This is a genomic window from Kitasatospora sp. NPDC059673, from assembly GCF_042734215.1.
Lineage (GTDB): Bacteria > Actinomycetota > Actinomycetes > Streptomycetales > Streptomycetaceae > Kitasatospora.
Map to the genome: position 1 here is coordinate 167975 of NZ_JBHWEN010000007.1, position 55895 is coordinate 223869.

At 72.8% G+C, this 55895-nt stretch carries 53 protein-coding genes and 1 pseudogene (2 of these 54 running past the window's edge); 28 read left to right on the forward strand and 26 right to left on the reverse strand.

What is annotated here, in order from left to right; translation table 11 throughout:
* Together ACFV18_RS11455 and ACFV18_RS11460 are read left to right on the forward strand one after the other, a co-directional pair.
* Positions 1-719 carry the 3' end of a DUF2264 domain-containing protein gene (locus ACFV18_RS11455; protein WP_380481822.1) on the forward strand. Its footprint begins 1192 nt before the window's first position, so 719 of the gene's 1911 nt are visible here — the last part of the coding sequence; its start codon lies beyond the left edge, outside the window; its stop codon occupies positions 717-719.
* A 52-nt stretch (positions 720-771) separates the two neighbouring features.
* Complete coding sequence (locus ACFV18_RS11460; RefSeq protein ID WP_380481824.1) at positions 772-1551, forward strand: sugar phosphate isomerase/epimerase family protein; 780 nt, start codon at positions 772-774, stop codon at positions 1549-1551.
* A 151-nt stretch (positions 1552-1702) separates the two neighbouring features.
* Here ACFV18_RS11460 and ACFV18_RS11465 read toward each other — a convergent pair whose 3' ends face one another.
* Positions 1703-2440, reverse strand: a complete 738-nt coding sequence (locus tag ACFV18_RS11465) for a dienelactone hydrolase family protein (RefSeq protein WP_380481826.1) — start codon at positions 2438-2440, stop codon at positions 1703-1705.
* Between the two features lie 210 nt (positions 2441-2650).
* The gene (locus tag ACFV18_RS11470) at positions 2651-3586 is read right to left on the reverse strand and encodes an NmrA family NAD(P)-binding protein (protein WP_380481828.1); all 936 of its coding nucleotides are present in this window, start codon (positions 3584-3586) and stop codon (positions 2651-2653) included.
* 109 nt (positions 3587-3695) lie between these two features.
* On the opposite strand from ACFV18_RS11470, the gene ACFV18_RS11475 reads away from it, so the two are divergent.
* Both ACFV18_RS11475 and ACFV18_RS11480 read left to right on the forward strand, forming a co-directional pair.
* A complete protein-coding gene (locus ACFV18_RS11475) occupies positions 3696-4430 on the forward strand; it encodes a TetR/AcrR family transcriptional regulator (RefSeq protein ID WP_380481830.1) in 735 nt (244 codons plus the stop codon).
* 155 nt (positions 4431-4585) lie between these two features.
* Positions 4586-4816, forward strand: a complete 231-nt coding sequence (locus ACFV18_RS11480; RefSeq protein WP_380481832.1) for a hypothetical protein — start codon at positions 4586-4588, stop codon at positions 4814-4816.
* A gap of 43 nt (positions 4817-4859) precedes the next feature.
* Here the strand turns inward: ACFV18_RS11480 and ACFV18_RS11485 are convergent, their stop codons facing one another.
* Positions 4860-5531, reverse strand: coding sequence for a hypothetical protein (locus tag ACFV18_RS11485; RefSeq protein ID WP_380481834.1), 672 nt, complete (start codon positions 5529-5531; stop codon positions 4860-4862).
* An 82-nt stretch (positions 5532-5613) separates the two neighbouring features.
* On the opposite strand from ACFV18_RS11485, the gene ACFV18_RS11490 reads away from it, so the two are divergent.
* Positions 5614-6270 (forward strand): GNAT family N-acetyltransferase, encoded by a 657-nt coding sequence (locus tag ACFV18_RS11490; RefSeq protein ID WP_380481836.1) that lies wholly within the window; start codon positions 5614-5616, stop codon positions 6268-6270.
* 100 nt (positions 6271-6370) lie between these two features.
* Here the strand turns inward: ACFV18_RS11490 and ACFV18_RS11495 are convergent, their stop codons facing one another.
* Both ACFV18_RS11495 and ACFV18_RS11500 read right to left on the reverse strand, forming a co-directional pair.
* Positions 6371-7456, reverse strand: coding sequence for a substrate-binding domain-containing protein (locus ACFV18_RS11495; protein ID WP_380481838.1), 1086 nt, complete (start codon positions 7454-7456; stop codon positions 6371-6373).
* Between the two features lie 367 nt (positions 7457-7823).
* Complete coding sequence (locus ACFV18_RS11500) at positions 7824-9434, reverse strand: ABC-F family ATP-binding cassette domain-containing protein (protein WP_380481840.1); 1611 nt, start codon at positions 9432-9434, stop codon at positions 7824-7826.
* A 370-nt stretch (positions 9435-9804) separates the two neighbouring features.
* On the opposite strand from ACFV18_RS11500, the gene ACFV18_RS11505 reads away from it, so the two are divergent.
* The 3 genes from ACFV18_RS11505 to ACFV18_RS11515 all read left to right on the forward strand — a co-directional run bounded on the left by ACFV18_RS11505 (position 9805) and on the right by ACFV18_RS11515 (position 12983).
* A complete protein-coding gene (locus ACFV18_RS11505; RefSeq protein WP_380481842.1) occupies positions 9805-11451 on the forward strand; it encodes an ABC-F family ATP-binding cassette domain-containing protein in 1647 nt (548 codons plus the stop codon).
* 63 nt (positions 11452-11514) lie between these two features.
* Complete coding sequence (locus tag ACFV18_RS11510) at positions 11515-12195, forward strand: nitroreductase family protein (protein WP_380481844.1); 681 nt, start codon at positions 11515-11517, stop codon at positions 12193-12195.
* Positions 12196-12329: 134 nt separating this feature from the next.
* On the forward strand, positions 12330-12983 hold the full coding sequence (locus ACFV18_RS11515; RefSeq protein WP_380481845.1) for a GNAT family N-acetyltransferase: 654 nt from the start codon (positions 12330-12332) through the stop codon (positions 12981-12983).
* A gap of 90 nt (positions 12984-13073) precedes the next feature.
* Here the strand turns inward: ACFV18_RS11515 and ACFV18_RS11520 are convergent, their stop codons facing one another.
* The gene (locus ACFV18_RS11520; protein ID WP_380481847.1) at positions 13074-13694 is read right to left on the reverse strand and encodes a TetR/AcrR family transcriptional regulator; all 621 of its coding nucleotides are present in this window, start codon (positions 13692-13694) and stop codon (positions 13074-13076) included.
* A gap of 158 nt (positions 13695-13852) precedes the next feature.
* Here ACFV18_RS11520 and ACFV18_RS11525 point away from each other — a divergent pair, with 158 nt between their 5' ends.
* From ACFV18_RS11525 to ACFV18_RS11550, 6 genes are all read left to right on the forward strand, one after another.
* The gene (locus tag ACFV18_RS11525; protein ID WP_380481849.1) at positions 13853-14485 is read left to right on the forward strand and encodes an FMN-dependent NADH-azoreductase; all 633 of its coding nucleotides are present in this window, start codon (positions 13853-13855) and stop codon (positions 14483-14485) included.
* A 391-nt stretch (positions 14486-14876) separates the two neighbouring features.
* Complete coding sequence (locus ACFV18_RS11530; RefSeq protein ID WP_380481851.1) at positions 14877-15272, forward strand: hypothetical protein; 396 nt, start codon at positions 14877-14879, stop codon at positions 15270-15272.
* Positions 15273-15347: 75 nt separating this feature from the next.
* Entirely contained in the window at positions 15348-16091 is a 744-nt protein-coding gene (locus ACFV18_RS11535) for an ATP-binding cassette domain-containing protein (protein ID WP_380481853.1), read from the forward strand.
* Positions 16091-17335, forward strand: coding sequence for a hypothetical protein (locus ACFV18_RS11540; protein ID WP_380481854.1), 1245 nt, complete (start codon positions 16091-16093; stop codon positions 17333-17335). The genes ACFV18_RS11535 and ACFV18_RS11540 overlap by 1 nt, the downstream gene beginning before the upstream one ends.
* A gap of 2 nt (positions 17336-17337) precedes the next feature.
* Positions 17338-17928, forward strand: a complete 591-nt coding sequence (locus ACFV18_RS11545) for a hypothetical protein (protein ID WP_380481855.1) — start codon at positions 17338-17340, stop codon at positions 17926-17928.
* Between the two features lie 140 nt (positions 17929-18068).
* Positions 18069-18635: an NUDIX domain-containing protein gene (locus ACFV18_RS11550; RefSeq protein ID WP_380481857.1), complete on the forward strand. Its 567-nt coding sequence runs from the start codon at positions 18069-18071 to the stop codon at positions 18633-18635.
* A gap of 107 nt (positions 18636-18742) precedes the next feature.
* Here the strand turns inward: ACFV18_RS11550 and ACFV18_RS11555 are convergent, their stop codons facing one another.
* Positions 18743-21061, reverse strand: a complete 2319-nt coding sequence (locus ACFV18_RS11555) for a Tex family protein (RefSeq protein ID WP_380481991.1) — start codon at positions 21059-21061, stop codon at positions 18743-18745.
* A 226-nt stretch (positions 21062-21287) separates the two neighbouring features.
* On the opposite strand from ACFV18_RS11555, the gene ACFV18_RS11560 reads away from it, so the two are divergent.
* Together ACFV18_RS11560 and ACFV18_RS11565 are read left to right on the forward strand one after the other, a co-directional pair.
* Complete coding sequence (locus tag ACFV18_RS11560; RefSeq protein ID WP_380481859.1) at positions 21288-22568, forward strand: glycosyltransferase 87 family protein; 1281 nt, start codon at positions 21288-21290, stop codon at positions 22566-22568.
* Between the two features lie 31 nt (positions 22569-22599).
* Positions 22600-22983: a PPOX class F420-dependent oxidoreductase gene (locus tag ACFV18_RS11565; protein WP_380481861.1), complete on the forward strand. Its 384-nt coding sequence runs from the start codon at positions 22600-22602 to the stop codon at positions 22981-22983.
* A gap of 64 nt (positions 22984-23047) precedes the next feature.
* On the opposite strand, the gene ACFV18_RS11570 is transcribed toward ACFV18_RS11565, so the two are convergent.
* The 7 genes and pseudogenes from ACFV18_RS11570 to ACFV18_RS11600 form a co-directional block, all read right to left on the reverse strand.
* Positions 23048-23818 carry an SGNH/GDSL hydrolase family protein gene (locus ACFV18_RS11570; protein WP_380481863.1) on the reverse strand — a complete coding sequence of 257 codons (771 nt, stop codon included), beginning with the start codon at positions 23816-23818 and terminating at the stop codon, positions 23048-23050.
* Positions 23819-23851: 33 nt separating this feature from the next.
* Positions 23852-25105, reverse strand: coding sequence for a cytochrome P450 (locus ACFV18_RS11575; protein ID WP_380481865.1), 1254 nt, complete (start codon positions 25103-25105; stop codon positions 23852-23854).
* A gap of 139 nt (positions 25106-25244) precedes the next feature.
* A complete protein-coding gene (locus tag ACFV18_RS11580) occupies positions 25245-26045 on the reverse strand; it encodes a family 1 encapsulin nanocompartment shell protein (RefSeq protein WP_380481867.1) in 801 nt (266 codons plus the stop codon).
* Positions 26042-27103 (reverse strand): Dyp-type peroxidase, encoded by a 1062-nt coding sequence (locus ACFV18_RS11585; protein WP_380481869.1) that lies wholly within the window; start codon positions 27101-27103, stop codon positions 26042-26044. Before ACFV18_RS11585 ends, ACFV18_RS11580 begins: the two co-directional genes overlap by 4 nt.
* Positions 27104-27215: 112 nt before the next feature.
* Positions 27216-27728, reverse strand: a complete 513-nt coding sequence (locus ACFV18_RS11590; RefSeq protein ID WP_380481871.1) for a hypothetical protein — start codon at positions 27726-27728, stop codon at positions 27216-27218.
* A gap of 11 nt (positions 27729-27739) precedes the next feature.
* A complete protein-coding gene (locus ACFV18_RS11595) occupies positions 27740-28222 on the reverse strand; it encodes a hypothetical protein (RefSeq protein ID WP_380481873.1) in 483 nt (160 codons plus the stop codon).
* 104 nt (positions 28223-28326) lie between these two features.
* Positions 28327-28683 (reverse strand): annotated as a pseudogene (locus tag ACFV18_RS11600) (winged helix-turn-helix transcriptional regulator); the annotation flags it as partial.
* A gap of 99 nt (positions 28684-28782) precedes the next feature.
* Between ACFV18_RS11600 and ACFV18_RS11605 the strand changes: the two are divergent.
* Entirely contained in the window at positions 28783-29994 is a 1212-nt protein-coding gene (locus ACFV18_RS11605; RefSeq protein WP_380481875.1) for a pyridoxal phosphate-dependent aminotransferase, read from the forward strand.
* A 273-nt stretch (positions 29995-30267) separates the two neighbouring features.
* Here the strand turns inward: ACFV18_RS11605 and ACFV18_RS11610 are convergent, their stop codons facing one another.
* The 4 genes from ACFV18_RS11610 to ACFV18_RS11625 form a co-directional block, all read right to left on the reverse strand.
* Positions 30268-30600 carry a YnfA family protein gene (locus tag ACFV18_RS11610; RefSeq protein WP_380481877.1) on the reverse strand — a complete coding sequence of 111 codons (333 nt, stop codon included), beginning with the start codon at positions 30598-30600 and terminating at the stop codon, positions 30268-30270.
* A 71-nt stretch (positions 30601-30671) separates the two neighbouring features.
* Positions 30672-32294, reverse strand: coding sequence for a purple acid phosphatase family protein (locus tag ACFV18_RS11615; protein ID WP_380481879.1), 1623 nt, complete (start codon positions 32292-32294; stop codon positions 30672-30674).
* Positions 32295-32449: 155 nt separating this feature from the next.
* Positions 32450-33229 carry an aminotransferase class IV gene (locus ACFV18_RS11620; protein ID WP_380481993.1) on the reverse strand — a complete coding sequence of 260 codons (780 nt, stop codon included), beginning with the start codon at positions 33227-33229 and terminating at the stop codon, positions 32450-32452.
* 31 nt (positions 33230-33260) lie between these two features.
* Positions 33261-33503, reverse strand: coding sequence for a hypothetical protein (locus ACFV18_RS11625; RefSeq protein ID WP_380481881.1), 243 nt, complete (start codon positions 33501-33503; stop codon positions 33261-33263).
* 79 nt (positions 33504-33582) lie between these two features.
* On the opposite strand from ACFV18_RS11625, the gene ACFV18_RS11630 reads away from it, so the two are divergent.
* Together ACFV18_RS11630 and ACFV18_RS11635 are read left to right on the forward strand one after the other, a co-directional pair.
* Positions 33583-34323: a hypothetical protein gene (locus ACFV18_RS11630; protein ID WP_380481883.1), complete on the forward strand. Its 741-nt coding sequence runs from the start codon at positions 33583-33585 to the stop codon at positions 34321-34323.
* A gap of 56 nt (positions 34324-34379) precedes the next feature.
* Positions 34380-34880: a DinB family protein gene (locus ACFV18_RS11635; protein WP_380481885.1), complete on the forward strand. Its 501-nt coding sequence runs from the start codon at positions 34380-34382 to the stop codon at positions 34878-34880.
* A 6-nt stretch (positions 34881-34886) separates the two neighbouring features.
* Here ACFV18_RS11635 and ACFV18_RS11640 read toward each other — a convergent pair whose 3' ends face one another.
* The 3 genes from ACFV18_RS11640 to ACFV18_RS11650 all read right to left on the reverse strand — a co-directional run bounded on the left by ACFV18_RS11640 (position 34887) and on the right by ACFV18_RS11650 (position 40469).
* On the reverse strand, positions 34887-36545 hold the full coding sequence (locus ACFV18_RS11640; RefSeq protein ID WP_380481886.1) for an FAD-binding dehydrogenase: 1659 nt from the start codon (positions 36543-36545) through the stop codon (positions 34887-34889).
* Positions 36546-36671: 126 nt separating this feature from the next.
* Positions 36672-39092 carry an endonuclease/exonuclease/phosphatase family protein gene (locus ACFV18_RS11645; RefSeq protein ID WP_380481888.1) on the reverse strand — a complete coding sequence of 807 codons (2421 nt, stop codon included), beginning with the start codon at positions 39090-39092 and terminating at the stop codon, positions 36672-36674.
* A gap of 285 nt (positions 39093-39377) precedes the next feature.
* Positions 39378-40469 (reverse strand): HoxN/HupN/NixA family nickel/cobalt transporter, encoded by a 1092-nt coding sequence (locus tag ACFV18_RS11650; RefSeq protein ID WP_380481890.1) that lies wholly within the window; start codon positions 40467-40469, stop codon positions 39378-39380.
* A gap of 190 nt (positions 40470-40659) precedes the next feature.
* On the opposite strand from ACFV18_RS11650, the gene ACFV18_RS11655 reads away from it, so the two are divergent.
* Entirely contained in the window at positions 40660-41043 is a 384-nt protein-coding gene (locus ACFV18_RS11655; protein WP_380481892.1) for a glycosyl hydrolase family 18 protein, read from the forward strand.
* Between the two features lie 68 nt (positions 41044-41111).
* On the opposite strand, the gene ACFV18_RS11660 is transcribed toward ACFV18_RS11655, so the two are convergent.
* The gene (locus ACFV18_RS11660) at positions 41112-42965 is read right to left on the reverse strand and encodes a hypothetical protein (RefSeq protein ID WP_380481894.1); all 1854 of its coding nucleotides are present in this window, start codon (positions 42963-42965) and stop codon (positions 41112-41114) included.
* Between the two features lie 34 nt (positions 42966-42999).
* A complete protein-coding gene (locus ACFV18_RS11665; RefSeq protein WP_380481995.1) occupies positions 43000-43266 on the reverse strand; it encodes an aldo/keto reductase in 267 nt (88 codons plus the stop codon).
* A 110-nt stretch (positions 43267-43376) separates the two neighbouring features.
* Between ACFV18_RS11665 and ACFV18_RS11670 the strand changes: the two genes are divergently transcribed.
* Positions 43377-44507, forward strand: coding sequence for an alpha/beta hydrolase (locus ACFV18_RS11670; RefSeq protein WP_380481896.1), 1131 nt, complete (start codon positions 43377-43379; stop codon positions 44505-44507).
* Positions 44508-44837: 330 nt separating this feature from the next.
* Here ACFV18_RS11670 and ACFV18_RS11675 read toward each other — a convergent pair whose 3' ends face one another.
* Positions 44838-45557, reverse strand: a complete 720-nt coding sequence (locus tag ACFV18_RS11675) for an HNH endonuclease family protein (RefSeq protein WP_380481898.1) — start codon at positions 45555-45557, stop codon at positions 44838-44840.
* 207 nt (positions 45558-45764) lie between these two features.
* Between ACFV18_RS11675 and ACFV18_RS11680 the strand changes: the two genes are divergently transcribed.
* The 5 genes from ACFV18_RS11680 (at position 45765) to ACFV18_RS11700 (ending at position 50315) form a co-directional block, all read left to right on the forward strand.
* Positions 45765-46355, forward strand: coding sequence for an NTP transferase domain-containing protein (locus ACFV18_RS11680; RefSeq protein ID WP_380481900.1), 591 nt, complete (start codon positions 45765-45767; stop codon positions 46353-46355).
* A gap of 105 nt (positions 46356-46460) precedes the next feature.
* On the forward strand, positions 46461-47324 hold the full coding sequence (locus ACFV18_RS11685; protein WP_380481902.1) for a hypothetical protein: 864 nt from the start codon (positions 46461-46463) through the stop codon (positions 47322-47324).
* A 195-nt stretch (positions 47325-47519) separates the two neighbouring features.
* On the forward strand, positions 47520-48287 hold the full coding sequence (locus ACFV18_RS11690; protein ID WP_380481904.1) for a hypothetical protein: 768 nt from the start codon (positions 47520-47522) through the stop codon (positions 48285-48287).
* A gap of 95 nt (positions 48288-48382) precedes the next feature.
* A complete protein-coding gene (locus tag ACFV18_RS11695; RefSeq protein ID WP_380481906.1) occupies positions 48383-49189 on the forward strand; it encodes an iron-sulfur protein in 807 nt (268 codons plus the stop codon).
* Positions 49190-49325: 136 nt separating this feature from the next.
* The gene (locus ACFV18_RS11700; protein ID WP_380481908.1) at positions 49326-50315 is read left to right on the forward strand and encodes a DUF2637 domain-containing protein; all 990 of its coding nucleotides are present in this window, start codon (positions 49326-49328) and stop codon (positions 50313-50315) included.
* Between the two features lie 90 nt (positions 50316-50405).
* Here the strand turns inward: ACFV18_RS11700 and ACFV18_RS11705 are convergent, their stop codons facing one another.
* Both ACFV18_RS11705 and ACFV18_RS11710 read right to left on the reverse strand, forming a co-directional pair.
* A complete protein-coding gene (locus tag ACFV18_RS11705) occupies positions 50406-52598 on the reverse strand; it encodes a SpoIIE family protein phosphatase (protein WP_380481910.1) in 2193 nt (730 codons plus the stop codon).
* Between the two features lie 251 nt (positions 52599-52849).
* The gene (locus ACFV18_RS11710; protein WP_380481912.1) at positions 52850-53389 is read right to left on the reverse strand and encodes an ATP-binding protein; all 540 of its coding nucleotides are present in this window, start codon (positions 53387-53389) and stop codon (positions 52850-52852) included.
* Positions 53390-53837: 448 nt separating this feature from the next.
* Here ACFV18_RS11710 and ureA point away from each other — a divergent pair, with 448 nt between their 5' ends.
* Both ureA and ACFV18_RS11720 read left to right on the forward strand, forming a co-directional pair.
* The gene (gene ureA, locus ACFV18_RS11715) at positions 53838-54548 is read left to right on the forward strand and encodes an urease subunit gamma (protein WP_380481914.1); all 711 of its coding nucleotides are present in this window, start codon (positions 53838-53840) and stop codon (positions 54546-54548) included.
* Between the two features lie 31 nt (positions 54549-54579).
* A protein-coding gene (locus tag ACFV18_RS11720) for an urease subunit alpha (RefSeq protein WP_380481916.1) crosses the window boundary here: on the forward strand, positions 54580-55895 show its 5' portion. Its footprint extends 406 nt past the window's final position; only the first 1316 of its 1722 coding nucleotides appear in the window; the start codon lies at positions 54580-54582; its stop codon lies beyond the right edge, outside the window.

Genomic DNA, 55895 nt, shown 5'->3' on the forward strand with positions numbered 1-55895 from the left:
CCGCCGACGGCCTCGTCCGCCTGCACAACCACGGCAGCGACGACCAGCCCGCGGACGCCCCCGTCGCCGACAACCCGCTCTACTCCCGCCTCGCCCACTCCACCCGCACCGGGCCGAACGCCGCCGCCGGCGACAACCACTTCGCCCTCCTGCTCGACGGCGAACCCACCGAACGCGGGCCCATCACCCCGCTCGGCGCCGGCCTTCTCGGCAGCTGCGGCTGGGCCGCGTCCTCGCACCGGCCCCGGCACCAGGGCGTCGAACTGCCCGGCGTCACCGTCACCTCGCTGACCCTCGCCCACGGGCCCGACGAGGTCCGGGTCCACCTCGTCCGCGGCGCGACGCCCGGCACGGCCGTCCGCGAGGGGGGTTGGGCGGTCACCGGAGCCCGCTCCTCCGTCACCGACTGCCACGCGCGGATCACCGGCGACGACCACCTCCGCACCGAACTCCTCGCCCTCCACGGCTGGACCACCGCCACCACCGCCCCCGCCCCCGGCGGCACCGCGTTCGGCGACAGCGCCGCGGTTCCGCACCTGCACGGCACCCTCACCACCGGGCTGTTCGCCACCGCCACCCGCCTCACGGCTGCCCCGGCCGCCCTCGCCCCGCTCACGGCCCTCACTTTCGCGGCCACCCCCACCCCGACCGGCCACGACCTCACCATCACCTGGCCGGACATGACGACCACCAACTTCACCTTCCCGCCCACCTCCTGACGCATCGCTGCTGTCCCCCCTTCGCGGGTGGCCCGGAACAGCAAGGACCCCCATGCCTCTCGCCTTCTCCACGCTCGGTCTCCCCGCCCACCCCCTGGACGCCGTCCTCGCTCTCGCCGCCGACCACGGCTACCAGGGCCTCGAACTCCGCGCCGCCCCGGGCGAACCCGTCCACACCGGCCTGACCTCCGCCGAACGTCGAGCCGTCGCCCGGCAGTTCGCCGCCGCGGCCGTCACCCCGCTCACCGTCGCCTCGTACGTCGGCATCGCCGAGCCCGGCCCGGACGCCCCCGTCCTCGCCGACCTGCTCGCCCACCTGCACCTCGCCGCCGACCTGGGCGCCCCGTACGTCCGCGTCTTCCCCCGTGGCGGCACCGACCCCACCGAGGGAACCCGCACCGCCGCCCACCGTCTGCTCCAACTCGCCGACGCCGCTGCCGACTTGGGCGTCACGATCCTGGTCGAGACGCACGACTCCCACCGCTCCGCAGCCGCCCTCTCCACTCTCCTGACCGCCACCCCGCACCCGGCCGTCGGCGCCCTCTGGGACGTCCTGCACACCTGGCTGTCCGGCGAGACCCCGGCCGACTCCTACCGCCTGCTCGCCCCGCGCCTCGGCTACGTCCAGGTCAAGGACGTCGCCTCCGCCGAAGACCTCACCCCCCTCCCCCTCGGTGCCGGCGTCCTCCCGCTCCCCGCCTGCCTGGCCCAACTCCCCACCAGTACCTGGGTCTCCTGGGAGTACGAGGCCCCCTGGCACCCCACCGCCGCCCCCTTCGCGCCCCGACTCGCCGCCGGCCACGCCTACCTGAAGGCCCTCCTCGCGGCCTGACCTGCCTTTGGCCCGGTACGCCCGTGGCAGGCCCCTGCCGGGTTGGCAGGGGCCTGCGGCAGACGGGCCGAGGAGCGTCAGGAGCTGCCCTCGGCGAACAGCGTCCTGGCCGGCCGGGCTTGTCGTCCGCCTGTGGCCGGGCGGCCCGGCCTCACCTCAGGTGCCGGGCGAAGAACCGGGCGCCGGCGTCGAGCTCGAACTGCGGGACGCCGGTGTGCCCGCCCATGTTGGCGTGCAGCGTCTTCTCCTTGGAGCCGAAGGCGTCGAACAGGTCCAGGGCCGCCTGCCGGGGGTTCCCCTCGTCGTCCCACTGCAACAGGACCTGCAGCGGGATGGTGACCTGGCGGGCCTCTTCGACGATGGCGGCGGGCACGCGGCTCCCGGCGAAGAGACCGGCGGCCGCGATGCGCGGCTCGACCGCCGCCAGCCGGACGCCGATGGAGATGATTCCCCCCTCGCACCCGACCGGGCCACCGATCCCGGGCAGCTCGAGCAGGGCGTCCAGGGCGGCCCGCCATTCCGGGACCGCCCTCTCCACCAGCGGGAGGATCAGGGCGTTGACGATCTCCTCGCCGACCGGCTCGCCCGCCTCCATCGCCCGGCGCAGATCGGCGCGGGCCTGCTCGGCTGCGGGCCAACCGGGCCGTTCACCGCTCCCGGGGAGCTCGATGGTGGCCGAGGCGAAGCCGTACTCCGCCGCGTAGTACCGGGCTCGCCCCGCCAGCCGGGGGTACATCTTGCGCAGCCCGAGCGGCGGGGGGCTGATCAGGATCAGCGGCGCCGGTGCGGACCCGGGCACCGGCGTCCACAGGATGCCGGGAATCCCGCCGAGGGTGAACTCGCGCTCGAGGACGGCGTCGTCGAGGCGCCGCTCAGCAGTGAAATGCATGGTCATGTCCTTCGGGAGTGCTGTGGAAACGGCGCTCCCGGACGACGACCTATCGCCCGACCGTGACCCCGGAGGGGAGCACCCATGTCGATACTGCGTTCACGGGTACCACCTCCTCGTTCTCTCGCACGGCCTCCGGCAACGTAGCAGTGGTCGGCGTGGTCCGCCAATCAGTTTGGTGCACAAGCCCCGTGGCCCGACCTTGCTCCGTTACGGGGCGCCGAGCAGCTGGGTGCGCAGTGCGGCGGCGCCGGTCTCGGCGAGCCAGTCCGCCAGCGTGCGCAGTCCGGGGTGGATGACCCGCAGGGCCTCGATGTCGGCGTGCCAGCGATGTCCGGCGTCCCACTGCTGACGGGCCACGGCGAACTCCGGGTTCAACGCGGCCGATTCGTCGTGGGTGAGCTGCTCGTAGCGCACCGCGATTCCGGTCGCGGCGGCGATCGTGGCGGCGGCTTCGACCGGCGTGGGGTCGTCACCGGCGAGTTCCAGGGTGCGTCCGGCGAACCGGTCCGGCTGCTCGAAGGCCAGCGCCGCGAACTCGGCGACGTCCTCCAGTGCGATGAGTTGGAGCGGCTGGTGCGGCGTGAAGAGGTGCCGGTGAACGCCGTTGACGATGCCGTCGAGGCCGAGGCCGTTCATCCCGAGGTAGTTCGTCATGAACCGCACCGGGCGCAGTACCGTAACCAGCGGGATCCGCTGGTGCAGGTACTCCTCGATGCGTCGCTTCCCCGGTGCGGCGAACGCGGCACCGGTGGTCGAGGCGACGCCGGTGAACACCACCTGGCGGATCCCCGTGGCGGCCGCCGCGTCGGCCAGGGCCCGGCCGCGGGTGAACTCCAGCTCGTTGTCGCTGCCGGACGGCCCGTAGGCGACCGGCGGCACGGCGAACAGTGCGGTGGCGCCGGCCAGCGCCGGTTCCAGGCCGGCCGGCTCGTCGAAGTCGGCGAGGGCCAGCTCGGCCCCGGCGTCGGCGAGCGCCACGGCGGCGGGTGCGGTGCTGTCCCGTACCAGCGCGCGCACCGGCCGGCCGGCGGCCAGCAGCCGGCGTGCCGTCGCACCGCCCTGCTTCCCGGTGGCGCCGGTCACGACGACGATGCCCTGGGCCGCGCCGGTGTCGGCGTCGGAGCGGACGGATTCGGCGGTCATGTGGTCCTCCTTCTTCGCCCGGGCCTGGTTGCGGATGGGGTGTGCTCGACCCGAGCTATCTGAGACACTCCAACCCGGTTGGCTCCGAGGGCACAAGGGGTTTCGTGACATGACCGCAGTGATCGACGGCGGCGACCGGGCCGACGCCCGCCGCAACCGGGCGAAGGTGCTGTCCGCCGCCGGAGCGGCGTTCGCCGAGCACGGACTCGACGTCCCGCTCGGCGACATCGCACGCCGGGCCGGTGTCGGCACGGGCACCGTGTACCGGCATTTCCCGAGCAAGCAGGCCCTCCTGGAAGCGGTGCACGCCCAGCACCTGAACGACCTGATCGCCTCCGGGGAGCGGCGGATGGCCCGGTCCGCGCCCACCGAGGCGTTCTTCGGGTTCCTTCTGGAGGTCGTCGAGACGTCCCAGCGGCGCGGACCGGTCTGTGACCTGGTGACCGCCGACCCGAGCTGGCCGCGCCCGGTGCTCACGGCGGCCGTGCAGCGGTTCCGCCAGGTCCTGACCGCCCTGCTCCACGCGGCGCAGCGGGCGGGCGGCGTCCGTCCCGGCCTGGGCCCCGAGGACGTGGCCGCGTTCGCCGTCGGGTGCACCGCGATGCTTGCCGCGCGCCGCGACCGTCAGGCCGGCCTCGCGCTCGTCCGGCTCGCCCTGGACGGGCTGCGGCCGTCCACTTCCGTCACGGAACAAGCATCCTTTCGTGACGGCGTCCACCGGACGATCGGCGCCGGCTGCGAGGAGTGCGGGGCCGCGCTCGCACCCCGGCCCACCGGCCGCCCGCTGCGCTACTGCGGAGCCACCTGCCGACAACGGGCCCGCCGCCGACGCCTGGCCGACTGAGACCAGTGCCCCGAACGCCCTGCCTTCACGATCGGGCGGTGCTGAGCGCGTGCGTCCCCACCGCCGGTTGCGGAACCGGTCACGGCGTCAGTGCCGCCGGTGCGACCGGGTGGGGCCACCCGACTTTCGTCACCAGCCGGTCCTGAACTCCCACCGTGACCAAGGACTTGAGGTGCACTCACTGCGGGAATGCCGGACTCGACCAGGGCTTCGTCGAGAACGACGCCCAGCACAGCTCGGGCGACGCCCGCTGGGTCGCGGGTCCGCTGGAGCGCGGCCTGTTCGGCGGAGCAAAGCAGTGGGGCCGGCCCCACTTCCAGATCGACGCCTTCCGCTGCCCGCACTGCGGCCACCTGGAACTCTTCGCCCGCCAACAGCTCGGCTAGGCCTGTCCGCCGCCGTTCGCCCTCCGGCGTGCAGCCGAACGACCTACCGGAACGGCCCCGCACCGATCCCGGCCAGGTCTTCCGCCAGGTCCGCCAAGGTCAGTTCGGGGTTGAGGGCGGCCACCAGGCCGTCCGTCAGCGGCTCGCCGGCGAAGACGGCGCGGACGGCTGCCAGGTCGATCTCGGTTTCCAGGCACTCCTCGGCGTGCGCGTGGTACGCCGCCGGCCGGCGGCCCGTCAGCAGCGCGAACAGGCCGTCCGCGCCGTCGGGATCAGGCACGGGCGGGAAGTCGATCGTGCCGTGCTTCCACGCCGGGTCGGCGGTCTCGCGCCACAGACAGGCTGTCACCACAGGGGTGTCGTTCTCGTCGCTGAACGCCGGTTCGGCGACCTGCGCGGCAAAGGCGGCGGGCACCTCGTCCAGCACACCGGGCCACACCTCGCCGTCGTTGCCGTACGGGCTCATCTCCGCCTCGTGGGCGAACCCGCGCACGTACGCCCCGCCCGGACCGAACACGATCGCGTACTCGTCGCCGCAGCCGTCCCGCATCGAGGCCATCTCCTCACCCGACGCCACGCCCCACCGCGCGTCGTAGCTGAAGCACCGGTCGCCCCATGCGGGCAGCAGGATCGCGTCCAGCGCCGCCAAGGCCCGGCAGTGGTCCCGGAGTTCGGCGATCCCGGGCAGCGCCGCAGCAACGCGTTCAACAGTCATCCCGCCATCCAAGCAGGTCGCGCCCACACCACCGGCCCCAAAACCGCATGCCCGGGACCGCCGCCGCACCCCACAATGTCGCATGCTGATCGATCACTGGCCCGTGCTGGGCCTGCGTCTGAGGACGCCCCGGTTGGAGCTCCGGCTGCCCCGGGACGGGGAGTTGGCCGCGCTGGCCGCGCTCGCGGCGGAGGGTGTCCACGAACCCGGCCGGATGCCCTTCATGGTCCCGTGGACGGACCTGCCGCCCGCCGAGCGGGCCCGCGCGGTGGTGCAGCACCACTGGCGGCGGCTCGGGACGTGGTCGCCGGACGACTGGGCGCTCAACCTCACCGTGTTCGCGGATGGGCAGGTGGTGGGCCTGCAGACCCTCGCCGCGCGGAACTTCGGCGTGCTGCGGCAGGTGAGCACCGGGTCGTGGCTGGGCGCGGCGCACCAGGGGCGGGGCATCGGCACGGAGATGCGCGCGGCCGTCCTGCACCTGGCCTTCGCGGGGCTGGGCGCCGACGAGGCGGTCTCGGCCGCGTTCGCGGACAACGCCGCCTCCTCCGCCGTCTCCCGCAAGCACGGCTACCGGCCGGACGGCGTCGAGCATGTCGTGGTGCGCGGCCGCCGGGTGACGTCCCACCGGTTCCGACTGCCCCGCGCCGACTGGGAGGCCCGCCGCACCACCCCCGTCACGATCGACGGCCTGGCGCCCTGCCTCCCCCTCTTCGGCCTGCCCGACCCTCAGCCCTGAACCCCGCCGTCGCCCCCCGCCCCCCGCTCTTCGCTGCGCCGGACAGGCCTATGCCTCGCCGTCGCCCCCCGTCTCCCGCTCTTCGCTGCGCCGGACAGGCCTACGCCCCGCCGTCGCCCCCGCAGGAGGTGCGGACCTTCAGGGTGGGGAGGAGCTCGACGTGGTACGCGGGGAGGCCGGTCGGGTCGTCGAGGCGGCGGAGCAGGAGTTCGAGGGCGGTGGCGCCGACGGACTTCTTGGGCGGGGCGACGGCGGTGAGCGGGGGTGCGGCGAGGGCGGCGAAGACGTCGTCGTAGGAGATCAGGGCGACGTCCTCGGGGACGCGCAGGCCGCGGATGCGCAGCAGGGGCGGGAGTTGGATGGCGTCCTGGTCGTTGTGGACGAGGACGGCGCGGACGCCGTCGGCGACGGCTTCGGCGATCTGCTCGGCAACCCATTCGGGGTCGGGGACGCCGGTGGGGCTGCCGGGGCGGTGCATGTCGATGACGGGGCGGGTGCGCAGGCCGAGCAGGGGGACGGCTTCGGCGTAGCCGGTGCGGACCTGGTGGGCCGTCCAGGTGTCGGCGCGGGCGGCGAGCAGCACGGTGTCGTGGCCGAGGGCGGCGAGGTGGCGCAGGGCGAGCAGGACGCCGTGGCGGTGGTCGGAGCCGACCGCGTCGAGTTCGGCGGCGGCGCTGCCCGGGTCGGCCTTGCGTTCCACCAGGACGGCGGGGACGGGGAGTTCGGCGAGCCAGTGGTGGTCGCCGGGGTGGTGCGGCGGGTCTCCGGGTTGCCAGTTGGGGGTGAGCAGCAGGCCGTCGACGCCGGAGTCGAGCAGGCGCTCGACCTGGGCGCGGTCGTCGCGGGCCTCGTAGGCGGCGATGCCGAGGACGAGGCGGGCGCCGGCGGTGGTGGCGGCGGCGCGGGCGCCGGCGATCACTTCGTCGAAGTAGGAGCCGACGGTGGGGACGAGCATGCCGATGACCCGGTCGTGGTGGCCGGGGCGGGCGTTCGGGCCGCTGTCGGGGAGGGCGACGGAGCCGTGCGAGCGGGCGAGTTCGCCCGCGTCGGCGAGGGCGGCGACGTCCCGGCGGACGGTGACCGCGGGGATGCCGAGGCGGGCGGCCAGGTCGACCACCCGGACGGTGCCGAGGTCGCGCACGACCTGCAGGATCCGTGCCCGGCGTTCCTCTGCCGTGACGGTCATGGCGTCCCCTCCTGGTTCGGGCCGCGGCCCGGGCGGACCGCGAGGGCGGTTGCCGCGACCGGTACCACGACAACCACTCGATCAATTTTTATCATTCGATCGCCATTCGATCGAAAGGTCTGAATGTATTGACTCGATCACATGCCGCTGGGCTCCGGAACGGCCGGCGCGCCGATCATCCTGGCGGGCTACGGTACCGGTACCGCCCGCTGTGCTGCGGGCTTCACCACCGGCCCGCCCGCCACCACCGCGCGCGTCTCCTGCTGTGCGCGCAGCGGCAGCGGCTGTGGCTGTGGCTGTGGCTGTGGCTGGTGCGACGACGTGACCGTCACCAAGGCCCGAGCAGCCGCCACGAGGAAGGCCGGGCTCAGCGCGGGTCCACCGCGTGAAGCTCACCCCCGTCCCACTCCAACCAGCGGGTGATGCCGATCTCCCGCAGGAACGGATAGTCGTGGCTGGCGACGATCAGCGCGCCCCGGTAGCCCGCGAGGGCCTGGGTGAGCTGGCGGACGCTGGCCAGATCCAGGTTGTTGGTCGGCTCGTCGAGCAGCAGCAGCTGCGGCGGCGGGTCGGCCAGAAGCAGCGCCGCCAGCGTCGCCCGGAAGCGCTCGCCGCCGGAGAGCGTGCCGGCTGGTTGGTCGGCCCGGGCGCCGCGGAACAGGAACCGGGCCAGCCGGGCCCGGACGTCGTTGTCCGTGGCGGCCGGGGCGTGCGCCTTGACGTTCCGGAAGACGGTGGCTTCGTCGTCCAGCACGTCGAGGCGCTGCGGCAGGTACCGCATCGGCACCGGCGTGGTGATCATGCCCTCGGCGGGGGCGAGTTCGCCCGCGACGGTGCGCAACAGCGTGGTCTTGCCGGAGCCGTTGCGGCCGATCAGGGCGACCCGCTCGGGGCCGCGCAGCTCCAGGTCGACCATGCCGCCGTACGCCAGCCGGACCCGTTCGAGCAGCAGCACGCTGCGCCCGGCGGGGACGGCGGTGCGGGGCAGGTCGATGCGGATCTCCGCGTCGTCACGCACCGCCTCCTCGGCGACGGCGAGCCGCTCCTTGGCCTCGTTGAGGCGTTCGGTGTGCATGCCGCGCAGCCGGCCGGCGGTCTCCTCTCCCTTGCCCTGGAGCTTGTCGGCGAGGGCCTTGGGGTCGTTGCGCCGGATCGAGCGCTGCTTGCCGTAGGCCGCGGACTTGGCGAGCCGCTGGGTGGCCTCGACCAGATCCCGCTTCTGCCGCTTCACATCGGCCTCGGCGTTGCGGACCAGGCGCTCGGCGGTCTCCTGCTCGGCCGCGAGGGTCTGCTGGTAGGCGCTGAAGTTGCCGCCGTACCAGGTGACTTCGCCGTCCCGCAGGTCGGCGATCTGGTCGACCCGCTCCAGCAGCTCCCGGTCGTGGCTGACCAGCAGCAGCACGCCCGGGAAGGCGGCCACCGCGTCGTACAGCCGGGCCCGGGCCTGGGCGTCCAGGTTGTTGGTCGGCTCGTCGAGCAGCAGCACGTCGGGACGGCGCAGCAGCAGTGCGGCGAGGTGCAGCAGAACGGCCTGGCCGCCGGAGAGTTCGCCGGTGGTGCGGTCGAGGTGCAGCCCCGTCAGGCCGAGACGGTCGAGGGTGGCGCGGGCGCGCTCCTCGACGTCCCAGTCGTCGCCGATGGTGGTGAAGTGCCGTTCGTCGGCGTCTCCCGACTCGATGGCGTGCAGGGCCTCACGCTTGGCGCGGATGCCGAGCGTCTCGTCCACCCGCTGGTCGGCGGCGACCGTCAGGTCCTGTGGCAGGTAGGCGAGTTCACCGGCGATCCGGACGGTGCCGGAGGCCGGGGTGAGCTCGCCGGCGATCAGCCGCAGCAGGGTGGACTTGCCGGCGCCGTTCAGGCCGACCAGCCCCGTCCGGCCCGGGCCGACCGCGAGATGGAAACCGCTCAGCACGGGACGGCCGTCGGGCCATTCGAAGCCGAGGTCGGTGCAGAGGATCGAGGTGGTGGGTTGCGCCATGGAGGGCCTCCGTCAGTTGCCGTGGAAAGTGGGGACAACACGGGGAGACACCGAGGACGCGGGTACGAGAAGGGCCGTCACGGGATCAAAGAAAGAACCCGCACGGGAGCCATGGATCGCTGCCCTGCCGAGGTCGCACTCGCGCCCGCACGCCGAGAAACCCGGATACAGCACGGGTGTGGCGTGGCGCGGTGTCTCATGACCTCAGACAAGCAACGGCCTTCTCCAGACATGCGGGAATGTGACGCCTCCGAGCGTACGGAACCCCCGCCACCGCGCGCAACGGAATTAGGTCCCCTCCCTTCGTCCGGCAGGAGCGCAGGCCGGCCCGGCCGGGAGCGCTTCGCCCGCCGTCTAAAATCGACTCATCATGACTGCCACTCTCGTCGTCAAGGACCTCGCCGCCGGTCACGGTGAGCGCACGCTGTTCTCCGGGCTCGACCTGGTCGTCGCCCCGGGGGACGTGATCGGGCTGGTCGGGGTGAACGGCGCGGGCAAGTCCACCCTGCTGCGGCTGCTGGCCGGCCTGGACGTGCCGGAGGGCGGCAGCCTGAAGCTGAGCCCGCCGACGGCGAATGTCGGCCACCTGCCGCAGGAGCCGGAGCGGCGGGAGGGCGAGTCGGTGCGTGACTTCCTGGCCCGCCGGACGGGCGTCGCGGCGGCGCAGGCCGCGCTGGACGAGGCGACCGAGGGCCTGGTGGAGGGCCGCCCGGGCGCGGACGACGCGTACGCGGCGAGCCTGGACCGCTGGCTGGACCTGGGCGGCGCGGACCTGGAGGAGCGGGCCGAGGAGGTCGCCGACCAGCTGGGCCTGAAGGTCTCGCTGGACCTGCCGATGACGGCGCTGTCCGGCGGCCAGGCGGCCCGGGCGGGCCTGGCTTCGCTGCTGCTGTCCCGCTACGACGTGTTCCTGCTGGACGAGCCCACCAACGACTTGGACCTGGACGGCCTGGAGCGCCTGGAGTCCTTCGTCAAGGGCCTGCGCGCCGGCACCGTGCTGATCAGCCACGACCGCGAGTTCCTGGCCCGCACCGTCACCCGGGTGCTCGAACTGGACCTGCACCAGCACCAGGTGAACCTGTACGGCGGCGGCTACGAGTCGTACCTGGAGGAGCGGGCGATCTCCCGCCGGCACGCCCGGGAGCAGTACGAGGAGTACGCGGACACCAAGGCCGGCCTGGAGGCGCGCGCGCAGATGCAGCGCAACTGGCTGGAGCACGGGGTGCGCAACGCCCGGCGCAAGGGCGGTGACAACGACAAGAAGGCCCGCGCGCAGCGCGCCGAGTCCACCGAGAAGCAGGCCGCGAAGGCCCGGCAGACCCAGCGGATGATCGAGCGGCTGGACGTGGTGGAGGAGCCCCGCAAGGAGTGGGAGCTGCGGATGGAGATCGCCGCCGCGCCGCGCTCCGGCTCGGTGGTGGCGACGCTCCGTCAGGCATCCGTCAAGCGCGGCGAGTTCGTGTTCGGCCCGGTGGACCTGCAGATCGACTGGGCGGACCGGGTGGCGATCACCGGCGCGAACGGCGCGGGCAAGTCGACGCTGCTGGCGGCGCTGCTGGGCCGGCTGGAGCTGGACTCGGGCAGTGCGGCGCTCGGTTCGGGTGTGCAGATCGGCGAGGTGGAGCAGGCCCGCGGCCACCTGTTCGGCGGCGACACCGGGCGTCCGCTGCTGGAGGCGTTCTCCGCCGCCGTGCCGGACCTGAACCCGGAGGACGTGCGCACCCTGCTGGCCAAGTTCGGCCTGAAGGCGGTGCACGTGCTGCGCCCGGCCGCGACCCTCTCCCCGGGCGAGCGGACCCGGGCGGCGCTGGCGCTGCTGCAGGCCCGCGGGGTGAACCTGCTGGTGCTGGACGAGCCGACGAACCACCTGGACCTGCCCGCGATCGAGCAGTTGGAGTCGGCGCTGGCCTCCTACACCGGCACCCTGCTGCTGGTCACCCACGACCGCCGGATGCTGGACACGGTGAAGGTGAACCGGCGGCTGGTGGTCGCGGACGGCAGGGTCTCCGAGGCCTGACCGGCAAGTACTGGCAAGGCCGGGTCTTCCACCCGGTCGCCGCCATGTGCTGTGCTGTCGCCCATGGTTGACAGTGCATCCACCACCGAAGCGCCGTCCTTCCCGACGGTGCCGCTGCGCCCGATGAGGGTGCCCGTCGAAGAGGCGGCGGACCGCTGCCGGGACTTCCACCAGGTGATGGCGCAGCGCCGCACCGTCCGCGACTACTCGACCCGCCCGCTGCCCGAGGGCGTGCTGGAGTGGGCGATCCGCACGGCGGCGACGGCGCCCAGCGGGGCGCACGTGCAGCCGTGGCGGTTCGTGGTGGTGACCGATCCGGAGCGCAAGCGGCGGCTGCGGGAGGCCGCCGAGGCGGAGGAGCGCGAGTTCTACGGGCACCGGGCGTCCGAGGAGTGGCTGGCGGCGCTGGCCCCGATCGGCACCGACTGGCGCAAGCCGTTCCTGGAGGACGCGCCCGCGGTGATCGTGGTGTTCGAGGTGCACAAGGGCCCCAACTCGCCCCGCCCGTACTACACGAAGGAGAGCGTGGGCATCGCCGTCGGTCTGCTGCTGGCCTCGCTGCACCAGGCGGGCCTGGCCACCCTGACGCACACGCCGAGCCCGATGCGCTTCCTGAACGAGATCTGCGAGCGCCCGCAGGAGGAGCGCGCCGCGTACGTGATCCCGGTCGGCTACCCGGCGGACGACGCCCGGGTGCCGGATCTGGAGCGCAAGCCGCTGGACGAGGTGCTGGTCCGGCTCTGACGGCCCGGGGCAGCGTACGGCCGGGGCGGCGCTCCGGGCGTGCGCGACCCCGCCCCGGCCCAGGCCGTGAAAGAGCCGTGAGGGTACGGAATAGTGCTGGTCGGAGGGGTCGCGGATGACCCATACTCCCGATCATGAGCCATTCCACCGACACACCTGACACCGCCGTACCTGACACCGCCGTACCCGACCGCGCCGCGCCCGCCACCGGCACCTCCGGCACCGCGGTGAGCCCGCTGACCGCGGGCCGCCCGCCCGAGCTGCTGCCGATCGGCGGCGGCGCCCACCTGCGCCGCCGCCGGCCGGCCGACGCCGCCGGGCTGAACGCCGCGGTGATCGCCAACCTCGACCACCTGCGCCCGTACATGCCGTGGGCCGCCACGGCGCCGACGCTGCCGGAGAGCGAGCAGCTCTCGGTGCGCGGCGAGCAGGTCTGGGACGAGGGCACCGACTTCATGTACCTGCTCGGCCTGGACGCGGACCCGGCCGTGGTGATCGGCGGTTTCGGCCTGCACGGCCGGATCGGCCCGGGCGCGCTGGAGATCGGCTACTGGGTGCACCGCGAGCACACCGGCCGCGGCCTGGCCACCGCCGCCGCCCGCGCGCTCACCGAGGCCGCGCTGGCCCTGCCGGGCATCACCCGGGCGGAGATCCACTGCGACGAGTCGAACGCCGCGAGCGCCGCCGTGCCGCGCAAGCTCGGCTACACGCTGGACCGGATCGACTCGGTGACGCCGACCGCCCCGGCGGAGACCGGCCGCAAGATGATCTGGGTGACGGGCTCCTGACACCCACGCGGCAGTACTGACGGGGACGGACGGCGGCCGTCCCCGTTCGTGTTTTCCGGCCGCCGAAGGACGTTCCCCGGCAGCCGTGCCTCAGCGGCCCGCGAGCCGTTCGATCAGCACCTGCCAGCCGTCGGCGAGCGCGGTGCCGAGGTCGCCGGGGCAGCGCTCGGCGCGCTGCGCGGCGTCGGCCCGGTCCATCGCCAGGAAGAGCAGCGGCGGGCCTTCGAGGGCGCTGGTCAGCTGGAAGGCGAGAGTGTCCAGGTCGGACAGGCCGAGCGACGCCTGCCCGAGCAGCATCCGGATGTGCGGCTGGGTGAACACCGGCCCGCCGGCCGGGACGGTGCCCTTGCGTTCGATCGCGGCGCGCGCGATGTCGTGCCGCGCCAGCAGGAACCTGGTCCGCTCGCGGCCGTAGGCGATCAGCCGGTCGATCGGGTCGGCGCCCGGGCCGAGCGGCGGCGCGCCGGAGAGCACCTCGTTCTGGAAGCACTGTTCCTCGGCGTCCAGCAGGGCGCGGAAGATGCCCGCCCGGGTGCCGAAGCGGCGGAAGACCGTGCCTTTGCCCAGGCCGGCGCGTTCGGCGAGCCCGTCCATGGTGACTTTCTCGGCGCCGAGCTCGGCGATCATCGCGCGGGCCGTGCACAGCAGGGCCTCGCGGTTGCGGGCCGCGTCCGCTCGCTCGACCGGGGGCTTGCCGAAGGGGACGTCCATGGCAGCCAATTTACCTTCCGAGAGAAACGGGGTAAAGTCCGGTTCGTCGAAGCGGGGTAAAGTCCGCTTCGGCGGGTGCGGCATCCCCGGCCGCATCGCCCCGCCCCGCCCGTCCACGTCCGCCATCCCCGGCGGGCCGGATTCCGAGGAGAACTGTCATGCACCTGTTCCGCCTGGACGCCAGCATCCTGCCCGCCACCTCGACCAGCTCCGAGCTGGCCGACACCGCCCACGCCGAGTGGGACGTCGCCCACCCGGAGGGCACCGTCACCCGCCGCCACCTGGGCACCGACCCGCTGCCCGGCGACGTCTGGACCCACGCCACCCTCGCGAGCTTCACCCCCGAGGACCAGCGCACCGAGGAGCAGCGCGCCGCCGCCGCGCTCGGCGCCGAGCTCGCCGAGGAGCTGCGCGCCGCGGACGCCGCGATCATCGCCGTCCCGCTGTACAACTGGGGCGTCTCGCAGCACTTCAAGACCTGGGTCGACGTGGTGATCGCCGGCGCCGGCCCGACCGCCCAGCTGCTCAAGGACAAGCCGGTCCTGCTGGTCACCTCGGCGGGCGGCGGCTTCGCCCCCGGCACCCCGCGCGAGGGCTGGGACCACTCCACCCCGTACCTGGAGCGCGTCCTGCGCGACGTCTGGGGCGCCGACCTGACGGTGGTCCGCCGCGAGCTGACCCTCGCCGCCGTCAACCCGGCGATGGAGAGCCTGCGCGACCTGGCCGCCGAGTACCACACCCACGCGCTGGACGCCGCCCGCGATGCCGGCAAGAAGCTGGTCCGCACCTGACGCGCCACCACCAACGACCGGGCGCCGGAAGGGAATTGACCCTTCCGGCGCCCTCCGCGTTCCGCGCCCGCCGGCCCCGACGTCCGCGCGGCGGCCCGGGGTCGACAGGCGCACGGGAATGACGCGCACTCGGGACAAATCGATCACCAATCACCTTTCCCCCACTATTCCATCATCCCGGATGATCAAGACATAGGCCGTGCTCGCCATATTCCGGAACCATTCGAGCAATAGTCGAGGTAAACCGGCCAGGGGTGGCCGATTTGCACTCAAAGATTTCGCTTGACATGAGCACGCAGCAAAATCATGCTTATCCGCGGGCCGTGATCAACAGATCCGGCCCGCGCCTCGGCGTCCGCCGGGTCGTTCGTTTCCAGCCGAAAGGACAGGCATGAACAACTTCCTGCGTCGCAGGGCCGGCATCATCGGCGCCGCACTTCTCGCCGCCACCGCCATGACCGCCATACCCGCCCAGGCCGAGGGGAGCTGGAGCTCCTACATCACGAGCTGGAACTCCGGCAACGAATCGCGCCGCTGGACCGACAACCACACCGACGGCGACGCCACCACGGTCAGCTTCTCCGGCTGCAACATCCACTCCGGTTCCAACGCCATCCAGCTGGAGCTGGACCGCGACATCTCGTACTGGCCGGACGCCACCTACGGCACCCGCAACAACTACTGCGACACCAGCAGCTGGGGCACGATGACCGACAAGGGCAACTTCTACTTCATCGACTACCACGACGGCCCGATCGACGTGAGCAGCGTCTACACGGCATACTGACGTCAATTGCCCGGTCGGCGCCGGAATTCCCCGGCGCCGACCGGGCGAATACATCCGCTCTGAAAACGGAATGCCATGCCGATCAAGATTTCGAACTGCTCGTTCAGTTATCGCCGCGGGATGCCGGTCATCGAGCAGTTGAGCATCTCCTTCGAACCCGGGGCAACCGTGCTGCTCGGGCCCAACGGCGCCGGAAAATCGACGCTGATGGGAATTGCCGCCACGGCGCTGAAACCGAAGGCCGGCGAAATCAGCCTGGGAGACGTCACCGTCAACGGCCGGTCGGCCGTCCGGGCGTACCGGCGCAAGGTCGGCTGGCTCCCGCAGCAGGTCCGCCCGGTGGCCGGGCTCAAGGTCCGCGAGCAGGTCGCGTACGGCGGCTGGCTCAAGGGCATGGACCGCGGCTCGGCCTGGGACGCCTCGGCCGCCGCCCTCGCGAAGGTCCGGCTGACCCAGCTCGCCGACCGCCGCAGCACCGAACTCTCCGGCGGGCAGCTCCGCCGCCTCGGCATCGCGCAGGCGCTGGTGCACGACGCGGAGGTGGTGCTGCTCGACGAGCCCACCGCCGGTCTCGACCCGGCGCAGCGCTCGGCCTTCCGCAAGCTGCTCGCCGAACTCCAGGACACCGTGAGCTTCATCGTGTCGACCCATCAGACCGAGGACCTGGCCGCGAGTTACCGCAGCGTGGTCGTCCTCGACCAGGGGCAGGTCAGGTACCAGGGCTCCATCGCGGAGTTCCTCGGCCGGGTGCCGGCCGCGGTGTCCGAGGAGCGCCGGGCCGAGGCCGCGTACTCCGAACTCGTCGTCGAGGAGGCGTGATGCGCTGGTCCACCCTGCTGCGTACCTCGATCGCGCTGCGGGTCGCCCCGGCGCTGCTGATCTGGGTGGTGGCGTACGTCGGCAACGTCAACGCCTGGGTGGTGCAGGGCTATTGGGAGTCCGTCACGGCCCAGAGCTCGTTCCTGCTGGGCTTCACCGCCCCGGCCTGCGCCGCGTGCGCCGCCTGGGAGGGCACCCGGGTGCGGGCCTCCCGGGTGCTGGACGGGGCACCCGTCAGGTCGGCGGCGGCGATCGCGGCCTGGCGGATGCTGCCCGTCCTCGCGATGGGCCTGATCGCCGTGCTGCTGCCGCTCGCGCTGCTGGCGCCGGAGGCCGCCGGGTCGCCGGGCGGGCCGACGCTGTCGATCCTGGGCTCCGAACTGCTCGTGGTGGCGGCCCACACCGCCCTCGGGTACGCCGCCGGCCACTCGCTGCCGACTCTGCTGGCGGTGCCGCTGGTCACCGTGACGAGCTTCGTGTGGATGGCGTACCCGGCCTCGCTGAACACGCTCTGGGTCCGGCAATTGAACGGTCACAACTTCTCCGAGTGCTGCGCGCTCGACCAGCAGGTGTCGTACCGGGCTCTCGCCGCGGCCGGCCTGGTCGCCCTCGGCGTGATCGCGGGCGCCCTGCTGTGGCTCGCCGGGACGGCCTGGCTGCTGCGGACGGCCTCGGCGCTCGCCGTCGCGGCCGCGCTGACCGCCGGATCGCTGGTCGCGATGCCGCTCGGGTACCAGGCGTCGGTGGCCCGGGACGAGAGCCTGCTGCGGTGCGACTCCGGACGTCCGCAGCTGTGCCTGTGGCCGGAGCAGCGCGAGGCCGGGGCCGACATCCGGGCCTGGGCGGACCAGGCGCACGCGCAACTCGCCGCCGCGGGCGTGCAGGGCTCCGGCCGGCTGACCCTGCTCTCCGCGCGCCCCTCGCGGGGCGAGGTGGTCAACGCGGTCGCCCGCTCCGCCGTCACCCACACCGTGCCGGACTGCGCCCGCGGCGGCGCCTGGCCGGGCTCCCGCGCCGTCGGGCCGGTCAACGCCTGGCTGACGGTCAGCGCGGGCGGCGCGCTCAAGGACCTGAAGGGCAAGCTCCGCCCGGACGACGCCCAGTTGGTCAGCCGGGTCGTCGCGGCCCCGGCCGAGGCCCAACTCGCCTGGTTCCAGCGCAATGCGGAGACCCTGACGTCCTGCGACCGGACTCCGGACCTGGACCCGGGCCACTACCTCGCCGACGCGCCGGGACGGGGGTAGCCGTGCTCTGGTGGTTGCGCGTACGGGCGCTCCCGGCGGTGCTGGCCGGCACCGTGCTGGCGGTGCTGCTGGGCTCGCAGGCCCGGTCGATCGTGGTGCCGGTCCCGATCGTGGTGGGCGGGATCTCCTTCCCCCTGCCGATGGCCTTCCTGCTGCCGCTGATCCCGGTCTGCCTGTTCCTGTACGGCTACGGGCGGGCCGACGCGGCCGTCGAACGGACGGCGGTGCGCCGCGTCCCGCTGCTGGACGTGGCCGCGGTGCTCGGGGCGACGGCGGTGGCGGGCGCCGCCGGGTTCCACTCGGCGACCGGGGTGATGGTGGCCCGGGACTTCGCCGGCTACCTGGGGCTGGCGCTGATCGTCCGCTGGTGCGCGGGGGTGCTGACGGCGGGCCTGGTGATCTCCGTGTTCCCGTTCGTCTGCGCCTCGTTGGGGATCCGGGCCGGCGTCCCGCGGGTCTGGGCGTGGCCGTTCCTGCCCGCCGGTTCGGTGCCCGCCGCGCTGGAGGTGCTGGTGCTGCTGCTGGTGGGTCTCCTGCTGCTGTGGCACGGCCCGCTGGAGTGGTCGCGGCGGGCGGATCTCGCCACGAGCTGAACCGTCGGAGCGACCGGGAGGCCACCACCGAGTGACCTCCCGGTGCGGCGAATTGACGTCAGTCCACTGGAGGGTGACGTTCCGTCCGATTTGTTGACCGCCCGGGTCCGGTTCCGCCCACTCGGGACTACGATCGATCGATGACGGACACCACACCCAGAGCAGACGACAGAGCCGCGGTCGCGGCCAGGTTCCCGGCCCTCCACGCGCCGCAGCGCTGGGAGTGGGGCGGCATCGACGCGCAGTTCACCACGGAGCTGCCGCCGGACGAACTGGTCACCAACATCCACCTGGTGGGTTTCAGCGAGGGCCGCGTGGTCCTCTGCCGCGACGTACGCGGCCACTGGTTCCTGCCCGGCGGCACCCGCGAGGCCGCCGAGAGCATCGAATCCTGCCTGGCCCGCGAACTGCGCGAGGAGGCCGGCGCCCGCCTCACCGGCCCCCCGACCTGGATCGGCCACCACCTCGCCGTCTCCGAGGGCCCCACCCCCTACCGCCCCTGGCAGCCCCACCCCGTCAAGGCCTGGCTCTGGGGCTGGGCCGAAGTCCTCGTCGACTCCGCCCCCACCAACCCCGCCGACGGCGAACAGGTCCTCGAAGTCCGCCTCACCACCCCCGAAGAGGCCCAACACCTCCTCACCCACCACCGCGACCCCTGGTGGCCCGAACTGGTCGCCCTGGCAACGGAATCCCGCGCCACGAGCTGACCCACCGAGCGGGCCGCCACGGCACTGAGCGGAAGTGACGGACCGTCAGAACTGGCCTCGGCCACGGCGCCGGCCGGCCCGGGTGGGACCGGCCGACGGTCGGTGGCCTACTTGCCCAGGCCCGCGCGGCGGAGGGCGTCGGCCATGGCGGAGTTGGCGGGCGGGGGCGGGGTGCGGTCGGACTGGCGGCGGTCCTGGCGCGGTGGGCGGGAGTCGCGGCGGTTGCCGGTCTCGCGGGGGCCGGCGGCAGGCCGGGTCTCCTCGTCGAGGCGCAGCGTGAGGCCGATGCGCTTGCGCTGGACGTCCACGGCGGTGACCTTGGCGCGGACGATGTCGCCGGGCTTGACCACCTCGCGCGGGTCCTTGACGAAGTTCCTGGAGAGCGCGGAGACGTGCACCAGGCCGTCCTGGTGGACGCCGATGTCGACGAAGGCGCCGAACGCGGCGACGTTGGTGACCACGCCTTCCAGGATCATGCCGATCTCCAGGTCGGAGATCTTCTCCACGCCGTCCTTGAAGCTGGCGGTCTGGAACGCGGGCCGCGGGTCGCGGCCGGGCTTGTCGAGTTCGCCGAGGATGTCGGTGACGGTCGGCACGCCGAAGGTGTCGTCGGCGAAGTCGCCGGGCCGCAGCGCGCGCAGCACCGCTCCGTTGCCGATCAGCGAGCTGAGCTCGCCGCCCGTCGCGGCGAGGATGCGGCGGACCACGGGGTAGGCCTCGGGGTGCACCGCGGAGGCGTCCAGCGGGTCGTCGCCGTCGGCGATGCGCAGGAAGCCCGCGCACTGTTCGAACGCCTTGGGGCCGAGCCGGGAGACGTCCTTGAGCGCCCGCCGGGTCCGGAACGGCCCGTTCGCGTCGCGGTGGGCGACGATGTTGTCGGCCAGCGTGCCGGTGATGCCGGAGACCCGGGTGAGCAGCGGCGCGGAGGCGGTGTTGACGTCCACGCCGACGGCGTTGACGCAGTCCTCGACGACGGCGTCCAGCGAGCGGGAGAGCTTGAGTTCGCTCAGGTCGTGCTGGTACTGGCCGACGCCGATCGACTTGGGGTCGATCTTGACGAGTTCGGCCAGCGGGTCCTGCAGGCGGCGGGCGATGGAGACGGCGCCGCGGATGGAGACGTCGAGGCCGGGCAGTTCCTGGGCGGCGAACGCGGAGGCGGAGTACACGGAGGCGCCGGCCTCGCTGACCATCACCTTGGTGAGCCCGAGCTCGGGGTGACGCTTGATCAGGTCGGCGGCGAGGCGGTCGGTCTCCCGGGAGGCGGTGCCGTTGCCGATCGCCACCAGGTCCACCTTGTGCTCGGCGGCCAGCCGGGCCAGCACACCGAGCGCCGCGTCCCACTTGTTGGCGGGCTGGTGCGGGTAGATCGTCTCGTGCGCGACGACCTTGCCGGTGGCGTCCACGACGGCGACCTTGACGCCGGTGCGGAAGCCCGGGTCGAGGCCCATGGTGGCACGGGTGCCGGCGGGGGCGGCGAGCAGCAGGTCGCGCAGGTTGGCGGCGAAGACCCGCACCGCCTCGTCCTCGGCCTCGGCCCGCAGCCGGGTGCGCTGGTCGATGCCGAGGCGGACCAGGATGCGGGTGCGCCAGGCCCAGCGGACGGTGTCGGTGAGCCACTTGTCGGCGGGCCGGCCGCGGTCGGCGATGCCGAACCGGGCGGCGATCCGCTGCTCGTAGTCGCTCGCGCCGGGCAGGTCGGCCTCTTCCGCGCCGTCGTACGGGGAGAGTTCGAGGTCGAGGACCTCTTCCTTCTCGCCGCGCAGCATGGCCAGGATCCGGTGCGAGGGCAGCTTGGTGTACGGCTCGGCGAAGTCGAAGTAGTCGGCGAACTTGGCGCCGTCCTGCTCCTTGCCGTCGCGGACCTTGGCGACCAGCCGGCCGCGGGTCCACATCCGGGTGCGCAGCGAGCCGACCAGGTCGGCGTCCTCGCCGAAGCGTTCGACCAGGATCGCGCGGGCGCCCTCCAGCGCGGCGGCGGCGTCGGCGACCTGCTCGTTCGCGTAGCCGGCCGCGAGGAGGGCCGGGTCCTGCGTCGGGTCGGCGAGCAGCGTGTCGGCCAGCGGTTCGAGGCCGGCCTCGCGGGCGATCTGCGCCTTGGTGCGCCGCTTGGGCTTGTACGGGAGGTAGATGTCCTCCAGGCGGGCCTTGGAGTCGGCGGCGAGGATCTGGGCGCGCAGTTTGTCGTCCAGCTTGCCCTGGGAGTCGATGGACTCCAGGACGGCGGTGCGGCGCTCCTCCAGTTCGCGCAGGTAGCGCAGCCGCTCCTCCAGGGTGCGCAGCTGCGTGTCGTCGAGGGCGCCGGTGGCTTCCTTGCGGTAGCGCGCGATGAAGGGGACGGTCGCTCCGCCGTCGAGCAGGCCGACGGCGGCCTGCACCTGGTTCTCGCGGACGCCCAGTTCCTCGGCGATCTTGCGTTCGACGGGCATGGTCACGATGCCGGTCACCCTTTCTGGTGGTTTCGCTTCTCGCCCGTGCATTCTGGCAGGTCCGGCGGACGTTTATCGGGCGTCCGGGTGGCCGCACGGGGCGTGCCGCGTTCCGGGGACGTCCGCGGACACGCACCGGCGCCGATCAAGCCGCGCCTGATTTGTCTGATATGTCGGAGTTCGCACGGAGGCCCGACCCCGTCGTACGACCGCACTGGAGGACACGGTGGCGCAGGTTCCCACCCGGCCGATCCGCTGGACCCGCCCCACGACCTGGCCCCGCGAGGTCGTCGCGCTGGCCGGGTACTGGATCGCCAGCCGGATGCTGATGCTCGGTCTGGCCCGCTCGGGCAAGACCGAGCCCCCCGTCGAGGTGGAGGGGCTGTACCAGGGCTGGTCCGAGGTGCTGCGCACCGGCAGCTTCCCGGTGAACGACGTCACCTGGCAGTACCCGCCGGGCGCGGCGCTGCCGATGCTCGCACCCGACCTGCTGCCGTTCCTGACGTACCTTCAGGCGTTCTGGCTGCTGATGCTGCTCACCGACGCGCTGGCCCAGTGCGCGCTGCTGCGGGTCTCGCTGGGCCGGCCCGGCCGCTCCACCTCCGGCGCCTGGCTGTGGGCGCTGACGCTGCCGCTGCTGCTCGGCCTGCCGTACGGCCGCTACGACCTGGCGGTCACCGCGCTGGCGATGGTCGCGCTGCTGCTGTTGCCCGCCCGGCCCCGGCTGGCGGGGGCGCTGGCCGGGATCGGCGCGCTGGTCAAGGTGTGGCCGGCGCTGACGGTGCTCGGCACCCCGCGCGGCCGCACCACCCGGCAGGCCTGGACGGCGATGGCGGCCGCCGCGCTCGCCCTGCTGCTGGTGCTGGCCGCGCTGTTCGACCACGCCCTGGACTTCCTGCACGCGCAGCGCGCCCGCGGCGTCGAGATCGAGTCGCTGGGCGGCACGGGCTTCCAGGTGGCCCGGATGTTCGGCTGGCCGGGCCGGGTCGAGCTCCACTACGGCTCGATGGAGTTCATGGGCCCGTACGTGAACCTGGCGTCCCGGGTGTCCCTGCTGCTGACCGTCGCCGCGTTCGGCTGGCTGCTGCTGTGGCGGCTGCGCGCCCGCCACTGGACGGCCGCCACCCCGTACGACGCGGCGCTCAGCGCGGTGCTGCTGTTCACCCTGACCAGCCGGGTGATCTCCCCGCAGTACCTGATCTGGCTGATCGGGCTGGCCGCCGTCTGCCTGTCCGTCGAGGGCACCTGCCAGCGGCCGGTGGCGCTGCTGCTGATCCCGGTGGTCGGTCTGACCACCGTCGACTACCCGCTGTTCTTCGACGCGGCGGTGATCGGCGGCTGGCGGCCCACCGTGGTGATCGTGGCCCGCAACGGGATGCTGCTGGCGGCGGGCCTCTGGTCGGCCGGACGGCTGTGGCGGGCCACCGTCCCGTCCCGGGTCCGCCGCCGCACTGCGGACGCGCCCGCCGGGCCCCGGCCGGACGCCGATCCGGTCAGCACCTCCTGAGCCCACCCGCCCCGGCCGTACACTCGCGGCCATGGCCGACACCGAATTGGACCGGCTCGCCGCCGGCAGCTACCTGCTGATCACCAGTTACCGCAAGGACGGCACTGCCGTGCCGACCCCGGTGTGGATGGTGCGCGACGGCGACACCCTCGGGGTGTGGACCGCCGCCGACTCGTGGAAGGTCAAGCGGATCCGCCGGCGCGCGGACGTCCTGGTCGGGCCGTGCGACCTGCGCGGCAACCCCACCGGCGAGAGCGTGCCGGCCACCGCGACGATCGCCGACCCGGCCACCGCCGAGCGCTACCGGAAGCTGCTCGCCCGCAAGTACCGGCTGCTCTTCTGGCTCACCTGGCTCGGCAGCCGGCTGCGCCGCGGCAGGTCCGGCACCGTCGGGCTCACCATCCGGCTCTCCTGACCCCGCCGCACGCCCCGGGCCGGTCCGGCCGGGCGCCCGGCAAGATCGGCCCGACAGGCCCCGGTCAGTACGGCAGCAGCTCGGGACGCTTGGCGGGCCGCCCGTCGCCGGAGGAGCGGCCGCGCAGCCGCCGACCGATCCAGGGGCCGACGTGGGTGCGCAGCCAGCGGGCGTCCTCGCGCACCTTCTGGCCCCGGGTGCGGGTGTCGGGCTCGGCGAGCGGCGCCCGCCAGTCCTCCTCGGACGGGCGGCCGAGCGCCTCCAGCACCGCCAGCGCGACCCGGCGGTGGCCCTCCGGCGACAGGTGCAGCCGGTCCTCCGCCCACAGCCGGCGGTCGTCGAACGCGGGTGCCGAGAACAGGTCGACCAGCACCATCCGGCCCGGGTACTGCCGCACCGTCCGCTCCGCGAACGCCTTCATCCGCAGGATCGCCGGGAGCAGCCGCGCACTGCCCGCCATCCGCCGGGTCGGGTCGGTCGAGGTGAACAGCACCACGGTGCGGCCCTCGGTGACCAGTTCCGCCGCGCACTGGCCGAGCCGCCGCTCCACCTCGGCGACGTCGCAGCCCGGGCGCAGCACGTCGTTCAGCCCGCCCGCCAGCGTGACCAGGTCGGCGTCGGTCGCCGCCGCCAGGCCCACCTGCTCGTCGCGGATCTGGCCGATCAGCTTCCCGCGCACGGCGAGGTTCGCGTACCGGAAGCCCTCCTGCTCCGCCGCCAGCACCGCGGCCACCCGGTCCGCCCAGCCCCGGAACTCCCCGTCCGGCAGGACGTCGTCGCACATCCCCTCGGTGAACGAGTCCCCCACCGCCACCATCGCCCGGTACTGCCGCACACCGCCTCCTGGGTTCGCTCCTGCGACCTCACCCTACCCAGGCGTCACCGGGGCGGTCCGGGGCCGGGGCACCACGTCCACGGCCTCCGGTCCGTTGACGATCAGCGACGGGACGCGGGCGGGCCGCTGGCCCGGTTCGGCCAGGGCCAGCTCGGGCAGCCGCTCGAACAGGGTGCTCAGTGCCACCTCCGCCTCCAGCCGGGCCAGTGGCGCGCCGACGCAGAAGTGCGGGCCGTGGCCGAACGCCAGGTGGCTCTTGTCCGCCCGGGCCGGGTCGAACTCGTCCGGGCGGTCCGGGTGCACTTGCGGGTCCCGGCCCGCGGCGGCGAATCCGACCATGATCGGGTCGCCCTTGGCGATCAGCACGCCCTCGCCGAGGTCGATGTCCTCCAGCGCGTACCGCAGCGGGACGTACATGATGGGGCCTTCCACCCGCAGCGTCTCCTCGATCACGTCCGTCCAGTCGATCCCGCCCGCCCGCAGCCGGGCCAGTTGCCCGGGGTGGGTGAGCAGTTCCAGCGCGGCGCTGGCGATCAGGTTGACGGCCGTCTCGAAGCCGGCGGCGATCATCGTGAACAGCGTGCCGACCAACTCGTGTTCCGCCAGCGGCTGTTCGCCCGGGCGGTCGGAGAGCAGCAGGTCGCTGGTCAGGTCGGCGCCCGGGTTGGCCCGCTTGTACACTGCCAACTCGCCGAGGCGCTCGTAGAGTTCGGTCTGCACGGCCAGTGCGACGTCCTCGGCCACCGAGGAGTCCAGCACCCGGTCGATCAGCCCGCCCAGCGTCTCGCGCATCGGCTCGGGCACGCCGAACAGGTCGCAGATCACCGTCATCGTCAGCGGCCTCGCCAGCGCCGCCCGCAGGTCGGCGTGCTCGCCCGGCGCGAGTGCGCCGAGCGCCGCCACCAGCCGGTCGGCGGTCTCCTGCACCTGCGGGCGCATCAGCTTCACCCGGCGCGGCAGGAAGCTCGGGGCGATCCGGCCCCGGGCCCGGCGGTGCTCCTCCCCGTACCGGTTGACCAGGCTGTCCTGGAAGGCCACCGACCCCAGCACCCAGCCGTCCGGCACCTCCCCCACGCCCGGCCAGTGCCGGCGGAAGTCCCGCGAGACCCGTGGGTCGGTGGTCAGCGCCTGGATCACGCTGTGCCTGGTCACCGACCAGGCACGGATCCGCCCCGGCAGCTCGACCAGCACCGCCGGACCCTGGGCCCGCAGTTCGGCGGCCTCCGCGTGCGGCGCGGCTGCGGTGGCGTCGAGAAACGGACACCTGGGAACGGAAGGATCGGACACGGCGTGCTCCCCTCATCACCGAACGCCCTTGCGTGCCTCATATCGTGCAACCCCCGCCCGGCAGCCGGAAGCCTCCCTTCACCATTGGCCTGATTCCACCCCTCCTCTCGCCAACTCCCGTTCCGCAGAGGCCACTTGATCAGGAGGAGAGGAGGGACACCGAGGCCTCGGGGGTGTGCAGCCGGAAGGTGAGGGACTCCTGGAGGTAGAGGTGGACAGTGCTGTCGTCGTGGGAGAGGTAGCCGATCGAGAGGTCCTCGCCGAGGTGGAGTTCGAAGTCGCCGCCGCGCGCGGAGAGCAGGATGGCGCCCTCGACGGCGGGGGCCCAGATGATGTCGCCGTCGAGCAGGCGGGCGAGGTGGTTGTGGACGGGGTAGCCGTGGTCGGAGGTCTCGTTGACGGCGGTGAAGGTGTCGGCGCCGAGCAGCAGCGAGTAGGGGCCGCCGACGCCGGCCAGGCGCAGCGCGGTGAGGCCGCGGCTGACGGCGTTGGGGTACTCGCGGACGTCGGCGGGCAGGGCGACGGGGTGGTTGCTGGAGCCGTCCCGGATGCCGGTGATGCCGGCGGCGGGGTAGCCGTCGAAGACGGCACGGTCCTCGGCGAGGGCGATGGCGCGGGCGGCGTCCTTGACCGGGTCCCAGTCGGAGTCCTTGGAGCCGCGTTCGACGTCGTCCACGGCGGCCCGGGTGACGGTGAACGGGACGCGCAGTTCGACCAGTGCCCGGCATTCCCGGGCGCGGGCCTGGACGCCGTTGGAGGGGGCGGCGATGTCGGCGAGGTGGCCGGTGCCGATCGCGGCGAGTTCCGGGCCGTCGGGGCCGAGCAGGTCGATCACCCGGCGGCCGGCCAGGTGCAGGGTGAAGGTGCGCCGGGCCTCCTCCTCGATCTCGGCCCAGGCGGCGGCGGAGACGGGCGCCAGCTCGCGGTGCAGGTTGTTCACGGTGCGGGACTCCTCTTCAGGCTGCCGATGTGGAGACTGCCGTCCCGGTCCGCCGGGGGTGCGGGCGGTGCCGGTGACTGCGGTGCCGACGGGGCGCCGGCCCATGCGCGGGTGGCTTCGGGGGTACCGGGCGCGGGCGGCGGGTCGCTCAGGAATTCCATGCTCGGGACGTGGAAGAGGGTCCCGGTGACGGGGGTCGAGAAGTCCAGCAGCCGGTCGTGGGTGGCGGGCCCGCGGCCGAGGAACATGTTGCGGAGCATCTCCTCGGTCACCCACGGGTCGCGGGCGTAGCCGATGAAGTAGGTGCCGCACTCGCCGCCTTCGCCGAACGAGCCGAACGGCATGTTCAGCCGCCAGATGTCCAGCCCCTCGCCGTCCGGCCCGGTGACGGTGTTCAGTGCGACGTGCGAGTCGGCGGGTTTGGTGGCGTCGTCCAGTTCGAGGTTGTCGAGCTTGGTGCGCCCGATGATCAGTTCCTGCCGTTCGGTGCTGAGCGCGTTCCAACCGTCCATGTCGTGCAGGTACTTCTGCACGATGACGTACGAGCCGCCGGCGAATCCCGGGTCCTCCTCGCCGATCAGTACGGCCTCGGCGGCGCCCTGGCCGACCGGGTTCTCGGTGCCGTCGACGAAGCCGATCAGGTCGCGGCAGTCGAAGTACCGGAAGCCCTGGGTCTCGTCGAGGACGCTCACCGCGGCGCCGAGCCGTCCGGTGATCCGGGTGGTCAACTCGAAGCACAGGTCCATGCGTTCGGCGCGGACGTGCAGCAGCAGGTCACCGGGGGTGGCGGGGGCGAGGTGCCGGGAGCCGGCCAGTTCCTCGAAGGGGTGCAGCCGGGCGGGGCGGGGGCCGGCGAACAGGCGGTCCCAGGCGTCCGAGCCGATGCCGACGACCAGCGCCAGTCCGTCGTGCGGGGCGCGGCTGCCGACCGAGCGGGTCAGTCCGCCGAGGTCGGGCAGCAGGTCGCGGACGGTCTGCTCGCCGCCCTCCTCGATCGCGAGCACCAGGAACACGGCGGCCCCGGTCAGATCGGCGAGAACCGGTTGGGGCTGCGGCATGGCGGATGCTCCCATGGGGACGTTCGGACGCCCGCCGACCATACCGGGCAAAAGGTGCGAGAACCCGCGATAACGCCCCGATCGGGCGTGTCCCCTCCGCTGTCGGTCGGTGTCAGCCGGACGCCCCGATCGCGGCCGCGGTCAGCACCAGCAGCGCGAACAGGCCGCCGTACACGGCGAGATGGAAGCGGCGGCCGCGGCCGGTGAACCGCAGCCAGTGGCGGCCCGGTTCGTCGACGGACTCGCCGGCCAGCGCCCCGAAGACCGCGCCGGTCAGCAGCATTCCCGGGACGTAGCCGAGCAGCAGTCGCGCGAGGTCCACCCCGTCGTCCGCGTCCTCGGCCCAGAGATCGCCGACGGCGGTCGCCAGCACCACGATCAGCAGGAGCAGAAGCAGTGCGACCAGCGCGGCGGGCCGCCGGTTCACGGGCCGGCGGTCCCACAGCAACCTCAGCTGGCCGCCCGCCGGGAGGAGCACCAGGGCCTGCAGGCCGGACGGGAAGCCGCCGTCGCCGAACAGTGCCGCGCCGCCCCAGGCCAGCAGGATCAGGGTCAGCCCCAGGCCCGTCCCGACCGTCGCCGCCACCAGTCCGCCCAGCGCGCGTGAACGGTCGGTCTCCGGCATGTCCCCTCCTGCTACTGGGCGTTGAGCACCGCGATGCCCGAGTCCCCGGCCTCGAACCGGGCGAACAGTTCGTCCAGCGTACGCACCGGCCCGAGGTGGTCGATCAGCAGGACGGCCTGCTTCTCGCCGTCCTGCTCGACGGGCTCGAAGTCGGTGACCAGTTCGCGGCGCAGCAGCGTCACCCACTCGTCCGCGCCCTCGCCCAACTGCCCGCCGGCTCCGACGAGTTCCTCGTCGAGCACGGCGCGCGGGGCGACCAGCGCGACGGCCAGCCGGTCGCCGGTGCGGGTGTAGCGGGCGGAGAGGTCGAAGGGCAGCAGGTAGAAGACACCCTCCTCGCCCTCATGGCCCCGGTCGAGCAGACGGAGGGCGGCCTGTTCGCCGGAGTCGGCGGACTCGCCGTCCAGTGCCAGCAGCACTCCGATCTCGTCCGGGCCGAACGGCGGTACGGCGGTGATCCACATGCGCGAGGAGTCGTCCATGACCGCAGCCAAGCACAACTCCCCGACAGTGTGCGGCTATTGGGCCGATCCGCCGCCCGTCCAGCTGTGGTCGTGCCCGAGCGCGCCCGACTCCACTGCCGCCGCACCTACTTGGCGGCGTACCAGTGCCCGCGGACGGCGTCGGTCGGGCGCGGGTCGCCGAGTTCGGGGGTGCCCCAGTGGGCGAGCGCCTCGATGACGGGGCGCAGTTCGGTGCCGCGGCCGGTGAGTTCGTAGACGGTGGCGTTGGCGGGGCGCTCCAGGCGGCGGCGCTCGACCAGCCCTTCGGCCTCCAGCTGCTTGAGGCGGGTGGCCAGGATGTCGGTGGAGACGCCCGGCAGGTCGGCGTGCAGGTCGGTGTAGCGGCGTGGTCCGCCGAGGAGTTCACGGACGATCAGGAGGCTCCAGCGCTCCCCGACCGCGTCCAGGGCGCGGGCGACGGCGCAGTACTGGTCGTAGCTTCGGCGTGGCATGCCGTCAGCATAGCCAAGAGGTTGGACTTTCCAAGTCCTCACTTGGTAGAACGAAGCAAGCCGGCCGCAGGGGCTCGGTGACGGGTCGGGAGGCCGCTGATGGAGTTTCGCCAGTCCAGCAAGCTGAAAGACGTGTGCTACGAGATCCGTGGCCCGGTCGTCGACACCGCCAACGCCCTGGAAGAAGCCGGCCACAGTGTGCTCCGGCTGAACACCGGCAACCCGGCGCCGTTCGGCTTCGAGGCGCCCGAGGAGATCGTCCAGGACATCATCCGCAACCTCACCAACGCGCACGGCTACAGCGACTCCCGCGGCATCCTGCCGGCCCGCCGCGCCGTGGTGCAGTACTACCAGCAGCGCGGCGTCCCGAACGTCACCGTGGACGACGTGTACCTCGGCAACGGCGTCTCCGAGCTGATCCAGATGAGCGTGCAGGCGCTGGTCGACGACGGCGACGAGGTGCTCGTCCCGATGCCGGACTACCCGCTCTGGACGGCCGTGGTGACCTTCGCCGGCGGCAAGGCGGTGCACTACCTGTGCGACGAGGAGTCCGACTGGTACCCGGACCTGGACGACATCGCCGCGAAGATCACCGACCGCACCAAGGCCATCGTGGTGATCAACCCGAACAACCCGACCGGCGCGGTCTACCCGAAGGAACTCCTCGAAGGCCTGCTCGACCTGGCGCGCCGCCACAAGCTGCTGGTCTTCGCCGACGAGATCTACGACAAGATCCTCTACGACGGCGCCGAGCACCACTGCCTGGCCGCCCTCGCCGACGACGTCCTCACCCTCACCTTCAACGGCCTCTCCAAGGCCTACCGGGTGGCCGGCTTCCGCAGCGGCTGGCTGCTCGTCTCCGGCCCCAAGCGGCAGGCCAAGGACTACCTCGAAGGCCTCACCATGCTGGCCGGCATGCGCCTGTGCCCCAACGTGCCCGCCCAGTACGCCGTGCAGGCCGCGCTCGGCGGCCGGCAGTCCATCAACGACCTCGTGCTCCCCAACGGCCGCCTCACCGAACAGCGCGACGTCACCTGGCGGGCGCTCAACGAGATCCCCGGCGTCTCCTGCGTCAAGCCCCGCGGCGCGCTCTACGCCTTCGCCAAACTCGACCCCGCCGTGCACCGGATCGTCGACGACGAGCGCTTCGTCCTCGACCTGCTGCTCCGCGAGAAGATCCACATCGTCCAGGGCACCGGCTTCAACTGGCCCCGCCCCGACCACTTCCGCTTCGTCACCCTCCCCCGCGCCGACGACCTGGAGACGGCCATCAACCGAATCGGCCGCTTCCTGGCCACCTACCGCCAGTAGCGGCGGACCGCCCCCCGGCGAAGTCCCACCCCCAGCCCGGCTCAGCGCCCGCCGAACGGCCGGAACGGGGTCTGGGCACCAGCAGCAGCGCGCCCACGACCCCGTCGCCCGCGCCGGGACGACCAGCGCCAAGCCTCTGGGCGGGGAACTGCTACAAGGCCGGTCAGTACTGCCGGGCCTCGGACCACGGGGTGTCGGGCACGGACGCCTCGGGGCGGACCATCCGGTGCGAGGACAAGAACGGCTGGCGGTGGGTGGCGGGCTGAGGCCCGCTCAGCGGCGCGGGCCGTACATGATCACGCCGACGCCCGCCAGGCAGATCAGCGCGCCGAACACGTCCCAGCGGGTGGGGCGGAAGCCGTCCACCACCACGCCCCACAGCAGGGAGCCCGCCACGAAGACGCCGCCGTACGCGGCCAGCACCCGGCCGAAGTTGGCGTCGGGCTGGAGGGCGGCGGTGAAGCCGTAGAGCCCGAGGGCGAGGACGCCGAGACCGGCCAGCCACCAGGGGCGGGACTCGCGGACGGACTGCCAGACCAGCCAGCAGCCGCCGATCTCCAGCAACGCGGCCACGGCGAACAACACGATCGAACGGGCGGTACTCACCGAGCCACCCTAGGGCCGCACCCCCGGACCCGACAGCACCGGGCCCGGGGGCGACGCGACGCACGGGGGCGTCAGTGGCCGTGCTCGCTGCGGCCCGCGCGGCGGGTGATCGAGTAGTGGTCGATCTGGGTGCCGTTCTCGGCCAGCGCGGTGACCTTCATGGTGCTGGTCGCGCCGCGGTGCGCCGGGGTGACGTCCACCTTGATGAAGGAGTAGCCGGTGTAGCGGACCCGCGACCACTGCACGGTCTCCGCGACCTTCACGCTGCCCTTGTCGAAGTGGTAGGTGACCACCTCGTCCTGGTGGTTCTCGTGGCCCTCGTAGGTGTCGGGGGCGTCGAACGAGTACAGGCTGCGACCGGCCGCGCCGGCGGTCACGTACACCACGCCGTCCTTGGCCGGGTCGATGCTCGCGCCGCTCGGCACCGCCTTGTTGACCTTGTTGCCGAGGATCGCGTCGGTGCGCTCGTACACGTGGTTGTGGCCATTGATGACCAGGTCCACCCGGTACTTCTCGAACAGCGGCACCCAGGCGTCCCGGACACCGCCGTCGGAGGCGTGCTGGTGGGTGGTGGAGAACGCGCAGTGGTGGAAGAACACCACCACGAAGTCGATCCCCTCGTCCGCCCGCAGCTCGCGCAGCTTGCGCTCCAGCCACTCGGTCTGGCGGCCCGCGGTGATGCCCAGGTTGGCCGGGATCTCGTAGGACACGTCGTTGGCGTCCAGCGAGATGACACCCACGTTGCCGTAGCTGAACGCGTAGACGCCGGGCGCCTTTCGCGGGTCCGGGCCGTTGCTCGGCAGGGTGAAGCGGGCGTCGTCGCCGCCGTACCCGTTGTGCGAGTACCAGGCCTCCATGTCGTGGTTGCCGTAGGAGACCATCCACGGGATCCTCGCCGCCACCGTCTCGGTCTGCGCCAGGAACGCGTCCCAGGTCAGCGCGTTGAACGCGACCTTGTCGCTGTCCTTGCCCTGGCCCATCGGGTCGGCGTAGCAGATGTCGCCGGCGTGCAGGTGGAAGACCGGCTTCTGGGCCAGGATGACGTGGTCGTTGCCGGCCGCGTGCGAGGAGACGCCCTGGTCGCCGAAGGCGGTGAAGGTGAACGGCTCGAACGGGCGGCCCCGGCGGCCGTGGCGGGAGGGCGCGGTGGTGAAGGTCTGCAGGGTGGATATCGCCTGCTGCGAGGCCGGGTCGAAACCCTCGTGGCCCACGCCGTAGTAGTACGTGGTACCGGGCTGAAGGTGGTTCAGCTCCACATGCAGGTAGTACTGGTCGACCGGAGTGGCGCCGTCGACCAGCGCGGGGGTGTGCAGCGCCCGGACCTCGGCCTCGATCTTGTGGCTGAGCTCCCACGGGTGCCGGCCGAAGCGCAGGAACGGCTTCTTCACCGGTGCCGGCACCTGCCAGGACACCCGCATCTGGGTGTCGGCCTCGGCACCGAACTGCAGGTGACGGCCGACCGGGGCCACCAGCGAACCGGACACCGTGTCCGTCGCGCTGCCCTGCTTCGCGGCCGGGTCGGCGAACGCCGTGCCGGAGCCCAGCGCCCCGCCGACGGCCAGCGCGCCGACCGTCACCGCGCTGGAGCGCAGCAGGGTGCGGCGGGAGAGCTTGCTGCGCAGGTACTCGTGCTGCTCGGCCATGTTCATGCGAGCGGCCAGACGGGCGGGCACGCCCATGTTGGGGATATCCATGCGCGGGAGACTGTCAGTGGCCGGTGGCCGCCATCCGGATGCTCGGTGAACGAGCGTCATCGTGTCGGTCTGGCCGAGCACATGATCGGACCATGTGTTGGCAAAGCCGCCGACAGGGCGTGCCCGCCGACCCGATCATGGCGCGTCGTCGCTGCTTACAGCGGGTCGCCCGGCAGCTCCAGGTACGCCGCCCGCAACCGCGCCAGCCCCGCCGCCTCGGCCTCCCGGACGTCGAACTCCCGCCCGTCCACCGCCGAGACCACCCGCACGCCGGTCGTCGCATTGGTCGCGAACACCGCGTCCACGCCCGCCAGTTCCTTCCCCACCCTGGAGAATTCCCCGCCGCACGCCTCGCGCAGCAGCGTCATCGCCGTGCCCGTCAGGTACTCGCCCTGCGGCCACACCACCTCACCGCCGCGCAGGAACCCGACGTTCCACGTCGCGCCCTCCGTCAAGGCGCCCGCCGCGTCCACGAACAGCGCGTCGTCGAACCCGGCCTGCTGGGCGAGCCGGCGCTGCCGCAACACCCCGAACAGCGCCACGCTCTTCACCTGCGGCAGATCCCGCCGGTACGGCACCGTCCGCACCCGCACCGGCCCCGGCACCCCGCTGCCCGCCGGACGGGCCGTCACCAGCACCCTCGGACTGGCCGTCCCCCCGACACTCCCCAGATCCATCGCCGGATCGAACAGCGTCACCCGCAACACCACCGCCCCCCGCGCCGGAGCCTGCCGCCGGGCCAACTCCCGCACCCGCTCCCGGTCCGGCCGCACCCCGAACACCACCTCGCAGTCCCGCTCCAACCGCCCCAGATGCAACCCCAGCCCCCGCACCCGGCCGTCCTCCACCAGCATCGTGGTGAAGTGCCCATAGTTCGTCAGCGCCAACCCCTGCAACTCCCCGACCGCCACCGGCCGCCCATCCAACTCCGCCACCACACTCGCCTCGTTCACGCCCCCATTCTCCTCAGCGGCGACACACCAGCACCCCACCGAGACACCCGATCCGGAACACCCCCTCCGCCCCGAACACCTCACCGAGGATCCCCGGCGCCCGCTCCAAGGAGAACCGCGCACTCAGCGAGACCCGCCCCGGCCCCTCCACCACCCCGAGCACGTCCCCGGCCGCCCGCGCCCACAGCCGGTCCAGCTCCGACTTGTCGCTCTCACTGTTGGTCGAAGCGATCAGCACCAACTGCGCGGAGACCACGTCCTGCCGTGATGCCGGCTGCCCGCTGGGCCCGGTAGCCTCGCGCGATGGATTCGCAGCGATGGGTGGGGGTTTACCGATGACCGGACGGGTCGTGTTCAGGGATGCCGAGGGGCGGGAGCTCACCGAGGAGGAGCTGGCCGGGGTGACCGGGCAGGTGGGGTGGGAGCTCGTCGGGAGTGACGAAGTACCGTCGCAGGCACGGCTGTTGCATCAGGAGGGCCGGGAGGCCGGTGAGCGCGGCGACTACGCGGCGGCGCTCGCGCTGCTGGAGCAGGCCCAGGTGCTCGCGCCGGGCTGGCCGCATCCGTCGTACGACGCGGCGTTCACGGTGCTGCTGCAGGGCGATGCCGTGCGGGCCGAGGAGTTGTACGCGGAGGTGGACCGGCTCGCGCCGCGCGGGTTCTTCACCTGCAAGACCACGCTGGACATGCTGCGCCGTGAGCTCCGCGGCGAGCTGTTCGACGGTTTCAGCCAGGCGTTCCTGCAACTGGAGTGGCTGGAGGATCCGGAGCAGCGGCGCGGGCTGCTCCAGGGCATCGTGCAGCGTTTCCCGGGTTTCCCGCCGGCCTGGAAGGAACTGGCCGCGCTGCTGACCGATCCGGACGAGCAGTTGGCCGCGCTGGAGCGCGGGCTGGCGGGGGACCCGGACGGGGAGACCCGGGGCATGCTGCTGGTCAACAAGGCCCTGCTGCTCCAGCACAGCGACCTCGGCGCGGCGGTCGCCGTTCTCGGCGAGCTGGCCCTCGACCCGGAGTCCACCCTCGGCGCCGAGACCATGGCCAAGATCGTGCTGGCTCGGCTGACCGGGCAGAGCTGATCGGCCCACGGGAAACCGTGCTGCGACCCGCGTGGCGGGCCGGATAGGTTCGGGGGATGACTGCGACCGAGGCTCAGCGCCGCCCCGTACCGTTCAACGACAGTGGCGAACTCGACACCGCGCTCGCCTTCCTGGCCTTCGCCAGGGAGTGCGTGGTGAAGAAGACCGAGGGCCTGACGGAGGAGCAGTTGCGCCGTGTCCTGGTCGGGACGGGGACGAATCTGCTGGGTCTGGTGCGGCATCTGACGGCGGCCGAGCGGTACTGGTTCGGCCATCATGTGGCGGGCGACAAGGCGTACGCGGAGGTCGACTTCGGCATGGCGGTTCCGGCGGAGGTGAGCGCCGAGCAGGTGTTGGCCGCCTACGCGGAGGCCGTCGCGGCCAGTGACGCGGTGATCGGCGCGTCCACCGATCTGTCGCGTCCGGTGGCGGTGCCGGTCCGCGAGGAGTTGCTCTCGGTGCGGTGGGTGGTCGCCCACATGACCAGCGAGACGGTCCGGCACGCCGGTCACGCCGACATCCTGCGGGAGCAGATCGACGGCGCGACCGGCCGGTAGGGCCGATCAGGCGGTGGCAGCGGCCGCCGCGCGGCCGGCGGTGCGGCCGGTGAAGAGGCAGCCGCCGAGGAAGGTGCCTTCGAGGGAGCGGTAGCCGTGGATGCCGCCGCCGCCGAAGCCGGCCGCCTCGCCGGCCGCGTAGAGGCCGTCCAGCACCGAGCCGTCGGGGCGCAGGACGCGGGAGTCGAGGTCGGTGTGGAGGCCGCCGAGGGACTTGCGGGTGAGGATGTGCAGCCGGACGGCGATGAGTGGTCCGGCGGCGGGGTCGAGCAGGCGGTGCGGGGTGGCGGTGCGGATCAGCTTGTCGCCGAGGTAGCGGCGGGCGCCGTGGATCGCGGTGACCTGGAGGTCCTTGCCGAAGGGGTTGGCGATCTCGCGGTCGCGGGCCTCGATCTCGCGGCGCAGCGCGACGGCGTCGATCAAAGGGGCCCCGTCCTGGCGCTCGTTCATGCCCCGGACCAGTTCCTCGACCGTGGGGGCGACCACGAAGTCCGCGCCGTGTTGTTTGAAGGCCTCGACGGGGCCGGGTGCGCCGGGCAGCGCCCGGCCGAGCACGCGTCGCACCGAGCGGCCCGTCAGGTCGGGGTTCTGTTCGGAGCCGGAGAGCGCGAACTCCTTCTCGATGATCTTCTGGGTGAGCACGAACCAGGTGTGCTGGTGCCCGGTGCGCATGATGTGGTCGAGGGTGCCGAGGGTGTCGAAGCCGGGGAACAGCGGGACGGGCAGGCGGGTGCCGGTGGCGTCGAGCCAGAGTGAGGACGGGCCGGGCAGGATGCGGATGCCGTGCCGGGCCCAGATCGGGTTCCAGTTCTCGATGCCTTCGGTGTAGTGCCACATCCGGTCGCCGTTGACGAGTCCGGCGCCGGCCGCGGCGGCGACGTCCAGCATCAGGCCGTCGACGTGCGCGGGGACGCCGGAGAGCATCCGGGCCGGCGGGGTGCCGAGCCGTTCGGGCCAGGCGGCGCGGACCTTGTCGTGGTTGCCGCCGATGCCGCCGGAGGCGACGATCACGGCCTGGGCGCGCAGTTCGAACTGCCCGGCGACGGACCGGGAGCTGGCTTCGCCGCGCGGTACGGCGGACGGCGCGAGGATCTCGCCGGTGACGGTGTTCAGTGAACCCCCGCTCGCGGCAAGGCCGGTGACGCGGTGCCGGAAGCGCAGCGTGACCCGTCCGGCCCGGACCGCGTCGCGGACCCGGCGGGCGAAGGGTTCGACCAGGCCGGGCCCGGTGCCCCAGGTGATGTGGAAGCGCGGGACGGAGTTGCCGGGTCCGCTGGCGAGCAGCCCGCCGCGTTCGGCCCAGCCGACCACCGGGAACAGCCGTACGCCCATCGCGTGCAGCCAGGCCCGTTTCTCGCCGGCCGCGAAGTCGACGTACGCCTCGGCCCAGCGGCGCGCCCACGCGTCCTCGGGGCGGTCGAAGCCGGCGGTGCCGAGCCAGTCCTGCCAGGCGAGTTCGCGGGAGTCCTTGATCCGCATCCGGCGCTGTTCGGGCGAGTCGACCAGGAAGAGTCCGCCGAAGGACCAGTGCGCCTGCCCGCCGAGCGACCCGGCGGGTTCCTGGTCGAGCAGGATGACGCGCCGTCCGGCGTCGGCGAGTTCGGCGGTGGCGGCCAGGCCCGCCAGGCCGGCTCCGATCACGATGACGTCGGCGTCGAGGGCCATCCGAGATCCTTCCCAAAGACAGTGAGCCCCGATCCTGCGGCCAACCCGCCGCCCGGTCAACCCGCCGGTAACAAAAGGCCCCCGCCCCGCCGCGGCAGCGGCAGGACGGGGGCCGGTGACGGGCCGTCAGGGCTTGACCCGGACCACCTGCGGGTCGTGGTCGGAGGCCTGCGTGGCGAACTCGCTGTTGATGTGCACCACGTCGTAGCGGACGTGCTGCTGCTTGAACGCGGGGCTGACCAGGATGTGGTCGAGCACCTGCGAGTTGCCCTGGTAGACGTACGAGTAGCGCTCGCTCGCGGGCAGTTCGTTCACCAGGTCGCGGAGCACGCCGTCCTTGGTGAGGGTCTTCAGCGCGGGCGAGAACTGGTAGTCGTTGAAGTCGCCGAGCGAGACCACCCGGGCGCCGGGGTCGGCGGCCAGCAGCTTGGCGACGAAGGCCTGTTCGATCTCGGCCTGCTTGCCGCGCTGCACCTCGGAGCTGCGGGTGGGGGCCTGGAAGCGGCTGTCGATGCCCTGGTCGCCGCCCTTGCTGTTGAAGTGGTTGGCGATCACGAAGACCGGCTTGTTGTGGAAGCTGAACTGGCCGACCAGCGGCTTGCGGCTGCTGTTCCAGGCCTCGTTGTTCGGGTCGATGCGGCCGGGCGAGGCGGTCAGCGAGGTGCGCTTGCCGGTGCCGGTGACGTCAACGGCGGTGGTGGAGTCGCCGCCGGCGATGTCGGTGAAGGAGACCCGGTCGGGGTTGAACAGGAAGACCTGGCGGATGTTGCCGCCGGGCTGGCCGCCGTCCTTGTCGTTCACCGGGTCGATGGAGCGCCAGTCGTAGGCGGGGCCGCCGGCGGCCTTGACGGCGTCGATGAACTTCTGCACGGTGACCGAGGCGTCCACGGTGCCGTCGTCGATGGCGCCGCTGTTGTCCTGGATCTCCTCCAGGGCGACGATGTCGGGCGAGCGCAGGTTGGTGACGACGGCCTGGGCGAGCTCGGTGTACTTGGTGTCGGCGTCGCCGGGGGCGAGGTTCTCCACGTTGTAGGTGGCGATGGAGAGTTCGCTGGGCAGGGCCCGGTCGGCGACCTCGCGCTGCAGGCCGTTGTCCTGGACGGTGCCGAGGGTGTTCGCGGCGATGGTGTAGCCGCCGAACTGGTTGTAGTCGAGCGGGCCGGCGGTGGAACCGGTCAGCTTGTCACCGACGTTGGCGACCGGGAAGGGCTGCTCGGTCAGCGGCGGCAGCGACTGGATCATGATCCGGCCGTTGTTGGGCTTGTCGTAGCCGAGGTAGACCACGCCGCCGCGGCCGGTCCGCGGGTCGGTGGAGCCGGCGTCCACCCAGAGCTCGTGGTACTTGTCCGTGGCCTGCACCACCGGCACGTCGCGGACCTCGACGTTCATGCCCTCCAGCGACTCGTACAGGTCGAGGGCGTACTTCGACGGGTCCAGCGGCAGGTTGTCGATCGAGCCGCCGGCGGCGTCCGGGGCGTACCCGGCCGGGATGGCGGCGGCGTCCAGCACCACGGGGGCGGGCACGGCGTTGCCGGAGGACAGCACGGTGACCTTCGGGCCGGTCAGCTCGGTGACGGACTGCGAGCCGCCGGCGCTGTTCGGGTAGTACTCGCTCACCTTGGCGGTGACCAGCACCGAGTCGCCGACCTTGACGGCCGGGATGGCGGAGCCGGTGAAAACGAAGACGGCCTCGCTGGTGGCGGCGTTGTTGTCCGGGTTGGGGTCCTGGATCCAGAAGCCCTTGGTGCCGTAGCCGCGCACGCCGGTGACGACGCCTGGGACGTTGGTGACGGTCTTGGTGTTCAGCGGCGATATCCGGCTGGTGCCCTGGATGTCGTGGATGCGGGTGTCACCGGGGACGGGCGTGCCACCGCCGCCGCCGGGGGTCTGGCCCTTGGAGTTGACCGGGGTCGGGTCGCCCGCGGTGAAGTCCTTGGCGTTGTCGTCGGTGTCGGTGAGCGCCGATGCGCGGGCGACCGAGGCGGTGTTGGACGCGCCCGCGGCCGGGCCGCTGCCCTCGCGGACCACGGCGGAGCCGAAGCCGACCAGGTCGACGATCCGCGGGTCGGCGGCGCAGTCGGCGGCGGTCTTGCAGCTCAGCGCGGTGGTGCCGTTGACCAGCGCGACGGTGCCGGAGGTGCCGGACAGCGCCAGGCTGCCGCTCGCGTCGGCGGCCGGGAGGTCCACGGTGCCGCCGGCGCCGGGCGCCTCGGCGATCAGGTAGCGGCCGCCGGCCGGGATCGAGCCGTTCAGCGGGGTGACGCCCCACTGGGTGGAGGCGCCGGGGCTGCCGGGCAGGTACTGCACGCTGTAGCCGGACAGGCCGAAGGCGGCGCCGGTCGGGTTGCCGAGCTCGATGAAGTCGTTCTTCAGCGTCGCGCCGGAGTTGCCGCCGCCGCCGTACACCTCGGCGATCACCGCTCCGGTGGACGGCGCGGCGAACGCGCCCGGCAGCGGGACGAGGACCAGGGACGCGGCGACCGCGGCCGGCGCGGTGACGCGCAGCAGCGTGCGGCGGGAGCGGCGGGCGGGGGTGGGGCTGGGCACCTTGGCGGGGCTCCTTCGTGGCAGGACCGTGGCCCGGTCGCCGTCACGGGGCGCCGGGTGGCGTCGAGGGTTCGTCAGAAGGCCGGCTGCCAGGGCCTCTCCGGCCCTGCCGGGCGGGACCCGAATGGCAACCCGGGTAGATCCAGACCAGAAGATACGCGCGTAGAAGTTGACCCGACAAGGGCCTCGGCGTGAACTTCTCGCCACCGGACCGGGACGTTCCCTCCCCTGCGCACACAAAAGGGGCACCCGGTGGGTGCCCCTTGTGCGCTGACGACGCGTCGGTCAGGACTGCTCGCGCAGACCCGCCGACCACTTCTGCTCGACCTTGCCGAACTTCCAGAACGCCATCGCCCCGGCCCAGGTGACCACGAACAGGCCGACGATCACGTAGCCGACCAGGTTGAGGTCGAGCGAGCCGATCCAGCCGATCGGGCCGCTGGTGATCTCCAGCTTCTCGGCCAGCAGGCCGACCAGCTCGATCACGCCGATCACCAGCGCCACCAGCACCGACAGGCCGGTGACGGTGAGGTTGTAGTAGATCTTGCGGACCGGCTTGGAGAACGCCCACTCGTAGGCGAAGTTCATGAACGAGCCGTCGATGGTGTCCAGCAGGCTCATGCCCGCCGCGAACAGGATCGGCAGCACCAGCAGCGCGTACCAGGGCAGCGAGAACGCGGCCGCGCCGCCGGCCAGCACCAGCAGCGAGACCTCGGTGGCGGTGTCGAAGCCGAGGCCGAACAGCAGGCCCACCGGGTACATGTGCCAGGGCTTGGTGACCGCCCGGGTGACCTTGCCGAGGATCCGGTTCAGGAAGCCGCGCTTGTCGAGCTGGCGCTCCAGCTCGGCCTCGTCGAAGTCGCCCTGCCGCATCCGCCTGAACACCTTCAGGATGCCGTTGAAGGCGCCCAGGTTGATCAGGCCGATCAGCACCAGGAAGGTGCCGGAGACGGTGACGCCGATCAGGCCGGTCGCCTTGTGCAGCGTGGAATCGTCGGACTCCACCTGCCCGGCCAGCGAGCGGATGCCGAACGCCAGCAGGGCGCACAGGCCGAAGACGATCGAGGAGTGCCCGAGCGAGAACCAGAAGCCCACCGAGAGCGGGCGCTTGCCCTGGCCCATCAGCTTGCGGGTGGTGTTGTCGATGGCGGCGATGTGGTCGGCGTCGAAGGCGTGCCGCATGCCGAGGGTGTACGCCGTCAGGCCCATGCCGGCGCCGAACACCTGGCCGCCGACGTCGTAGTGCTTGGGGGCGATCACCGCCAGCAGGGTGAACCATCCGACCACGTGCAGGGCGAGGACGAACGCGGCCATTCCGGCCAGCCGGATCCACTCCTCGCGGGTGAGCCGGTCGCGCAGGCGCGTGGGCGCAGGCATGGGGGAGTCCTTCCGAGTGGGTGGCGAGCCGCATCATCCTTCCGTCGATCTGCTTGTAATTGCAAGTCATATGCAACTGAGAGCCGACGGCGCACAACGGCGCGATCCCCCGGCCCGCCCGGCCGTCCCCAACCGGACCGACCGGAACTCTTCCTGACGGTTCGTGAGCCGAAATCCTTGACCCGGGCGATTGGTCCAGTCCAACCTGGGTGACGCGCCCACCCCAAGCGCACAGGCTCCCACCTGGGCCCGCCGGGCCGCCGCACCTACCGGACGCGGCCTCCCCTACGGCATCACCGGCGCCACCCCCGCCAAGCCCGGCAGCCAGGAGGCCGGCCTCGCCGGCTGGCGTGAACTCGCCCTCACCGCCCAGAACACCCACTGGGACCCGATCACCGAGTCCACCTGGGTCTACGACGGCACCACCTTCTGGACCGGTGACGACCCGAAGGCCATCCAGGCCCGCGCGGCCTACGCCAAGTCCAAGGGCCTGGCGGGCATGTTCGCCTTCGCCCTGGAGAACGACGACAACTCCGGCACCCTGCTGAACACCCTCTTCAACAGCCTGGGCTGACGCCCCGTCCCCTCATGAACGGACGGCCCGCCGCATCTTCCCCATGGGTGCGGCGGGCCGTCACCAGGTCAGGGCTGCCGGTCGAGCAACAGCCGGGCATCCTCCCGTAGTTGGTGCTCCTCCCGGACGCTCCAGTAGTGGTCCTTCCCGACCGGTGTGCGCCGGTCCGTCATCAGCCAGCCCTCGACCAGGGCCCGGTGCTCGCGCGGCAGCGGGTGGCCGATGCGACGCAGCACCGCGAGGGCGTGCGCGCCCGGCGCGGTTCGGTTCAGCGCGGCAAGCAGGATCGGAACGGCCCGGGTGGGGTCGCCGGTGATCCGCCAGTGCGCTTCGGCGGCTTCCACCCGCTGGCGCGTATGGCCTTCCGTCAGGCAGCGTTCCACCAGTGGCAGCAGCGGCGCGCCGAGCGGTCCGAGCAGGGCGGCCTCGGCCAGGCAGTCGGGGCGCTCGGCGAGCAGGCGCAGCGCGGGCCCGGGGTCCGCGCCGAGCCGGGCGGCGGCGACGGCGGCGGCGGGGGCCAGGCACCGGTCGCCGCCGGTCGCCAACTCGCCCAGCAGGTCGTGGAGTTCGCGGTCAGTGAGGCCGGAGCCGCCGAGGAAGCGGACGAGTTTCCCGTTCGGGCAGGTGCGCAGCAGCGTGGTCAGTTCGGGCAGCAGCGGGGCGGCGCTCTCGGGGGTGAGCGCGTCGAGGAGCTCGTCCGCCTCGCCACGAAGTACGCCGCCGTACGGGGATGGGGACGGCACGAGCGCCCGGCGTCGCAGGTCGAGGTCGTCGGTCCGGGCGGCGAGCGCGGCGAGTGCGGCGGCGGCGGGTTCGGGGACGGCGGTGAGCAGGCGGGTGTCGCCGGCCCGGCCGAGGGCGAGTTGGGCGGGCCGGTGGATCCGCCAGTCCGGGTCGGTGGTGTGCGGCAGCACCGCTTCGACGACCGGGCCGGGGTCGGAGCAGCCCGCGACGAGATCGGCGAGGCCCTGCAGGACCTTCATCCGCCAGTACCACTCGCGTTGGTGCGGCAGCGCGGCGGCCAGCAGCGCGACCGTCTCGTCCTGGTAGCCGTACCAGCGCTCGGCCAGCCGGAGCGCGCGGCGGGCCCCGCGTCCGTCGTGGTCGCCTGCGGCGATCCAGGCGGCGGCGACGGCCCGGGTCGCCTCCGGATCCTCGTCGAGCAGCCGCCGCAACCGGTCGTCGGTGTTGCCGACGCCTGGGAACCACTCGCCCGAGACCACCCGGAACGCCGGGTCGCCGCCGTCCGCCACCAGGATCGCCAGCAACTCGGCCGGGTTGGGCGCCCCGTTGCCCTCCAACAGGCCGAGCGCGGCGGTGGCCCGGACGGCCGGCTCGGGGTCTCCCAGCGCCGCCCGCAACCGCCCGCGCGGGTCGGCGTCCAGGAAGCTCAGCACCGTCAACGCCTCGGCCCGCACCGCGGGCGCCGGGTCCTCGCGGTGACACGCCGTCAGTGCGGCCAGTGCGAGCGGCAGGCTCTCCCCCGCCGCCCGGCGCGCCACCCGTACGACCTGACGGCGCACCTCGGGGTCGGGATCGTCGCGCAACAGATGCAGCAGGCCGGGGAGTTCATCGGCCGCCAGAGTGCGCCCCGTCACCTTGTGCTCGAACTCGGTCTCCTCCTCCTCGCCCTCGTACTCCTCCTCGGCCCCGCCGGTCGTCGCGATGAACGCCAGCATGCCCTCACGCCGGTGGACGGCGTGCACGGCGGCGTGCGCCAGGTACGGGACGGCGGCGGCCCCCGCCGAGGAGACCGTCCCCTGATGCAGGGCCCGGTTGAACAGCTCGCCGAGCGCACGATCGACAGCCTCCCGGTCCTCGGCGTACAACGCGCGGATCCAGCCGGGGACGTCGGTGCCGCTCCCGTACGAGTGCTCCAGGGATGCCCAGTCGGTCAGGTGCAGTTCTTCGGGTGATCTCACAAGTGCCGGACCCTAGCCAAGAACTCCGACAGCATCAGGCCGGCCGGGCCTCCTCGTGCACCTCGCCGCCCAGGGTCCCGGTCCGGGGATCCGAAGAGACGGCCAGCCGGTCCATGCGCAGCCGAGGGGCCACGGCGTGCCAGCAGTCGGGGCCCTGCCGGGTCAGCCCGCCTTTGGTGGAGATCACCCGGTCGGGCGGGTAGGGGTGGGGCGCTTCGGCGACGAGTTCCTCGGTGATGTACGGGCCGTACGCGTCGGCGGTGTCGATGAGCCGTACCCCGAGGTCCACGGCCCTGCGCAGGACGCGGCCCGGCCAGAAGAATTGGTATGCCCTTGAAGGGGCCTTGGGAAACCGGGAAGGTGCTGGGAGGCGGCTGTGAGCCTGATGAAGCCGTACCTTACGATCATCGGGTGCCGAGCCTGACCGGAGTCCCGATCCAGATCATCGCCAGCCTGCTGGCGATCGCCGCCTTCGCCGCCACCATGTGGCTCTGGCCCCGGCTGGGCGGCCGGAGCTGGCGGGCGTGGCTCGGGCGGCTGGGGGCGTTCTTCGGGACGCAGATCGCGGTGCTGGCCGCGATGGGGCTGGTCGCCAACTCGTACTTCGGCTTCTACTCGACCTGGAGCGACCTGCTCGGCCTGGACGGCAGCCCGGGCACGGTGGTGAACCACGAGCCGGGCGGCAAGGCCGTCTCGGTGACCGGCGAGCAGAAGATGTACTCCTCGCAGGGCTCCGCACAGGACCGCTCGGGCGTGATCCAGAAGGTGGAGATCCGCGGCGAGCACTCCGGGCTGACCGGCACCCCGGCGTACGTGTACCTGCCGCCGCAGTACTTCCAGCAGGCGTACGCGGGGACGAAGTTCCCGATGCTGCTCGCCCTGTCCGGCTACCCGGGAACGGCGGAGAAGCTGATCTCGCTGCTCCAGTACCCGGCGTCCACGCTGAAGGCGATCGAGGCCAAGGAGATGCCGCCGACGGTGCTGGTGATGATGCGGCCCACCCTGGTCGCCAACCGCGACACCGAGTGCATGGACGTTCCGAACGGCCCGCAGGCGGAGACCTTCTTCACCGAGGACCTGCCGAAGGCGATGTCCGCCGCCTACCGGATCGACGACCGGCCCGAGGCACGCGCGGTGATCGGCGACTCCACCGGCGGCTACTGCGCAGTCAAGTTCGCGATGCGCAAGCCGGATTCGTACCGGGCGGCGATCGCGCTGTCCGGCTACTACGAGGTCCACAACGACCCCACCACCGGCGACCTGTTCGGCGGCAGCGCCGAGGTCAAGCAGGACAACGACCTGCTGTGGCGGCTCCAGAACAAGCCCGCCCCGCCGGTCTCGCTGCTGCTGGCCACCAGCCGCAACGAGGAGAACTACCCGGCGACGCAGCAGATGATCGGCGCGTTCAAGGCGCCGACCCAGCTGTCCACCATCACCCTGGACACCGGCGGCCACAACTTCCACACCTGGACCCGGGAGATCCCCCCGGCCCTCACCTGGCTCGGCAGCCGACTCCCCCAGCCTGCGCCCGCCGCGAGCTGACGGACCGTGGGCCGGCCCGGAGATCACAGCCCCCTCATAGTCGGGTCTCATCGGGTTCTCAGGCACGCCGCCCAACGCGTCCCGCATGACCACGTCCAGTTCCGTTCCTCCGACCGGCGAGCCGTGGCCCGACGCCGCGAACCACCCGCCGCCGGTCCCGGCCGGGACCACCGCCCCGTCCGGCCCGACCGACCGGCCGGCGCCGCCGCCCGCCGGGGCCGAAGGCGAGGGCGAGCGGCCCGCTGAGGCGCTGTTCCCGCCCGTCGCGCTGCCGCCGGTCGGCCCGAGGGGCGGCCTCGGGTCATGCCGCACACACCGGCCGACGTCCCGTCAGCCGCCGCACAGCGACAGCATGGTCTTCTTGTCGGCGGGCGTCACCGGCAGCTGGTACTTCAGCGAGACCTGCGCCCAGCGGATCGCGTACGAGCAGTGCACCTCGGTGTTGGCGGGCAGCCAACTGGCCGGTCCGGAGTCGCCCTTGGAGGCGTTCTGCGAGCCGTCCGCCGGGATCAGGTTCAGCGGGTCGTTGGCGATCTGCACCCGCTTGCCCTTCTCCCACTGCGAGGCGCCCTGCTGCCAGTCGTAGGACAGCGGCATCACGTGGTCGATCTGTATCTTCGACGCCTGCTGCTTGCTCCAGTCCACCGACTTGCCGGTGTACGGGTCCCAGATCGTCATTCCGGTGACGACGCACGCGGAGCCGTCCTTGTGCTCCACCTTCTGCCCGTCCCGGGCCAGCATGTCGTCGCGGGTGCTGCAACTGTTGTGGCCCATCGGCACGCCGTCCACGTTGTCCGTCCAGGCGGGGCCGAACTGGTCGCGGTCGTAGCCGGTCTTCGGGCCCGCGTCGGCGGTCTTCACCTTCGCGATCAGGTCTCGTCCGGCCTTGCGGTCCTCGTCGCTGGTGACGGCCGCCAGGCCGGGCTTGGTGCCGTCCGGGTTCTGCAGCGGGTTGGTGCCCTTGGAGGCCGACTGGGGCTTTGAAGTGCCGTTTGTCGACGTCTTGTTGGCACTGGTGCACCCGCCGAGAGCGAGCGATCCGAGCAACAAGGCGGCGACTATGGCGGTACGGCGGGATCGCACGGCGTTCCTCTGCTGGTGGGCGACTCTGACGGCCCACCAGAAGACCAGCCGGTCAAGCAGGGGTCAAGGCGACCACGCCGCAGCATGACACACCTCACAATCCGGGCAAAACCTGTCCGGTACGAAGGGTTCGCCGAGGCCACGGGGCATGAGGCATGGGCGCAGACTGGCGGTATGACGGAATTGCGGGTGCCGGCCCTGGTGCTGGCGGCGGGCGGCGGGTCCCGGCTGGGCGGGCGTCCGAAGGCGCTGCTGCGGTACCGGGGGCGTCCACTGCTGGAGCACGCGCTGGCGGCGGCGCGGGACGGCGGGTGCGACGGGGCGGTGGCGGTGCTGGGCGCGTCGGCGGCGGAGGTCCGGGAGCGTGCCGACACGGGCGACTGCGTGCTGGTCGACAACCCGGACTGGCGCACGGGGTTGTCCTCCTCCCTGCGCGCGGGCCTGGCCGCACTTCCGGTCGGGGCGAGCGCGGTGCTGGTGCTGCTGGTGGACACGCCGGGTGTCACGGCGGAGGCGGTGCGCAGGCTGCTGGCCACGCACGCCGGGCGCACTGATCTGGCGGCGTGCGCCTATGCCGCGCGCCGGGCGCACCCGGTCCTGATCGGCGCCGCGCACTTCCCCGAGCTGCTGGCCACCGCGACCGGCGACGCGGGCGCCCGCGCCCTGCTGGCCAACCACCCGGTCACCCTGGTGGGCTGCACCGGCGTGGCCGTCCCCGACGACCTGGACACCCCGGCGGATCTGGCCCGCTGGCACATCGACTGACGGACGGTCAGTGATGCCCCGCGCCTTTCCCCCGTCTCAACTGCGGTGCAGGAATCCCTCATTCCGCGCCGGGCCGGGGCCCGATCGGCGAGGATGGAGAGCGTCTTGCCAGCCCGACCGGAACGGACGGTGATCGTCATGCCGCTGCCCGAGGACGCCGCAGACCCGGCCCGGTTCTCCCCCGGTTCACCGTCGGGGGCCAGCCAACTGCGCTGCCCGGCCTGCCGACGCGAGCACTGCTACGAGCCGCCGAGCCTGCCCTGCCCGTGCGGCGCGCAGCTGCGGGTACCGCTGCTGCGCGGCGGGGTGCCGGTGCAGGTGCGGTTCCGCTCCTGGGAGGACTCCTGGGTGAGCATGCGCTGCCCGCACTGCGGGCGCAGCGACCAGTGGCCGCAGCCGGAGTTCACCTGCGAGTGCGGGGCAACGGTGCGGATGCCGGTGGACCGGGCGCCGAAGCTGCAGAGCGCGGGCCCGCGGACGACCCGTCCGGTCGAGGCGGCCCGCCCGTACACCACGGCGGTGCCGCCGCTCACCCCGCCGGACCCGCTCACGGCCGGTTCGGGCCCGGCCCGGGCGCTGCGTCCGCCGTTCCGCCCGCAGCCGGTGCGCACCCCGCGGGACGCGGTGCTGACGGCGGCCCGCTACTTGCAGTGGCTGGGCTTCGAGGACCTCGAACTGACGCCGGGCCAGGAGCGCGATTCGACCGGCCTGCTGGGCGAGCGGATGGTGGCCCGGGTGGACACCTGGACGGAGCCGGCCGACGTCAAGGCGGTGGAGTGCCTGTGGCTGGAGACGCTGCACAGTGAGCAGGTCGCGGCGGCGATGTTCACCGTCTCCGGCTACTCCCGGCAGGCCACGGTGCGCGGCGAACAGCTGCTGGTGGCCCTCTTCACGCTGGACGCGGCGGGTATCCCGCAGCCTTCGAACGGCGCGGCCGAGGCGCTGATGGAGACCGGCTGGACGTCCTGACGCGCCGTCACTCCACCGTCACCCGGAAGCACGGGTTCCGGATTTCCTCGCGCTCGTGATCTGGTGCACAAGCTCCCGCGCGTGTTGAATTGCCGCCACGACGCGGGCCCTTGGGGATTGGGGAGGGTCCGCCGGTCGCTGCATGGCGCGCACAAGGAGGTGGCGTTGTCGGTGCACGGGACTGCCCCGGGGGGCATGGCGGACGTCGTCTGGCGGCTGCGGTCGCGGGGCTGCTGGCAGGAGGCCGCGGACCTGCTCCGCCCGCAGGCCGGCCGGGACCCGACGGCGGCGCTGCAGCGAGCCGAACTGCTGATCGAGCAGTGCCTGTTCACCGCGGACCACTGGGAGCGCGCGGAGGACGCCCTGCGCCTGGCGGAAGCCTCGGTCGCCGGCAGTGAGCACCGCGCCGCGGCCTCCTGCGCCCGTGGCTATCTGGCGTACGTGGCAAGCGTGTTGAGCCGCCGGGACCGGCTGGACGAGGCGCAGGCCGCACTGGGCCGCACCTCGGCGCTGCTGCCGCCGAAGGCACCGGGCCGGCCGCTGCTGGACTTCCGCCGCGGGCTGGTCGCGGAGAACCTGCTGCACGACCCGGCGGCGGCGCACAGTGCGTACACCCGGGCGCACGAGGGCGCCCAGGAGCGCGGGGACGACCTGCTGCGCTCCTCGACCTGGTGCCACCTGGCGGGTCTGGCGGCGGCGGCAGGCGATCCGGAGCAGGCCCGGGAGGGCTTCGGGGCGGCGCTCGAACTGCGCGAGCGGCTCGGGTACACGGTGGGAGTGGCGCCGGCGCTGGCCTCCCTGGCGGAGGTGTCGGAACCGGCCGAGGCGGAACGACTGCGCGCCGAGGCGTCCCGACTGGTCCAGGCACTGGGCGGAGTGCCGGTGTGGCTGGCGCGCCGGCTGAGCCGGGACCCGGCACCGGACGGCAGCACTGTGCACGAGCCGAAGCACGGCATCAGCTAAGGTGAGCCTTACCTGTCCGGGGCGAGCAGTGGCCCGGACAGGTCCACCGCGCCGTGCCCGGGCCCCGCTCCCGGGGTGCCACCCAGGGAGCCCGCGTGACCGTACGCCAGGTCGAGCAGTTCCCCTCCCCAGCCGTCGCCGACTCCCCGCCCTGCCAAGGGAGTTGGCGACGCCTCACCGAGGTCTTCGCAGACCTGCGGATCCACCCCGCCGCCCCGCGCACCGGCGCCGGCTGGACCACCGCCGCGGCCCTCGCCACCGACCCGGCCGCCCTCGACGCGACGATCGCCTTCGACGAACGCCTCGGTCTCGACCTGTACGGCGCCCCCACCCGCCCGGACGTCACCGCCGGCTTCAGCCTGCACCGCTACGCCTGGCCGGCCGCCCTCGCCTTCACCCTGCCGTGGTTCCTGGAACGCCGGGTCCCGCTGCTCCCGGTCGAACGGCTCTCGATCAACCGCGCCACCGGCGAGCTGACCGCCCGCCCGACCGCCTTCCGCTGCCTGCCGGACGACCCGGCCGCCGAGCACCCCGACGCCCTGGTCGTCCCGGACCGCCCGGCACTCGACGCCGCACTGCGCACCGCGCTCGCCGATCACCTCGCGCCGGTGCTCAACGCCTTCCGCCCCCGCGTGCGACGCGGCCCGCGCACCCTCTGGGCGCTCGTCACCGATGACGTGGTGGACGGCCTCTGGTACCTCTCCACCCTGCTCGACGAGGAGCCCCGGGCAGTCGCCGAACTGACCGCCCTGCTGACCGGCGACGCCACCTCGGCCCCCTTCGTGGGCACCCCGGGCTTCCGGGAGCAGGGCGGACACCGGACCAGGACCAGGGTCAGCTGCTGCCTGTTCTACACGGTCCGACCGGCCGAGCCCTGCTTCAGCTGCCCCCGCAGCAAATAGCCTCGAAAATATTTTGATCCGATTCCGAAATTCCCCCCTATTGGTGTATTGCTCGCGATCCGGTCAGGATTCCCGCATTTCTCCGCCATGATGGTTCCCCCCAATCACGATGCGGAAAGCGAGGCTGGATCAGGTCATGAGACTGTCGGACATACCGCTGGGCTGGGTCGTCGCCGGCGCGGCCGCCCTCGTGGGTGCCGTCGCCCTGCTGGCCTTCGCCCGCAGCCGCTCGGCCGCAGCCACCAACACCGGCAATTCGGACTCCTGGGAACGCGCCGAGGAACGCCGCCGCCGCACCGAATCCCTCTACGGGGGCGCCTCCTACTTACTGCTTTTCTGCTGCGCCGCGGTCGCCGCCGCGCTCTCCTTCCACGGGCTGGTCGGCTTCGGCGTCCAGAACCTCGGCCTCTCCGGCGGCTGGGAGTACCTCGTCCCGTTCGGCCTGGACGGGGCCGCCATGTTCTGCTCCGTCCTCGCCGTCCGGGAGGCCAGCCACGGCGACGCGGCACTCGGCTCCCGTCTGCTGGTGTGGCTGTTCGCCGCGGCCTCCGCCTGGTTCAACTGGGTGCACGCCCCACGCGGCTTCGGCCACGACGGAGCGCCGCAGTTCTTCGCCGGCATGTCGCTCTCGGCCGCGGTGCTGTTCGACCGCGCCCTCAAGCAGACCCGGGTCGCCGCCCTGCGCGAGCAGGGGCTCGTCCCCCGGCCGCTCCCACAGATCCGCGTGGTCCGCTGGCTGCGCGCCCCGCGCGAAACCTACGCCGCGTGGTCGTTGATGCTGCTCGAAGGCGTCCGCACCCTGGACGAGGCCGTCGAGGAGGTCCGCGACGACAAGCGCACCGCGGCGGAGAACCGGGAGCGCCGCAGGATGGCCTCCCGCCGGGAACGCGCCGAGATCCGCGCCATCGGCCGCCAGCCCGGCAGCAGCTGGCGCACCCGCCACACCCGCCAACTCGAACCCGCCCCCACCCCCGCGACCCCCACCCCGACGGAGCCCGCCATAGCCCCCGCCGGCCTCCCCGCCACCCCCGCCCACCGCAGCATCGACCTCACCCCGGACGAGGACACCACGAGACTTGCTTCGCTCGAACAGAAGCTCAAGGACCTGGAGCAGCAGTTCGGCTGAGGGGAACGAAGGGAGCCCCGACGACAGGGTTCCGCCGCTTCCGGTCCCCGCCCTGCCCTGAGCCCGTCCCCTTGAACACCCAGCTCGAACTTAAACACTCACCTCGAACCACATCCGCTTGCCGGAACCCCTGGGCTCCACACCCCACGTGTCCGCGAGCCCCTCGACCAGCATCAGCCCACGCCCGGAGGACGCCTGTTCCCCGGGCGTGCGGCGCGTCGGCCAGAGATCGCTCTCGTCCTCGACCTCGACCCGCAGCCGTGCCCGCCCGTCCTCCTGGTACAGCCGCGCGGTGAACATCGCGTCCCGGTCCGTGTGCCGAATCGCGTTCGTCACCAGCTCCGACGACAACAGCTCGGCGGTGTCGATGAGTTCGGGCACCCCCCAGCGCCGCAGCGCGTCCCGCAGCTCCGCCCGGAGCTCCGAGATCCGCGCCAGGTCCGCCTGCCCGATCCTGCGCCGCAACTGCTGCGCGGCCCGCCCGCCCGCAGGGCCGTCCCAGCGCAGCAGCAACAGCGCGATGTCGTCCTCGCGTTCGCTGGTGTCCGCGGCCTGCGAGGCGATCCGGTCGGCGAGTTCCTCCAGTGGTTCGCGGGGGGATTCGCCGATCGGGGGGAGGTGTTCGGAGACGGTCTCGCAGAGGCGGGCGAAGCCGGTGTCGAGGTCCATGTCCCGGGCTTCGACCAGGCCGTCGGTGAACAGCAGCACGGTCTCGCCGGGGTCGAGGCTGAACCGGGTGACCCGGTACTCCTCGTCGGGGGCGACGCCGAGCGGCAGGCCGCCCGCCACCGGAACGGGATGCACGGTGCCGTCGGCGCGGCGGACCACGGGGTCGAGGTGCCCGGCCCGGACGGCGTAGACCACGCCGTAGTCGACGTTGACCTCGGCGTAGGTGCAGGTGGCGAAGTGGTCGGTGTCGAGGTCGGCGAGGAAGCGCGACGCCCGGGCCATCACGGCCGCCGGCGGGTGCCCTTCGGCGGCGTAGGCGCGCAGCGCGATGCGCAGTTGGCCCATGATGCCGGCGGCGTGCACGTCGTGGCCCTGGACGTCGCCGATGACCAGGCCGACGTGACCGCCGGGCAGCGGGACGACGTCGTACCAGTCGCCGCCGATCTGCAGGCCGGAGCCGGCCGCGAGGTAGCGGACGGCGGTGGTGACGCCGGGGACGGCGGGGACGGTGCGGGGCAGCATGACCCGTTGCAGGCCGGCGGCGAGTTCGTGTTCGGCGTCGTGCAGCCGGGCCCGGGCGAGGGACTGGGCGACCAGTCCGCCGAGGGTGGAGAGCAGGGTGCGCTCGTCGGGGTCGAGTTCGCGGTCGTCGTCGAAGGAGACCACGCAGACGCCGGTGGGGCGGCCGCTGGCGACCAGCGGGAGGAAGGCCCAGGAGGAGCGTCCGGTGTTCTCGGCCCAGTCCCAGGCGTCGGGGTAGCGCTCGCGGTACTCCTCGCGGCTGGAGACGAAGATCGGAGCGCGCTGCCGGATCGCTTCTGCGGCGGGGTGGGTGGGCGCGAGCGGGATGCGGTCGAACTGGTCGCCGAGGGCGTTGCGGTAGCCGCTGGAGCCGAGCAGCGCGATCCGGCCGCCTTCGAGCGAGGCGAGGGCGAGTCCGTCGGGGCCGAGGCCGGGCAGCGGCAGCTCGGTGAAGACCCGGGCGACGTCGCGGACGGTGACGGCGTCGGAGAGGGCGCGGGCGGCTTCCTTGATGAACCGGGAGCGCTCCTCGCGCAGGACGGCGAGTTCGTCGGCGCGTTCGCGTTTGTGGAGTTCGACGGTGGCGTCCCAGACGAAACCGACCATCCGGGAGGGGCGGCCGAAGGCGTCGGCGAGGACCCGGCCGCGGAAGCGCACGGCGTGCATTTCGCCGTCGGGGAAGACGGTGCGGTAATAGGCGCCGCACTGGCCGAGTTCGGCGACGGCGCGTTCGACCCGGCGGCGCACCACGGGGGCGTCCTCGGGGTGCAGCAGGGCCAGGAAGGAGTCGGAGGTCCGGTCGAAGGACTGGCCGGCCAGGCCCAGGATGGTGCAGGCGCGCCGGTCACCGACCAGGGTGTCGCGCCGGATGTCCCAGTCGAAGGAGCCGATGCCGTTGGCGGCCATGGCCGGTTCGAGCCACTCGGGGGTGGAGTCCCCGGTGCGGGTGGGCAGGCCGCGGGCGGTGGACGGCACGGCGCGGCCGGCGGCGGTGCGCAGCGGGTTCGCGGGGGTGCTGTTCCGGGTGGCCTGGGTGGCCTGGGCGGGCGGGGTGCGGCGGGCGGGCCCAGGCGCCTCGGGCTCGGTGGCCATACTTCTCCTGCCGGTGCCTTGCCTGGCGGCCGCTGGTGGTATCCGTGTCCCCTGCTGGGCCGGCCGGACCGCGATGGTTGCGTGTGCCTACTGGCACACATTCTCACTACCCTCTCGTATGTTCGGCAAGGCGGCAATGCCAGTGGCCCGGACGGTACTGATCGCACACAATCCGCCCAAGGACCCTCACCCGAACGGCCCACCCGAGTGGCCGGTGCGGAATTCTCCCCACCGGTTCGGGGCGGGCCCGCTCAGAGCACGGACAGCTCGAACCAGGTGACTTTTCCGTCCCCGCGCAGCTGCACTCCCCAGTCGTCGGCGAGCGCCTCCACCAGCAGCAGCCCGCGCCCGGAGGTGGCGTCCTCGTTCGGGTGACGGCGGCCGGGGAGCCGGCCGGTGCGGTCGTGCACCTCGACCCGCAGGCGCTGCTCGGCGGTCAGCTGGGCGTCGAACTCGGCGCCCTTGCCGGTGTGCACCAGCGCGTTGGTGACCAGTTCGGACGCCAACAGTTCGGCGGTGTCGGCGAGTTCGGAGACGCCCCAGTGGTCGAGGGCGGCCCTCAGCCGGCGCCGGACGGTGCCGACGGCGGGCAGGTCCGCGGCCTCCAGGGAGGCGTGCAGCCGGCGATGCAGGGCGCACTCCGACTGGTGCACCGGGGCCGGACTCTGCGGCTGCGACTGCGCCCCCGGCTTCGACTGCGCCGGTGACTGGATGTGTGCGGTCCCCTGCCGGTCGGCCTGCTCCCGGCGCGAGGCCGAGCGCTGCCGCGGGAATCTTGCCTGACCGTCCATCAACTTCTTCAGCCCCCGCCCTCGTTCCGGACGGCCGCTCCGGTCCCCCACCGGTCCGGCGGCCACTTCTGGTCATCCTCATGCCCACTCGGCGGCGTTTGCAACAGTGATCCGCCCCTACGCCCGTGGTGAACGGTGCGCAAGGGCGTGCGCGGGCACGCGGGTGAGCCGGGGGCGCTCGCCCGGGCCGGGGCCCCGGGGTGCTGACGCAGGTCCACCGGCGGAGTGTCGGCTCGCCCCCGGTGCGATCTTCACACGCTCCGATCACCGGATCCGCCCCCGCCGACCATTCCCCCACACCCCTCCCGTGCGCCTGCGGGGCGTCCCGGGCCCGTGGCCGGACGCTGGACATCACGGGCAGCCGCAGGTTCAATGGGGCCCGAACACGTTTGAACGTCGTTCTAAACTCTTCGACCACCCTCCGTCCACCCTCGACGAGCGAGGCACCGTGCGACTGACTCCCACCGAACGGGACCGGCTGCTGATCTTCACCGCGGCCGAGTTGGCCCGCGCCCGACGGGCGCGCGGCGTGCGATTGAACGTGCCGGAGGCGACGGCGCTGATCGCCGACACCGTCTGCGAGGCGGCCCGGGACGGCCGGCGCCTGGCCGAGGCGATCGAGGCCGGCCGCAGCGTGCTGAGCGCCGCGGACGTGCTGCCGGGCGTGCCGGACGTGGTGACGGTGGTCCAGGTGGAGGCGGTGTTCGAGGACGGGACGCGCCTGGCGGTGGTCAACGACCCGTTCCGCGGCGCGGGTTCGCTGGGCGACGGGGCCCCGGGCGCGGCACTGCCGGGCTCCGGCGCGGGCTACGACCCGGTGGAGGAGTCGCTGCTGCTGCCCGTGCACAACACCGCCTCGGTGCCGATCTCGGTGACCTCGCACTTTCACTTCTTCGAGTCCAACCCCCGCCTGGCCTTCGACCGCTCCGCCGCCTACGGAATGCACCTGGCGGTGCCGGCCGGTTCCTCGGTGCGCTTCGACCCGGGCGTCACCGTCGAGGTCGGGCTGGTGCCGATCGGCGGCGAGCGGGTGGCGATCGGCTTCGCCGGGCTGGTGGACGGGCCGCTGGACGCACCGGGCGCGAAGGACGCAGCGCTGGCCAAGGCCCGGGCGACGGGCTACCTGACCGAGTTCGACGACGCGCAGCCCGAGCAGTGACCGCCACCCGCCGCACCAGGAAGGACCAGGCATGAGTTCCATCACCCCGCACGACTACATCTCGGTGCACGGCCCGCGCGCCGGCGACCGGGTCCGGCTCGGCGACTCGGGGCTCATCGTCCGGGTCGAGTCGGACTCGCAGGCCCCGGGCGACGAGTTCCTCGCCGGGTTCGGCAAGACCGCCCGGGACGGGCTGCACCTGAAGCCGGCCGCGGTCCGCGAGACCTGCGACGTGGTGATCTCCAACGTGCTGGTGATCGACGCGGTGCAGGGCATCCGGAAAACCTCGATCGGCATCCGGGGCGGCCGGATCTCGGCGATCGGCCGGGCCGGCAACCCGGACACCCTGGACGGCGTCGAGGTGGTGGTCGGCACCGGCACCACGATCGTCTCCGGCGAGGGCCTGATCGCCACCGCGGGCGCCATCGACACCCACGTCCACCTGCTGTCGCCGCGGATCATGGAGGCCTCGCTGGCCTCCGGCGTGACCACCATCATCGGCCAGGAGTTCGGCCCGGTCTGGGGCGTCGGCGTCAACTCGCCGTGGGCGCTGCGGCACGCGTTCAACGCCTTCGACGCCTGGCCGGTCAACATCGGCTTCCTGGGCCGCGGTTCGTCCTCCGACCCGGCCCCGCTGGTGGAGGCGCTCGCCGAGGGCGGCGCGTCCGGCTTCAAGGTGCACGAGGACATGGGCGCGCACACCCGGGCGCTGGACACCGCGCTGCGGGTCGCGGAGGAGTACGACGTCCAAGTGGCGCTGCACACCGACGGGTTGAACGAGTGCCTGTCGGTGGAGGACACCCTCGCGGTGCTGGAGGGCCGCACCATCCACGCCTTCCACATCGAGGGCTGCGGCGGCGGCCACGTGCCGAACGTGCTGAAGATGGCCGGCGTGCCGAACGTGATCGGCTCCTCCACCAACCCGACCCTGCCGTTCGGCCGGGACGCGCTGGGCGAGCACTACGACATGATCGTCTCCGCCCACGACCTCAAGCCCGACCTGCCGGGCGACGCCGCGATGGCCCGCGACCGGATCCGGGCCGGCACGATGGGCGCCGAGGACGTGCTGCACGACCTCGGGGTCATCGGCATCACCTCCTCCGACGCCCAGGGCATGGGCCGGGCCGGCGAGACCGTGCGCCGCACCTTCGCGATGGCCGGCAAGATGAAGGCCGAACTCGGCCCGCTGGACGGCACCGGCTCCTACGGCACCGCCGAGGGCGGCGACGACAACGAGCGGGTGCTGCGCTACATCGCCAAGCTGACCATCAACCCGGCCATCGCGCACGGGCTTTCGCACGAGGTCGGCTCCATCGAGGTGGACAAGCTGGCCGACATCGTGCTCTG

What these genes read in the sequence shown, in the direction of transcription:
- ACFV18_RS11700 (WP_380481908.1), top strand. Translation starts at nt 49,326, where the DNA reads ATGAGACTGTCGGACATACCGCTGGGCTGGGTCGTCGCCGGCGCGGCC.
- ACFV18_RS11540 (WP_380481854.1), top strand. Translation starts at nt 16,091, where the DNA reads ATGCGCTGGTCCACCCTGCTGCGTACCTCGATCGCGCTGCGGGTCGCC.
- ACFV18_RS11465 (WP_380481826.1), bottom strand. Translation starts at nt 2,440, where the DNA reads ATGCATTTCACTGCTGAGCGGCGCCTCGACGACGCCGTCCTCGAGCGC.
- ACFV18_RS11650 (WP_380481890.1), bottom strand. Translation starts at nt 40,469, where the DNA reads ATGCCTGCGCCCACGCGCCTGCGCGACCGGCTCACCCGCGAGGAGTGG.
- ACFV18_RS11515 (WP_380481845.1), top strand. Translation starts at nt 12,330, where the DNA reads ATGAGCCATTCCACCGACACACCTGACACCGCCGTACCTGACACCGCC.
- ACFV18_RS11505 (WP_380481842.1), top strand. Translation starts at nt 9,805, where the DNA reads ATGACTGCCACTCTCGTCGTCAAGGACCTCGCCGCCGGTCACGGTGAG.
- ACFV18_RS11590 (WP_380481871.1), bottom strand. Translation starts at nt 27,728, where the DNA reads ATGCCGGAGACCGACCGTTCACGCGCGCTGGGCGGACTGGTGGCGGCG.
- ACFV18_RS11585 (WP_380481869.1), bottom strand. Translation starts at nt 27,103, where the DNA reads ATGCCGCAGCCCCAACCGGTTCTCGCCGATCTGACCGGGGCCGCCGTG.
- ACFV18_RS11705 (WP_380481910.1), bottom strand. Translation starts at nt 52,598, where the DNA reads ATGGCCACCGAGCCCGAGGCGCCTGGGCCCGCCCGCCGCACCCCGCCC.
- ACFV18_RS11640 (WP_380481886.1), bottom strand. Translation starts at nt 36,545, where the DNA reads ATGGCCCTCGACGCCGACGTCATCGTGATCGGAGCCGGCCTGGCGGGC.
- ACFV18_RS11630 (WP_380481883.1), top strand. Translation starts at nt 33,583, where the DNA reads ATGACCGGACGGGTCGTGTTCAGGGATGCCGAGGGGCGGGAGCTCACC.
- ACFV18_RS11530 (WP_380481851.1), top strand. Translation starts at nt 14,877, where the DNA reads ATGAACAACTTCCTGCGTCGCAGGGCCGGCATCATCGGCGCCGCACTT.
- ACFV18_RS11555 (WP_380481991.1), bottom strand. Translation starts at nt 21,061, where the DNA reads ATGCCCGTCGAACGCAAGATCGCCGAGGAACTGGGCGTCCGCGAGAAC.
- ACFV18_RS11690 (WP_380481904.1), top strand. Translation starts at nt 47,520, where the DNA reads ATGGCGGACGTCGTCTGGCGGCTGCGGTCGCGGGGCTGCTGGCAGGAG.
- ACFV18_RS11710 (WP_380481912.1), bottom strand. Translation starts at nt 53,389, where the DNA reads ATGGACGGTCAGGCAAGATTCCCGCGGCAGCGCTCGGCCTCGCGCCGG.
- ACFV18_RS11470 (WP_380481828.1), bottom strand. Translation starts at nt 3,586, where the DNA reads ATGACCGCCGAATCCGTCCGCTCCGACGCCGACACCGGCGCGGCCCAG.
- ACFV18_RS11520 (WP_380481847.1), bottom strand. Translation starts at nt 13,694, where the DNA reads ATGGACGTCCCCTTCGGCAAGCCCCCGGTCGAGCGAGCGGACGCGGCC.
- ACFV18_RS11605 (WP_380481875.1), top strand. Translation starts at nt 28,783, where the DNA reads ATGGAGTTTCGCCAGTCCAGCAAGCTGAAAGACGTGTGCTACGAGATC.
- ACFV18_RS11565 (WP_380481861.1), top strand. Translation starts at nt 22,600, where the DNA reads ATGGCCGACACCGAATTGGACCGGCTCGCCGCCGGCAGCTACCTGCTG.
- ACFV18_RS11460 (WP_380481824.1), top strand. Translation starts at nt 772, where the DNA reads ATGCCTCTCGCCTTCTCCACGCTCGGTCTCCCCGCCCACCCCCTGGAC.
- ACFV18_RS11680 (WP_380481900.1), top strand. Translation starts at nt 45,765, where the DNA reads ATGACGGAATTGCGGGTGCCGGCCCTGGTGCTGGCGGCGGGCGGCGGG.
- ACFV18_RS11510 (WP_380481844.1), top strand. Translation starts at nt 11,515, where the DNA reads ATGGTTGACAGTGCATCCACCACCGAAGCGCCGTCCTTCCCGACGGTG.
- ACFV18_RS11495 (WP_380481838.1), bottom strand. Translation starts at nt 7,456, where the DNA reads ATGACCGTCACGGCAGAGGAACGCCGGGCACGGATCCTGCAGGTCGTG.
- ACFV18_RS11635 (WP_380481885.1), top strand. Translation starts at nt 34,380, where the DNA reads ATGACTGCGACCGAGGCTCAGCGCCGCCCCGTACCGTTCAACGACAGT.
- ACFV18_RS11485 (WP_380481834.1), bottom strand. Translation starts at nt 5,531, where the DNA reads ATGACTGTTGAACGCGTTGCTGCGGCGCTGCCCGGGATCGCCGAACTC.
- ACFV18_RS11550 (WP_380481857.1), top strand. Translation starts at nt 18,069, where the DNA reads ATGACGGACACCACACCCAGAGCAGACGACAGAGCCGCGGTCGCGGCC.
- ACFV18_RS11500 (WP_380481840.1), bottom strand. Translation starts at nt 9,434, where the DNA reads ATGGCGCAACCCACCACCTCGATCCTCTGCACCGACCTCGGCTTCGAA.
- ACFV18_RS11535 (WP_380481853.1), top strand. Translation starts at nt 15,348, where the DNA reads ATGCCGATCAAGATTTCGAACTGCTCGTTCAGTTATCGCCGCGGGATG.
- ACFV18_RS11615 (WP_380481879.1), bottom strand. Translation starts at nt 32,294, where the DNA reads ATGGATATCCCCAACATGGGCGTGCCCGCCCGTCTGGCCGCTCGCATG.
- ACFV18_RS11490 (WP_380481836.1), top strand. Translation starts at nt 5,614, where the DNA reads ATGCTGATCGATCACTGGCCCGTGCTGGGCCTGCGTCTGAGGACGCCC.
- ACFV18_RS11475 (WP_380481830.1), top strand. Translation starts at nt 3,696, where the DNA reads ATGACCGCAGTGATCGACGGCGGCGACCGGGCCGACGCCCGCCGCAAC.
- ACFV18_RS11525 (WP_380481849.1), top strand. Translation starts at nt 13,853, where the DNA reads ATGCACCTGTTCCGCCTGGACGCCAGCATCCTGCCCGCCACCTCGACC.